44 protein-coding genes and 1 tRNA gene (2 of these 45 cut by a window edge) are annotated in these 57,671 nt (G+C 60.3%); 15 read left to right on the top strand and 30 right to left on the bottom strand.

Going from position 1 to position 57,671, the window contains the following annotated elements:
- From dnaE to CLV65_RS04635, 19 genes are all read right to left on the bottom strand, one after another.
- Positions 1-2,038 carry the 5' portion of a DNA polymerase III subunit alpha gene (dnaE, locus tag CLV65_RS04545; protein ID WP_094690943.1) on the bottom strand. 1,526 nt of this gene lie to the left of the window's left edge, so only the first 2,038 of its 3,564 coding nucleotides appear in the window; its start codon is at positions 2,036-2,038; its stop codon lies off the left edge, out of view.
- A 194-nt stretch (positions 2,039-2,232) separates the two neighbouring features.
- Complete coding sequence (locus CLV65_RS04550; RefSeq protein WP_094690779.1) at positions 2,233-3,174, bottom strand: RluA family pseudouridine synthase; 942 nt, start codon at positions 3,172-3,174, stop codon at positions 2,233-2,235.
- Complete coding sequence (locus CLV65_RS04555) at positions 3,171-3,722, bottom strand: signal peptidase II (RefSeq protein ID WP_094690944.1); 552 nt, start codon at positions 3,720-3,722, stop codon at positions 3,171-3,173. Before CLV65_RS04555 ends, CLV65_RS04550 begins: the two co-directional genes overlap by 4 nt.
- 411 nt (positions 3,723-4,133) lie before the next feature.
- Positions 4,134-5,678, bottom strand: a complete 1,545-nt coding sequence (locus tag CLV65_RS04560) for a DivIVA domain-containing protein (protein ID WP_094690780.1) — start codon at positions 5,676-5,678, stop codon at positions 4,134-4,136.
- A 232-nt stretch (positions 5,679-5,910) separates the two neighbouring features.
- A complete protein-coding gene (locus CLV65_RS04565) occupies positions 5,911-6,189 on the bottom strand; it encodes a YggT family protein (RefSeq protein WP_094690781.1) in 279 nt (92 codons plus the stop codon).
- A gap of 13 nt (positions 6,190-6,202) precedes the next feature.
- Complete coding sequence (locus CLV65_RS04570; protein ID WP_094690782.1) at positions 6,203-6,655, bottom strand: cell division protein SepF; 453 nt, start codon at positions 6,653-6,655, stop codon at positions 6,203-6,205.
- A gap of 130 nt (positions 6,656-6,785) precedes the next feature.
- The gene (gene ftsZ / locus CLV65_RS04575) at positions 6,786-8,057 is read right to left on the bottom strand and encodes a cell division protein FtsZ (protein ID WP_094690783.1); all 1,272 of its coding nucleotides are present in this window, start codon (positions 8,055-8,057) and stop codon (positions 6,786-6,788) included.
- Positions 8,058-8,228: 171 nt separating this feature from the next.
- Positions 8,229-9,359, bottom strand: coding sequence for a tRNA dihydrouridine synthase DusB (dusB, locus tag CLV65_RS04580; protein ID WP_094690945.1), 1,131 nt, complete (start codon positions 9,357-9,359; stop codon positions 8,229-8,231).
- A 142-nt stretch (positions 9,360-9,501) separates the two neighbouring features.
- The gene (locus tag CLV65_RS04585; RefSeq protein ID WP_094690784.1) at positions 9,502-11,019 is read right to left on the bottom strand and encodes a glycine--tRNA ligase; all 1,518 of its coding nucleotides are present in this window, start codon (positions 11,017-11,019) and stop codon (positions 9,502-9,504) included.
- Positions 11,020-11,255: 236 nt separating this feature from the next.
- Positions 11,256-11,903: a type 4a pilus biogenesis protein PilO gene (pilO, locus tag CLV65_RS04590; protein ID WP_094690785.1), complete on the bottom strand. Its 648-nt coding sequence runs from the start codon at positions 11,901-11,903 to the stop codon at positions 11,256-11,258.
- Between the two features lie 18 nt (positions 11,904-11,921).
- A complete protein-coding gene (locus CLV65_RS04595; RefSeq protein WP_094690786.1) occupies positions 11,922-12,926 on the bottom strand; it encodes a hypothetical protein in 1,005 nt (334 codons plus the stop codon).
- Positions 12,923-13,975, bottom strand: coding sequence for a type IV pilus assembly protein PilM (gene pilM / locus CLV65_RS04600; RefSeq protein ID WP_094690787.1), 1,053 nt, complete (start codon positions 13,973-13,975; stop codon positions 12,923-12,925). Before pilM ends, CLV65_RS04595 begins: the two co-directional genes overlap by 4 nt.
- 36 nt (positions 13,976-14,011) lie before the next feature.
- Entirely contained in the window at positions 14,012-14,827 is an 816-nt protein-coding gene (locus tag CLV65_RS04605; protein ID WP_094690788.1) for a prepilin peptidase, read from the bottom strand.
- Positions 14,812-17,484, bottom strand: a complete 2,673-nt coding sequence (locus CLV65_RS04610) for a hypothetical protein (protein WP_100346276.1) — start codon at positions 17,482-17,484, stop codon at positions 14,812-14,814. The genes CLV65_RS04605 and CLV65_RS04610 overlap by 16 nt, the downstream gene beginning before the upstream one ends.
- Before the next feature lie 25 nt (positions 17,485-17,509).
- Positions 17,510-18,751, bottom strand: a complete 1,242-nt coding sequence (locus CLV65_RS04615) for a type II secretion system F family protein (protein WP_094690790.1) — start codon at positions 18,749-18,751, stop codon at positions 17,510-17,512.
- A 210-nt stretch (positions 18,752-18,961) separates the two neighbouring features.
- A complete protein-coding gene (locus tag CLV65_RS04620) occupies positions 18,962-19,516 on the bottom strand; it encodes a type IV pilin protein (RefSeq protein ID WP_244569096.1) in 555 nt (184 codons plus the stop codon).
- A gap of 324 nt (positions 19,517-19,840) precedes the next feature.
- The gene (locus tag CLV65_RS04625) at positions 19,841-20,554 is read right to left on the bottom strand and encodes a type II secretion system protein (protein WP_211278395.1); all 714 of its coding nucleotides are present in this window, start codon (positions 20,552-20,554) and stop codon (positions 19,841-19,843) included.
- Between the two features lie 107 nt (positions 20,555-20,661).
- On the bottom strand, positions 20,662-21,414 hold the full coding sequence (locus tag CLV65_RS04630; protein WP_094690791.1) for a PulJ/GspJ family protein: 753 nt from the start codon (positions 21,412-21,414) through the stop codon (positions 20,662-20,664).
- Positions 21,415-21,486: 72 nt separating this feature from the next.
- Positions 21,487-22,332, bottom strand: a complete 846-nt coding sequence (locus CLV65_RS04635) for a prepilin-type N-terminal cleavage/methylation domain-containing protein (RefSeq protein ID WP_157847220.1) — start codon at positions 22,330-22,332, stop codon at positions 21,487-21,489.
- A 630-nt stretch (positions 22,333-22,962) separates the two neighbouring features.
- Here CLV65_RS04635 and CLV65_RS04640 point away from each other — a divergent pair.
- The 4 genes from CLV65_RS04640 (at position 22,963) to CLV65_RS04655 (ending at position 30,747) form a co-directional block, all read left to right on the top strand.
- Positions 22,963-25,107 carry a GspE/PulE family protein gene (locus tag CLV65_RS04640; protein ID WP_244569097.1) on the top strand — a complete coding sequence of 715 codons (2,145 nt, stop codon included), beginning with the start codon at positions 22,963-22,965 and terminating at the stop codon, positions 25,105-25,107.
- A 367-nt stretch (positions 25,108-25,474) separates the two neighbouring features.
- Complete coding sequence (locus CLV65_RS09015) at positions 25,475-29,026, top strand: type IV pilus twitching motility protein PilT (RefSeq protein ID WP_244569098.1); 3,552 nt, start codon at positions 25,475-25,477, stop codon at positions 29,024-29,026.
- A 310-nt stretch (positions 29,027-29,336) separates the two neighbouring features.
- Positions 29,337-30,257: a hydroxyethylthiazole kinase gene (gene thiM, locus CLV65_RS04650; protein ID WP_094690793.1), complete on the top strand. Its 921-nt coding sequence runs from the start codon at positions 29,337-29,339 to the stop codon at positions 30,255-30,257.
- Positions 30,258-30,327: 70 nt separating this feature from the next.
- Positions 30,328-30,747 carry an MTH1187 family thiamine-binding protein gene (locus tag CLV65_RS04655; RefSeq protein ID WP_094690794.1) on the top strand — a complete coding sequence of 140 codons (420 nt, stop codon included), beginning with the start codon at positions 30,328-30,330 and terminating at the stop codon, positions 30,745-30,747.
- A gap of 205 nt (positions 30,748-30,952) precedes the next feature.
- Here the strand turns inward: CLV65_RS04655 and CLV65_RS04660 are convergent, their stop codons facing one another.
- From CLV65_RS04660 to CLV65_RS04690, 7 genes are all read right to left on the bottom strand, one after another.
- Positions 30,953-31,747 carry an isoprenyl transferase gene (locus CLV65_RS04660; protein ID WP_094690795.1) on the bottom strand — a complete coding sequence of 265 codons (795 nt, stop codon included), beginning with the start codon at positions 31,745-31,747 and terminating at the stop codon, positions 30,953-30,955.
- A complete protein-coding gene (recO, locus tag CLV65_RS04665; protein WP_094690796.1) occupies positions 31,744-32,508 on the bottom strand; it encodes a DNA repair protein RecO in 765 nt (254 codons plus the stop codon). Before recO ends, CLV65_RS04660 begins: the two co-directional genes overlap by 4 nt.
- A 284-nt stretch (positions 32,509-32,792) precedes the next feature.
- Entirely contained in the window at positions 32,793-33,269 is a 477-nt protein-coding gene (locus tag CLV65_RS09100; protein ID WP_157847221.1) for a type II secretion system protein, read from the bottom strand.
- A gap of 205 nt (positions 33,270-33,474) precedes the next feature.
- Positions 33,475-35,193, bottom strand: coding sequence for an alpha/beta hydrolase family protein (locus CLV65_RS04675; protein ID WP_094690950.1), 1,719 nt, complete (start codon positions 35,191-35,193; stop codon positions 33,475-33,477).
- 192 nt (positions 35,194-35,385) lie between these two features.
- On the bottom strand, positions 35,386-36,618 hold the full coding sequence (gene ispG, locus CLV65_RS04680) for a flavodoxin-dependent (E)-4-hydroxy-3-methylbut-2-enyl-diphosphate synthase (RefSeq protein ID WP_094690798.1): 1,233 nt from the start codon (positions 36,616-36,618) through the stop codon (positions 35,386-35,388).
- A gap of 62 nt (positions 36,619-36,680) precedes the next feature.
- Entirely contained in the window at positions 36,681-37,880 is a 1,200-nt protein-coding gene (dxr, locus tag CLV65_RS04685) for a 1-deoxy-D-xylulose-5-phosphate reductoisomerase (RefSeq protein ID WP_094690799.1), read from the bottom strand.
- 115 nt (positions 37,881-37,995) lie between these two features.
- A complete protein-coding gene (locus tag CLV65_RS04690; RefSeq protein WP_094690800.1) occupies positions 37,996-39,705 on the bottom strand; it encodes a DivIVA domain-containing protein in 1,710 nt (569 codons plus the stop codon).
- Positions 39,706-40,160: 455 nt separating this feature from the next.
- Between CLV65_RS04690 and CLV65_RS04700 the strand changes: the two genes are divergently transcribed.
- The 7 genes from CLV65_RS04700 (at position 40,161) to CLV65_RS04730 (ending at position 47,940) form a co-directional block, all read left to right on the top strand.
- Positions 40,161-40,234, top strand: a tRNA-Val gene (locus CLV65_RS04700).
- Between the two features lie 1,343 nt (positions 40,235-41,577).
- Complete coding sequence (locus CLV65_RS04705) at positions 41,578-42,771, top strand: iron-containing alcohol dehydrogenase (RefSeq protein ID WP_094690802.1); 1,194 nt, start codon at positions 41,578-41,580, stop codon at positions 42,769-42,771.
- 16 nt (positions 42,772-42,787) lie between these two features.
- Positions 42,788-44,002 carry a methionine ABC transporter ATP-binding protein gene (locus CLV65_RS04710; RefSeq protein ID WP_094690803.1) on the top strand — a complete coding sequence of 405 codons (1,215 nt, stop codon included), beginning with the start codon at positions 42,788-42,790 and terminating at the stop codon, positions 44,000-44,002.
- Positions 43,999-44,736, top strand: a complete 738-nt coding sequence (locus tag CLV65_RS04715; protein WP_094690804.1) for a methionine ABC transporter permease — start codon at positions 43,999-44,001, stop codon at positions 44,734-44,736. The genes CLV65_RS04710 and CLV65_RS04715 overlap by 4 nt, the downstream gene beginning before the upstream one ends.
- Before the next feature lie 96 nt (positions 44,737-44,832).
- On the top strand, positions 44,833-45,759 hold the full coding sequence (locus CLV65_RS04720; RefSeq protein WP_094690805.1) for a MetQ/NlpA family ABC transporter substrate-binding protein: 927 nt from the start codon (positions 44,833-44,835) through the stop codon (positions 45,757-45,759).
- Positions 45,760-45,823: 64 nt separating this feature from the next.
- Positions 45,824-46,897 (top strand): DUF1684 domain-containing protein, encoded by a 1,074-nt coding sequence (locus CLV65_RS04725; RefSeq protein WP_157847222.1) that lies wholly within the window; start codon positions 45,824-45,826, stop codon positions 46,895-46,897.
- Positions 46,894-47,940, top strand: coding sequence for an iron-containing alcohol dehydrogenase (locus CLV65_RS04730; protein ID WP_244569100.1), 1,047 nt, complete (start codon positions 46,894-46,896; stop codon positions 47,938-47,940). Before CLV65_RS04725 ends, CLV65_RS04730 begins: the two co-directional genes overlap by 4 nt.
- 211 nt (positions 47,941-48,151) lie before the next feature.
- Here CLV65_RS04730 and CLV65_RS04735 read toward each other — a convergent pair whose 3' ends face one another.
- A complete protein-coding gene (locus tag CLV65_RS04735) occupies positions 48,152-48,628 on the bottom strand; it encodes a DUF3052 domain-containing protein (RefSeq protein WP_094690807.1) in 477 nt (158 codons plus the stop codon).
- A 57-nt stretch (positions 48,629-48,685) separates the two neighbouring features.
- Complete coding sequence (locus CLV65_RS04740) at positions 48,686-49,690, bottom strand: S16 family serine protease (RefSeq protein ID WP_244569102.1); 1,005 nt, start codon at positions 49,688-49,690, stop codon at positions 48,686-48,688.
- A 61-nt stretch (positions 49,691-49,751) separates the two neighbouring features.
- Here CLV65_RS04740 and CLV65_RS04745 point away from each other — a divergent pair, with 61 nt between their 5' ends.
- The gene (locus CLV65_RS04745) at positions 49,752-51,371 is read left to right on the top strand and encodes a zinc-dependent metalloprotease (RefSeq protein WP_094690808.1); all 1,620 of its coding nucleotides are present in this window, start codon (positions 49,752-49,754) and stop codon (positions 51,369-51,371) included.
- Positions 51,372-51,415: 44 nt separating this feature from the next.
- Here CLV65_RS04745 and CLV65_RS04750 read toward each other — a convergent pair whose 3' ends face one another.
- Positions 51,416-53,122, bottom strand: coding sequence for an ATP-dependent helicase (locus CLV65_RS04750; protein WP_158216089.1), 1,707 nt, complete (start codon positions 53,120-53,122; stop codon positions 51,416-51,418).
- A 249-nt stretch (positions 53,123-53,371) separates the two neighbouring features.
- On the opposite strand from CLV65_RS04750, the gene CLV65_RS04755 reads away from it, so the two are divergent.
- Together CLV65_RS04755 and CLV65_RS04760 are read left to right on the top strand one after the other, a co-directional pair.
- On the top strand, positions 53,372-55,378 hold the full coding sequence (locus CLV65_RS04755; protein ID WP_157847223.1) for a phosphotransferase: 2,007 nt from the start codon (positions 53,372-53,374) through the stop codon (positions 55,376-55,378).
- 394 nt (positions 55,379-55,772) lie between these two features.
- A complete protein-coding gene (locus CLV65_RS04760) occupies positions 55,773-55,994 on the top strand; it encodes a DUF3107 domain-containing protein (RefSeq protein ID WP_094690811.1) in 222 nt (73 codons plus the stop codon).
- Between the two features lie 299 nt (positions 55,995-56,293).
- On the opposite strand, the gene CLV65_RS04765 is transcribed toward CLV65_RS04760, so the two are convergent.
- Positions 56,294-56,971, bottom strand: a complete 678-nt coding sequence (locus CLV65_RS04765) for a LytR C-terminal domain-containing protein (RefSeq protein WP_094690812.1) — start codon at positions 56,969-56,971, stop codon at positions 56,294-56,296.
- A gap of 135 nt (positions 56,972-57,106) precedes the next feature.
- Between CLV65_RS04765 and CLV65_RS04770 the strand changes: the two genes are divergently transcribed.
- Positions 57,107-57,671: the 5' portion of a uracil-DNA glycosylase gene (locus CLV65_RS04770; protein ID WP_094690813.1), read on the top strand. The gene runs 137 nt beyond the window's last position; only the first 565 of its 702 coding nucleotides appear in the window; the start codon lies at positions 57,107-57,109; its stop codon lies beyond the right edge, outside the window.

The following is a 57,671-nucleotide window of genomic DNA, read 5'->3' on the forward strand; positions in this document are numbered from 1 at the left end:
TCTTACGCTTGGCGTAGTTGATATGGGAGTTCATATCCATCGGGCCGGGTCGGTATAGCGCGATAAGTGCGGAGATATCGTTGAAGTTATCCGGCTTGAGCTGGCGCAGCAGGCCACGCATGCCGTCGGAATCGAGCTGGAAGACGCCAAGGGTGTCACCACGCGACAGCAACTGGTAGGTTTCCTTGTCATCGAGGGGAATCTGTCCCAGCTCGATGTGCTTGTGCTGGTTCGACTCGATGTTTTCGAGCGTGTCTCGCATGACCGTAAGGTTGGCCAAGCCCAAGAAGTCCATCTTGACCAAGCCGAGCGTTTCACACGTATGGTATTCGAAGGTCGTGGTGATCGTGCCATCGGTACGCTTCATGAGCGGGGACGTATCGGTGATGGGCTTGGAACCCATGATCGTGGCGCACGCATGCACACCCGTCTGACGGATCAAGCCTTCGATGCCACAGGCCTCGTCGTAGATGCGCTTGTTGTCAGGGCTGGATTCGACAAGATCACGGAACTCGCCCGCCTCGGAGTACCGCTTCGCTTCCGGATCGAATGCATCCTTGAGGGAGATGTCCTTGCCACCTTGGGCCGGCGGCAGCGCCTTGCACAGCTGATCGCCCACGTTGTAGTCGTAGCCCATGATGCGCGCGGCATCCTTGATGGCCTGCTTCGTCTTGATGGTGCCGTAGACGACGCACTGCGCCACCTTGTCATGACCGTACTTGTTCGCCACGTAGTCGAGCACGCGGGCACGGCCGCTGGGGTCGAAGTCAACATCGATATCAGGCAGGCTCACGCGCTCCGGATTGAGGAAGCGTTCGAAGATGAGTCCATGCTTGAGCGGGTCGAGCTCGGTGATGCCCATCGCGTAGGACACCATGGAACCTGCCGCGGAACCACGGCCAGGACCGACCATGACACCATGCGTCTTCGCCCAATTGATGTAATCGGCGACGACGAGGAAGTAACCGCAGAACTGCATCTGACAGATGACGCCGCATTCGTAGTCCGCTTGGCGGGCCACCTCCTCGGGCACGCCGTCCGGGTAGCGCACGCGCAGGCCGTCGTCCACTTTCTTGAGGAACAGCGACGTGGCATCCCACCCCTCGGGGCAGTCGAACTCCGGCATGAACGCGCCGTCCTCATGGTCGTCGAATATGACGTTGCACCGCTCGGCGATTTCCAACGTGTTGTCGCAGCCCTCGGGGAATTCCTTGAACAGTTCGCGCATCTCCTGGGCGGAGCGGACGTAATAGCCGGTGCCGTCGAACTTGAAACGGTTCGGATCGTCTTTGTGGGAGCCGGAGTTGATGCACAGCATGTCGTCCTGCGCCACCGCGCCTTCCGGCGTCACATAATGGGAATCGTTCGTCACGACGAGCGGAGCGCCGATCTTGTGCGCGATTTCCACCAATTCCTTGCGCACGCGGCGTTCGATCCCTAAGCCGTGGTCCATGAGCTCGACGTAGTAGTTGTCTTTGCCGAAGATGTCCTGGTATTCCCCTGCGGCGCGAAGCGCTTCGTCGAACTGCCCCAAGCGCAGCCTTGTCTGCACAATGCCCGATGGGCATCCCGTCGTCGCGATGATGCCTTTGTGATAGGTGTTGAGCACTTCCTTATCCATTCGGGGCCATTTGCCAAACAGACCTTCGAGATTGGCGACAGAGGAAGCCTTCATGAGGTTGACGAGGCCTTCGTCGTTCTCGGCCCACATCGTCATGTGCGTGATGGCGCCGCCACCGGACACATCATCGGACCGCTGGGCTTCCGTGCCCCAATGGACGCGCGTGCGGTCTTGGCGCGCGGTCTCCGGCGTCACATACGCCTCTATGCCGATGATGGGCTTGATGCCTTTCTTAACGGCGGTGCTCCACAACTCGTATGCCCCGTGCATGTTGCCGTGGTCGGTGATGGCGACCGCAGGCTGCCCCAATTCCTTCACGTAATCGACAAGCTCATTGATACGCGCTGCACCATCAAGGATGGAGTAGTGCGTGTGCACGTGAAGGTTCACGAACGAATTGTTTGCGATGTCAGCCATGGGATACATGGTACCACTCGAACATCTGTTCGATATTCACCGCATGCAATCGCCCACTTCGTTCGCGTGTCGTCTGCACGATATTTCGAACGAAAATCAAACGCTGCCACTGTCGCCGTCATCCACCGCCGTGCCCTGACGCACCCTGCCGTTCCCTACTTGCTGCCACAGTCCCGCCACGCCGGAGGCGACAGTCATTTCATCTCATCGGCGGCACGCTGCGCGGCGCTCGTCGTCCGCAGCACGTCGAGCACATGCCGCAGGTCCGACGGATAGCCACATTCCACATGCTGCCAGATGTGGGTGCGCGGATGCCGGAAGTCGAGCATCGTGGCATTGAGCCACTGCCGTTCGAGCCCCAGCTCCTGCGAAAACTTGGGATTCGCCCCATACATGGGGTCGCCGACCAAGGGGTGGCCGATGGATGAGAAATGCACACGAATCTGATGCGTGCGCCCTGTCTCGAGGTTCACGGACACGAGCGTGGCATCGCCAAAGCGCTCCAACACATCCCAATGTGTCACCGCCGATTTGCCCGCCGGCGTGACGGTGAAACGAAAATCGCTCACCTTCGCGCGTCCAATCGGCGCTTCGATCGTGGCTTTGTCTTGCTTGAGATTGCCTTGGACGATTGCATGATAGGTTTTCTTAACCTCATGCTGTGCGAATTGCCGGCGCATCTCTTTGTAGGCAAGGTCCGACTTGCACACGAGCATGAGTCCGGACGTACCCACATCAAGACGAGACACGATGCCCTGACGCCCTGCCGCGCCCATGCTGGTGATGTGCACGCCACGGGCAAGCAGGCTCCCTAGCACCGTCGGCCCCGTCCACCCCACCGAGGCATGGGCAGCAACGCCGACCGGCTTGTTCACGACAACGATGTCATCGTCCTCATAGACGATCTCCATCTCGTCGCACACCGGTTCGGGCACTTCCTGCTCATCATGAAGCTCAAGATCGACAATGTCGCCGGCAAGCAGCTTAGCTGACTTGTCAGCGTGGCGAGTCAGCAAGCTCACTTGTCCGCTTTCGATGAGCTCGGCTGCCTGTGACCGCGATACACCCATCATCTTGGCAATGGCGACGTCAAGGCGCTTGCCAATCAACGCATCAGGGGCTGGAACCATGCTCATGCCGCGCCGCCTTCGCGCTGCGAGGAATCGGCATGGCTGCCATCCAGCATCCCGTCACCGCCGCCGTCACCGTCATCTGCTGGCTTCTTGCGCCGTGCGGCATAAGGCACATCAGCAAGCACCAGCACCACAACGACGATAGCAGCCACAAACAGCTCCACATCCGCAACATTGCCGATGGACCAACCGTAGTCAATGAAATCCACGACCTTGCCATTGAGAACGCCTGTGGCGTAATACACACGGTCGATCAGGTTGCCCAAGGCGCCGGCGCAGCACAATGCCAGCGCAACGGTCCAGGCCATGCTCTCCGTGCGCCACGCAGCCACGCACAGCAAGACGCAGGCGGCGCATGCGAGCAAAGCGATCGCGGGCGTAGCCCCCGACCCCATGCCAAGGGATGCGCCGGGGTTGAACAACAACTTGAGACCCAGCGCGTTGCCCAGCACGCTCACGCGCCTGCCGTCAGCGAGATAACGCAATGCTGCCAGTTTCGACACCCGATCGAGAATCACGCACACAGCAATCACCGCAATGAACACCGCCAGGCGCGACGAACGCTTGGAGTGCGAAGCCTGAGGATCACCCGCTGTGAAAGATGTGTCGCGGGACTTCGCTGCGTCAGACGTGTCCGTGTCGGGCTTGTCTGCATCCACGGTGATTGGGTCCAACTTACCAGTGTCCGACTGGTCTGCGGTGCGTGCCACGTTGTTCTCCTTCCTTCACACAGCGGCGGCGTGGGCCGCTTGTCGTTTGCCATGATATCGCACGGCGGTTCCGCGCGGCACGAGCCCAAGCGCACACTGTTGTGGATATGCAGGCGGCCGTGCAGGCGGCCGTGCAGGCGGCATAGCAAAAGCGGGATGCCCCGCTGTATGCGAAGCATCCCGCTATGGCAGCTGATGCACCGACAATCATGGCTCCCTAAGAGTCATCAGCGTCGGCTGCAGCAGTGACGATTATTCGGCGTCCTTTGCGGAATCCTCGGATTCGCCATCCTTCGAGGAACTCTTGTCAACGTTGTAGTTGTCGGAATCCGACACCTGCGCGGTCAGCTGAGTGAGGAAGTCGGTCAGGCGAGCACGATACTGATTCTCGAACTGCTTGAGGCCGTCGATGTTGCTTTCGATGACCTTGGAGTCCGCGTACAGCTTCTCCTTGACCTGCTTGGCGTAATCCTCAGCGGACGTGCGGGTCTTGGCATCGTACTGATCGGCTTCGGCATGCTTCTTGTCGGAGTACTGGTCCGCGGCCTGCTGCGTCTGCGTGGAGTACTGGTCGGCAGCCGCATGGGTTTCCTTGGAGTACTGGTCGGCGGCATCGTGCGTTTCCTTGGAGTACTGGTCCGCAGCGGCATGCGTCTGTGCGGAGTACTGATCGGCATCCGCATGGGTCTGGTCGGAGTAGGAATCCGCTTCGCGACGCACCTGCGTGGAGTAATCCTCGGCTTGCGCACGCACCTTCGTGGAGTATGCATTGGCCTTGTTGACCAAGTCATCGTGCTTGGACTGGCCGTCGGCAACCAGCTGGGCTGCGGAAGCCTTGCCCTTGTCGACATACTGGTCGTGCAGCTGCATGGCCAGCTGCAACATGGCGGTGGCGCGTTCCGGCTCGGTCTGCGCGTTCTGGGCAGCGGACTTGATCTTCTCGAGGCTGCCGGTCTCCGTGCTCGGCTCGTTCGCCGCCACCTGCTGGCGCAGCGATTCCTCGCGCTTCTTGGAATCCTCGAGTTCGCGCTGCACCTGCTCCAGCTGGGTACGGGTGGAACGCACTTCGCTTTGGAACTGCGTGGCCTGCTGCTGGAACTGTGCGGCCTGCGCCTTGGCGTTCTGAACCTGCGTCTGGGAATCCTGCACCTGCTGCTGGAACTGATCAGACTGGTGCTTGGCAGAATCCAGCTGCTTCTGCAGCTCGTTCACCTGCGTACGCGCGCTGTCGCGTTCCTTGGTGATCGTGGCAATCTGCTGATTGAGGGCATCCGTGTCGCCAGTGGCCTGCGCGACAGCGGCTGCCTGCTGAGCGGTGAGCTGGTCAATCTGAGAATTGAGCTGATCGACCTGGCTGCGCAGCTGAGCATTCTGGTTCGTCAGGGTCTCAAGCTGCTCGGTGTTGACGGTCGGCGCCGGGTTGGAAGCGTCAGCCAACTGCTGCTTGACTTGCGACAGCTCGCTGGATGCGGCATCCAGCTGAGCACGCAGCTGGTTGTTTTGCTCAGTGAGTTCATTGACATGACCGGCGTCTGCGGTCTGGGAGCTTGCCGCGGCAAGCTGCTCGCGCAGCTGCGTGTTCTCAGCCTGCATCGTAGCGAGCTTGTCATTGAGCTTCGCCAGCTCGGGACCATAGGATTGTGTCGCACCCTCATGTGCGGCGGCGCTGCCCAGCGCCTCAACCGTGTCCGTCACCTCGTCGAGGAAGTCATCGACTTTCTCGATGTTATAGCCTTCCTTGAACCGGACAATCGGAAAGACATGGTTTCGAATGTCACTCGGCGTCAACAGAGCCATGTATGTTCCCCTTTGCAAATCTACAAATTCATTCCTCGGCTGACGTCTGCCCGTCGAGTCAACTCGCAGGCCATTGCACCGCAGCCGAGTCGTCGGGGAACGACAGGGTGTGCGAAGCGGCAGCGAGCTACTTATCGAATCGTACCCATGCTAGCACAGGCACGACCTCAACCATTCCGTATGCAGCCATCAGCGGCTTCACTCACAAACCGCTGATGCCATGCAGAAGACGTTACAGCAGCCACTGGAGCAATCCCAGCGCGATCCACAAGATGATGAAGCTTGTGTCGAAATACACACGCCCCATCGGAATCGGCGGGAACACGCGACGCAGCGCACGCAACGGTGGTTCGGTGATTGTGTAAATGAAATCCCTGATGCCCACGAGTGATCCCGACAAGGGCTTGCGGGAAAGCACGTCGATCCAGTCGAAAACGCACCGAAGGATCAATGCAAGAATGTACAGATCTATGACGAAGTCACAGATTCTGTCGACCAAACCGAAGACCATGGGTCACCTTATCTCAGCGATGTTCGGGTTTTTCGAGCTCGACCTGTGCAGGAGTCAGCACATACACGCGGGATGTGATGGTGTCGATCTTTCCGCGCAGACCGAACACGACGCCGGAGGAGAAATCGATGATGCGATACGCCTCGGCGTCCGAGGTGTTCGACAAATCGAGGATGACCGGCACGCCGCTTCGGATGGCGCGGCCGACCGCTTCGGCGTCATGGTATGCCTTGGGGGCGATAGTGAGAATCTTGCTCATCTGTGGGTGCAATGGGGTAATGGACGCGGATCGCGTACCTGCCGAAATATCTGGCGTTGTGGTGGATTGGGGCTGGATGGGTGCGTCTGCATCGAACGAGGAATCATCCTGGTCCTGAGACTCATCGTCGTAATCGTACATGTCTTCGTCCTCTGCAGGGTCCGCCATGCCAAGATATGACATAGCGTTCTTCATGAATCCTGCCATCACAGCTCCTTCGCGCAAAGGCTTCTAGGAAAAGTTACACAATCCCTATCATTATGCCACGTAAAACGCGCCGCAAACCACATCATGTGCGATTTGCGGCGCGACGGCGTGGCGTGATGGCGAGGTTCGTTCAGCGCATGAAGTCCGGGATGGCCGGCTCGTCGTCATCATCGTCATCATCGAACGGCTTGCGACCGTACGAGCCTGACTGGTAGCCATCGGCACGCACTCCCCCGCTGTTGGCGGGAGCGAACACCGTGTGCTCGGCAGTGTCGTCGGACGCCGGCTGGTATGCCGGCGTGCTGGTGGCGGCATGGGTCTGGGCGGCAGCGGCGGGCGCGTCAGCAGACGCGGCAGCGCCAGCGGCCTTGTCCAACGGAAGCACGGTGGCGGAAGCGCCAGCACCTGCTTCCACGGCCGAATCGTCGTTCGCCGTGAACCCGCCTGCCACGATGGTGACGGACACCCCGTCGCCATAGGAATCATCAAGCGTCGCACCCATGGTGATGGAGGCTTCGGGATGCACGGTCTTGGAGATCATGTCCATGGCCTCGCTCACTTCGGAGAGCAGCATGTCTTCCGGTCCGGAGATGCTCACCAGCACGGAATGAGCGCCGGAAATGCCCTGCTCGAGGAGCGGCGATGCGATGGCGAGCTCGGCAGCCTGCAGGCAGCGCTGGTCGCCTTGGGCGGTGCCGATGCCGAACAGCGCGGTGCCAGCGTTCTTCAAGGTGCTGCACACGTCGGCGAAATCGACATTCACATACGGATGCGGGTTCGTGATGAGGTCGGTGATGCCGCGCACGCCTGCGACAAGGGTGCTGTCGGCACGCTTGAAGGCTTCGACGAACGTGGTGTTCGGGTCAAGGTCCAGCAGTCGTTCATTCGGAATGGTGATGAGCGCGTCGACTTCTTCCCGCAGGTTCTCGATGCCGGTTTCTGCAGATGCCGCGCGGCGCTTGCCTTCGAAAGCGAACGGACGGGTCACGACGGCGATGGTCAAGGCGCCTTGCTGGCGTGCCACGCGTGCCACGATCGGCGATGCGCCGGTGCCGGTGCCGCCGCCCTCACCGCAGGTGACGAACACCATGTCGGAGCCCTTGAGAGCCTCTTCGATGTCGGACTCATGGTCTTCGGCAGCCTTGGCACCCTTCTCCGGGTCTCCGCCCGCGCCCAGACCACGGCTCGTCTCATCGGACAGCGTGATCTTCACATCTGCCTCGCTGCGCGCAAGATCCTTAGAATCGGTGTTGATGGCGACGAATTCGACGCCTTTAATCCCCTCTTCGATCATGCGGTTGACGGCATTGCCGCCGCCACCGCCAACACCGACAACGCGGATGACCGTGCCAGCGGTATCGAACCCGGACTCGGCGTCGGGATTCACATCGAAATCGCTCATAATGCTCCTGAACTCCTGTCAATACGCTTTGTTCAATACTTTAACGCAGCAATCGCCAAAATACGCCGCGCCGCGCACAACTCGCGTTGTTTTTTCTCACAACATAATACGCAACGAATCGCGACGACCTGCGCCTGACGGCATCGATCACCATGCGTCGCGCACCATGCGTCAGTAGACGTCATCCAGCGGATCGGATTCAAAAAGGTCACGACGCTGTTCGTCGCTCAATGTGCGCGACTCCAGCCAATCATAAGGAAGACGGACCTTCTTGGCATACCGCACGCGTCCACGTGGCTTGTCGGCAATCTGCATGGGGAACGGCACGTCTGGATCGAGGGAGTCCACCACCCGATGCACATCGTCCAGGCTTTCGCATTCCATGAATTGCCGACGCACATCCCCGCCCACGGGGAAGCCTTTCAGATACCACGCGCAATGCTTGCGCAGGTCATGCACGGCCATGCGTTCATCGCCGTCGTAGAACTCCACGAGCAGCGCGGCATGGCGTTCGATGATCGCACCAACCTGCCCCAACGTGGGATTCACTCGCTGTGGGGAGCCGGCAAAGGCATTGCGGATGTCGGCGAACAGCCACGGGCGACCTTGGCACCCGCGACCAATCGCCACGCCGGCGCAACCCGTCTGCTGCGCCATGGCAATCGCATCCTCCGCCGTCCAGATGTCACCGTTGCCGAACACCGGAATGTCCAGCGCCTGCGTAAGCTGCGCGATGCGATCCCAATCGGAATGGCCGCCGTAATATTCAGCGGTCGTGCGCGCATGAAGCGTGACCATCGCGCATCCCTCGTCCTGCGCAATGCGACCGGCGTCAAGGAACGTCGTATGGGTGTCGTCAATGCCGACGCGGATCTTCGCAGTGACCGGTATTCCCGCCGGTGCACACACGTGCACGACCTTGCGGATGATCTCACGGAACAGGTCGGTCTTCCACGGCAGAGCCGATCCCCCACCGCGGCGCGTCACCTTGGGAACCGGGCAGCCGAAGTTGAGATCGACGTGGTCAGCCATGTGGTTGTCGACAACGATGCCAGCCGCCTGCTCCAGGATATGTGGGTCGACCCCATACAATTGCAGCGAGCGGAAGGTCTCGCTCGGAGCGAACCGGCATAGCCTCAAAGCCTTGGGGTTGTGCGCGGTAAGCGCACGCGCCGTGATCATCTCAGCGACATACAGGCCATCGGGGCCATAGCTTTCGCACAACACCCTGAATGGCCAATTCGTCACGCCCGCCATCGGCGACAACATGACCGGTGTGGTCACGCGATGGCTTCCCAGCATGAACGCGCCAGGAAGCCCTCTCGTTGTGCCATCGGCAGCGGATGCGGATGCAGATGCGGAAACGGCAGCGGATGCAGCAGCGCCGGCATTGCCGGATGCCGCCACAACCGCCGCCGTATCGGAAGTGGAATCAGCCGTCATATCAGGCGTTCTCGCCGCCGGCTTCCTCGACCTTGACGGGGGCGGACTCATCCTCGCCTGCTTCGGCCTGGTAGTCCACGGCACCATCAGCACCACGGACACCGGTGATTTCAGCGGGGCCGCCGGGGATGCGCACGCGCTTGTCGGACACGCGCTCACGCACATAATCCGCCACGTTTGCCAACGCGACGCGCTCCTGCTGCATGGTGTCGCGCTCGCGAATCGTCACAGCGTTGTCGTCAATCGTGTCAAAGTCCACGGTGATGCACAGCGGCGTACCGATTTCGTCTTCGCGACGGTAACGGCGGCCGATGGCGCCAGCCTCGTCATAATCGATCATCCAGCCATCCTGGCGCAGGTCAGCCTCGAGGTTGTGAGCGATGTTCTGCAGCTCAGGCTTCTTGGACAACGGCAGGACAGCCGCCTTCACCGGGGCGAGACGCGGATCGAGGCGCAGCACCGTGCGCTTGTCGACGCCGCCCTTGGCGTTCGGCGCTTCGTCCACGTCGTAGGCGTCGACGAGGAATGCCATGAGCGAACGGGTCAGGCCTGCAGCCGGCTCGATCACATACGGCGTGTAGCGCTCGCCGGAAGCCTGGTCGAAGTAGCTCAGGTCTTCGCCGGAGTGCTTGGAGTGTGCGGAAAGGTCGTAATCCGTGCGGTTTGCGATTCCTTCGAGCTCGCCCCAGTCGGAGCCCTTGAAACCGAACTTGTATTCGATGTCGACGGTGCGCTTGGAGTAATGCGCGAGCTTGGCCTTCGGATGCTCGTAATGGCGCAGGTTCGCCGGATTGATGCCCAGATCCGTGTACCAACGGGTGCGGGTATCGATCCAGTACTGGTGCCATTCCTCGTCGGTGCCGGGCTTGACGAAGAACTCCATTTCCATCTGCTCGAACTCACGGGTGCGGAAGATGAAATTGCCAGGCGTGATTTCGTTACGGAACGACTTGCCCATGTTGGCGATGCCGAACGGCGGCTTGGATCGCGATGCGGTGAGCACGTTCTTGAAGTCAACGAAGATACCCTGTGCCGTCTCAGGACGCAGATAATGCAATGAGTTCTCATCCATGACGGGGCCCAGATGGGTCTGCAGCATCATGTTGAAATCACGCGGCTCCGTCCAGTTGCCCACGGTGCCGCAGTCAGGGCACGGGATGTCCTTGTCGGAAGCCGGCGCATGGCCATGCTTGTGCTCATAGGCCTCCTGCAGGGTGTCCTCGCGATGGCGCTTGTGGCAGCTGAGGCATTCGATCAGCGGATCGTTGAAAACCGCGACATGGCCGGACGCCACCCACACATCGGTCGGCAGGATGACGGACGTGTCCACGCCCACGACGTCGCCACGCGTGAGCACCATCGAACGCCACCACTGATGCTTGATGTTGTCCTTCAAGGCAACGCCGAGCGGGCCATAATCCCATGCAGATCGCGTGCCGCCATAGATTTCGCCGGCGGGGAACACGAAGCCACGGCGCTTGGCCAGGGAAACGACTTCATCGAGTTTGGAAACTGCCACTGTGCACCTTCTGGTTGTACTGATTGGGCCTATAGAACCGGGTTCAGTTTAATGCCATGCGCTGACACAAGCGGCGCCACTTAAAAATGGCCGGCCTTCTTTCGAAGGTCGGCCATGGGCATTCGCATCACTCACACAGCGCACCGTGTGGATTCGCACTGTGAATTGCGATGCATTCAGCGCTTCACAGCAATGCAGCACGTCATGCCGCTGCCGTGTAGCGAATGGTCATGCGTTTAGTCCGTGGTGCTCGAGCCGCTGACATTTGCATTCGCATCGGTGGCAGCAGATCCGGAGACCGTGGTGGAATTCGTCAGCATGGACCAGATGTTGAGCTGCAGTGTCACCGAGCAGCTCGGATCGGCGCCGCCGGTATCACCCAAGTCGTAGCTCACGGAGTTCGGCACCGCGATGCGCATCATGGACTGCACCTTGCTCACGAAGTCGCGCAGCTGATCGTATGTGCCCGTGGCGCTGATAGACACCGGCACCTGCACGGGCACGCCGATCGTCAGCTTGGACGTTGCGATCGTAGGCAGCGATGCAAGGGAGGCATCGGTGAACCCCACGGTTTGAATCATCACACCGGACTGCGTAGCGGCGTCGTTGAGGTTGCTGATGAATCCTTGCTGGTCGTAGGAGCTAGGGATCTGACGCTGAGCCTGGGCCAGACGATCCTTCTGCGTGCCGATCTGCGGCTCAACCTTCATCAGGTAATGGATGCGCTCGTCAAGCTTGGCGTTCTTGTCTTGAATCGCATGCGCCTGCTGCTCCGCACTTGCCTTTGCCGAAAGCTTCGGCGTGACAATGGCAGAGTAAGTGATGACGATGAGAATCACCGCGAGCAGCGCCATGACGATGTACTGAATCTTGTACTTGTTCATTTCTGTGCTCCCTCTCTACTACTCTGCGCTCGAAGAGCTGGAATCCGAGGACTGGCCGGTTGCGGTGGACGTGGATGTCGTGGACTTGCCGGCGGCCTCGTCCTCAAGCTGCTCGCGCAGCTGGGCGAGCAGCTGGCGGTTGGCATCCTCGACGCCTGCGGAGCTATCGCCACGTGCCGTGGTGTTCTTAACTTCGGAACCGTCATCCTTGGTGGTGATGAGGTGCAGCGTCACGCTACCGGTGTAGGTGTATTTGCCGTCACCGCCGGTAATGGACGCAACGGCACCGTCAACGTAGCCGTCGATGTTCTTGTATTTCTCGATGAAATCCTGGGCCTTGATGAAGTCAGGATCGGCCACGGTGAAGTTGACGGTGATGACGCCGCCGCTGCTCCACACGCTTGAGTTCGTGCTGCCGGATGTCTGCGATCCGGAGCCGACGAGCTGGTATTCGCTCATGTCGATCGTGTTGTATGTGCCGTTGTCAGGCAGCGAGGCATTGAACTGCTCGGCGACCTTCTTCCAATCGACTTCGTTGTACAGAACACCAATCGACACCATCTGCTCATCGCTGACGGCATTGAGGGTATCTTCGACGTCCTGGTACTGCTTCTTCTGCTGCACCAGAGCCTGATACTGGTTCTGTGCCTCTGTGATGCCCTTTTCGGCATGCTTCACAATCCCCATCATGAGAATCGTGACAAGCACGCACAATATGACAATGGCGATGTCGACATAGATCATCGCATTGCGCACCACGCGGTCCTTGTTGCGCCTCACGACGGAACGAGGAATGAGCTCGGTGCGGAAGTTCCAATCCTTGGGGTTGGAGACGGAACGCACGACCTGCTTTTTGCCGAAAAGATCCTTCAGGCTCTTCTTTTGAGGCTTGGGACCATTGACAATCGGCTGGGTCTGCGTGTCTTCCGCTCCGACCGGCGGAATGTTCGACGTGGTCTGGACTCCCTGCGGGGTGTGATCGCCGTGCTGCTTGCCCTTCTTGTTGCCAAATGACAGACTCATTGCGGCCTCTTTCCTAGTGCCAGACCGAGCACAGCAGCATAATCAGCGGCGTGCGCGGCGATGTTCTGGTTCGTGACGTCCTTCGACAGCGTGAAGTTCGAGAAAGGATCGCCCAAGCGGACGACCTTGTTCGTCGAGCTTGCCAACACGGCGGGGAAACCACCGAGCGTGGCGCCGATGCCAGTGAGGAGGATCGTCTGCACAGGATTGTCAGGGTGCGTGTTGTCGTAATAGTTAATCGTGTTGCGCACGCCGACGATGAGCTGTGCAACGGTCTCGCGGATGACTTCCTCAGCTTTTTCAAGCTTCTTGTCGCCCACGACGTTTTGCAGACCGATGCGGCGCTTGATCTGGATGGCGTTGTCGCGAGGAATCGTGAGAGCCTCGGCAATGGCATCGATGACGTCATTGTCACCTGCCGTGACGGTACGCACGTACTGCGGCACGGTGTTGTCCATCACGATCACATCGGTGTTGCTGGAACCAACATTGACGATGGCCTGCACCCTGTTGACGCTGGAGCTTGCGAACACACGCGCCAGGCAGAACGGCGCGGCATCGATGGTGGTCAGCACAAAGCCAGCCTTCTCAATGACTTCCGACACTCCTTCCAAACCGGAGCGAAGCGTTGCCACGATGAGACCGTGAAGCATCGTTCCCTGGTTCGTCTGCTCCTTGGTGAGCGGCACGAAATCAAGGCGCGACTGGTCCACCGGCAGCGGAATCAGACCTTCGGCCTGGTACGGAAGCGTCTCTCGCAATTCTTCCAACGCCATGTCCGGGAAGTTGGCCTCGCGCAGCACCAATCGGCGGCTGGCATACGCCAATGCCGTGTTCTGCGTCGGGTATTTGTGACGTGTGACCAAAGTGCTCAGCAACTTGGCGACTTTGTCCTTAGCATCATCGACCACTTCCCCATCCTGCACGCACCCAGGCGGCAGCGGCACCATATGGAAGTGCTGCACCCGGGGCTTGGCGCTATAGGGGTTATCGATGACAGCCGCTCGCACAGCATCATTCGACAGCATCAATGCCGTTATCTGGCTCATGAGCTCTCCCTCGCTAGTTCCTCTCCCTCGCCGGTATCAAGCGAGACCAACAATTCGTAAATAAAGATCAGCGATGACCTGACCGGCGAAAACGCCGATCCAAGCCCCCACAACCATGGAAGGGCCGAACGGTATCCCACCATGGATAGAGACCTTCTTACGTACCATTTGTATCAAAGCCAGCAGACCTCCCACGATGAAGGCCATGAAGGCTCCGACGATGAACTGCTTCCAGCCCAGCCATCCCATGTTCATGCCGAGCAGGAACGCAAGCTTGACGTCACCGTCTCCCATGCCTCCTGCCCAGATGATGCTGAGCACGAAGTAGAACACATACAATATCGCGCCACAGATGACGGCGCGGCCTAACGCACCCCAGTTGTTTGTCATGCCGGAAGCAAGGGCAAGCAGCACGATGCTCACTGCGTATGACGGCAACACGATGACGTTAAGAATGATGTGATGGTCGATGTCCATGTATGCCACAACGATGCTGATCGCCATCAGATACAGGAACGCAGGCAACGCCCACCACGAGTACTCCCCCGCCACTGCACCGTAGACGACGGCTGCCATGCACAGGCCGGTCAGGGCTTCCTGAGCCGGGCAGCGCAACGGAATGCGCTCTTTGCAGTGGCGGCACCGCCCGCCCAGCACCGCGTACGACAGCAGCGGGATGTTGTCGTACCACGCGATCTGGGCGTTGCAGTTCGCGCAGAAACTGCGCTTGGGGTTCACGATGCTGATGTGATTGGGCACGCGCCAAATCACCACACCGAGAAACGAACCCAGGAAGCATCCGAGTATGAAGGTGATGACTTCTAGTAGTGCAATGCTCACACCGTCCAGCATGAATACCCCTTTGCTGCTGTGCCCGACACAGGTGCAGAATCGGTGCACAGAGCGTCGAGATTGTATTCGCGCACCTTCATGAAGCCTGCGGATGCAGACTGGAGGGACGTTTCACTGGTGGCTGTGGACGTGCTGCCCGAATCGATGCGGGTATTGGTGCCCTGGGATGCCGCCGGCGCGTTCCACTGCTGCGGCGTGGTCAATGTACGGCCGTACCTATCCGTCGTGGTCGCGGAGCATGTCTGCAATGCCACATAGGGGAACATCTCAGCGTACTGCTGCGTATTGCGGTCCGTGCCGTTGGTGCCCATGACCCAACCGCTGTTTGTGTTCATCTCTTGCAAGCACAGGGCACCGGAGTAAGCGCTGTTTGTTGCGGCGACATTGGCGCTGGAATCGAACTTGGACGCGTCGTAGCCACCGCTCAGGCTGGACTTCAAAACGAACTTGTAGTTGAAGTTCGAATCCTTGCCCACGTATTCCGTACGCACGAATTCGACTCTGTCATCACCCAACAAGGAATTGCATGGGGTGGACACGGATTTGAGAATCGATTCCGCACCCGTGCCGTCGGTCTTAAGGCATCCGCCGTTCCACGACAGCCGCACGGGGTAACTTGTCTGGTCGTAGTCGATCGTTCCGTCGGTTTTCGTCGGCCTGTCATAGGTGATCTTGTCGTACTTCGTGTATTCGTTGTCGGCACGCGTGCCACAGAACTTGTTGTTATATGTCTTCGACGTATCCACGCTGCCACCACGCAGAATCTGCTGATAGCACCACGATGTGAGGGGTTCGGCGTTGACATAGCACTGCTTGGTGACGACGTTGCTGACATTCCAGTGGCCGGAACCGATTGGACGTGCCTGCATGCAGGCACCAGTGGTGCTCACGACCTGGCTGGTCTCATAGCCCGCTTCACCGCCATGGCCCAAGGACTGGAGGAACGTACGCTCGTTGTCGTTATCAATGTAACCGGTGGCACCAGGATTGCGCTTCCACTTGCCGACCGTCAGGTAGCAGGTTCTCATATCATGCTCAGGGTCGACATCTGAACCGCAACCACCGTGATCGGATTCAACACTGGTGTCTGCAGGGTACAGAACCGAGAAGTATGAACCATTGGCAACATTTCCGGTGGCGAACTTGGTGCTGCCATCGGTACTGTTGCTCCATCCGGCGTTGATAAAGCCAAAGTAGAATGACCACTTCTGGATCTTGTTGAGAGCACTGTTGGCGTCATTGAGCTCGGCAGTAGTGTCATAGCCCGGCTTGCCATTGAGAAGATCGACCTTGGTGCCTGTGGAATGGCCGCTGGAATCGTAGTGATTCGGGGTGTAGCTGGTGCCGCACTCTTGCAGCGTCGCCCATGCCGACGTGCCATAGTTCTCGCTCTTATAAGGGTCGAGACCCGTCACGCACAGATTGGTGCCCGCCAGCCGAATGGTGTCGGCCTCGGTATAGATCCACGCATTCGGGTAGCCGCCGTTGGCCTGGCATTGCGGCGTGTATGTATAGGTCATCGTGTTACCGTTGCCCTTGGGGTCATTGCTCCATGCACGTTTGAAGATACGCACCTTGGAGCCTTCGACCGGGGTGTAGCTCGTGGACACATTGCCGCTGGAATCCGCCGCAACCATGCACGTCTCATTTGCCGGGTCATCGATGTATGCGGTGCTGCCGGACTCCATATGCTCGCTGATGTGTTCGGTCCATATGCCCGTGACAGTGGCAACGTCTTTGTCATCGTTCGCCAGCGTCTGGGACGTCACTTTGATCCATGCATGCTGGGACGAACCCTGCTCATTATCGTTGAACGTGAAGGCACCATCAGAGGAGCCTCCGACGCCGTCCCCGCCCGGCGGAATCGGGGAGCTCGACTTTTGAGTGACACCGAACTGATAAATGCCTTGCAGCGTGATGAGAGGAAGCTGTGAATTGCCCTTGTTTGCATTGGCGTAGCGGGTGCCATACGCCTTCGCAGTCACCAAGGCATACCGTGCATTCGAGAAATCGGTGACTCCACTCACCTTTTCGGCGGCAGGGTTGCCGGTGGAATCCGACACTGACGGATCGGACTTCCAGTACGTGATCTCCACACGGTAGGTGACACGTGCAGCGGAATAGTCATTGACATCAGACGTGCCCGGTGCGGTGGTGGATGCCGTCGCGGAGTTCATGGAGGGGCAACGCGGGGTGTCGGTACCCATCACGCTCTGCAAATCCGCGGTGCCGTCGGAATGGGATTGCGTCACGCAGTCCAACACAATGGTGTTGCCACCTGCCGTCACGAACTGCGCTTCCTTGGGATCATCGGTACGACCGTTCGACATCGTCGCATCCGACTGGGAGTTAATCGTGGGGAAGAACGCCTGATAGTTGTCATCCGCCTTCGCCTGCTGCTGCGCGCTACGCAAGAAGCTCAGCCCCAGTTCGAGACCGGTCTCCGCGGCATACGTGGCCTGTTGCGTGCGCTTGTTCGTCTTGAAGGGGATTGCCTGCCCCACCAACACGGATGTCACGATGGTCAGCGTCAGGATGACCATGACGGTGAACAGCAGTGCCATGATCATGGCAGCGCCCGACTCTCCATGGGCACGTTTGCGGATGCGAGCGCCGAAATGGGCGTCGCAGTACTTCCACAACGGTGTGTTCCTCATGATGTGATGCCTCCCTATCACATGATCACATGTTTTGGATGGCGTCGTACATGCTGAACATAGGCATGTACAGTGCCAGAACCATGAAGCCAACGACGGAGCCCAGAATCAAGATCATCACAGGCTCGAGCAGCGACGTGAGCGACTTTGCCGTGGCCTGGACCTCTTCGTCATACGCCTTGCCGGCGCTGTTGAGCATCTGATCAATGGCGCCAGCGTCTTCGCCGATGGCAACCATCTGCACCAGCATGTTCGGGTAGCAGGTCTGCAGACCCATGGCGTCGGAGAGCTTGGCGCCCTTCTCGACTTCTCGGGCGACGTTCTTCGATGCGTTCTCATACACGATGTTGCCAGACGTGGAACCGACGATGTCGAGGGCCTCCAAAATCGGCACGCCAGACGAAAGCATGGACGCGAAATTGCGGCAGAAGCGGGCCAGGCACACCTTGTTGTTGAGCTTGCCGAACACCGGCACGCGCAGCTTGAACGGTTCCCACCATTGGCGAATGTACATCTTGCTGCGATGCGAACGCCAATACACAGTGAAGGCGACAGCAGCGATGATGAGCGTCGGAATCGCAATAGGCGCGGCGTTGCCCATGCGCACCAACACCATGGTGATGGCGGGGAGCGTTGCACCCATCGAGTCATACATGTCTTTGAACACCGGGACGATGGTGAGGAGCATGACACCGACAAGCAGGATGGCGATGCACAGCACCACGATCGGGTATGCCATTGCGGACTTGATCTGTTGCTGCAGCCTCACATCGGCTTCGAAGCTATCGGCGATGGTGAGCAAGGCGCCGTCGAGGAAGCCACCTGCCTCACCGGCTCGCACCATGTGCACCATGATCGGCGGGAACAGGTCGTCTTCGTTGTGCGCCATGGCATCGGAGAACGACGAACCGTTCTCGACATCGTTGACACACTGACGAAGCGCGTCACGCAAACGTTTGTTTTCGACCTGCTCGGTCACGATATTGAGCGACCGCACCAGCGGCACACCAGCGGCGACCATCGTGGCAAGCTGGCGAGCCATGACGGCGTAATCCTTTTTCTTCGGGAAGCGGCCATTGCCGAGGGTCAGCTCCATTTGCAGACCCGTGGCATCGGCGGAATTGACCAAATCCGTCGGCATGATCCCCTGACGGCGGAGACGTTCGATGGCCTGCGAGCGTCCCGACGCCTCGATGTCACCGCTGACTTTCTGTGAATTCAGTATGCCCTTGTAATGCCATGTGGTGCTTACTGCTTCTTCAGCCATAACCGTTCCTCCCTCAGACACAGCATAGGCACCGTGCCTCGAGCTCTGCTCCCTCGGGATTGGCGCCAGCGCCCATCCCGCATGTTCCTTCCCTACCAGTGTAGTGCACAATCGACACACAATCGACCAAAAATTCGAAATATCGAACACATGACCATCATCCACTCCTCAGGGAGCCGGCGATCGAATGTTCGATAAATGATGGTTCCGTCACTTATCCTCTTCGGTCACACCATGTGATGTTGAATCGTAGGTGTATTTTTTCGTACCGTTTTCATGCTCTCCAGTGATCGTATACGTTGCATCCCCTGTCTTGGTGACGGTGATGGTCACGCCCGCCGAGCACGTGAGGGTTTGGTCAGCCAGCGCCTTAGTGGCTCCAGAAGCCCCGCCCTCGCATATGACCGGGTAGTTCACGGGATCGCCTTTGCTGTCTTGCGTAGGCAACTTGCCTTTGTTGGACGTTGCAGCGGTCTCAACCACGATCTGCGCGTTTTTCACATCCGACTGCGCGTCAGAATTCCATGCCGCTCTGCGTTGGTTGAGGTAAATGGGCACGGCCACTGCCGCCAGAATGCCAATGATGATGACCACCACGAGCAATTCCACCAGCGAAAAACCGCGTTGGCTCCGCTTCCCGCGCTCTGCCTGACGATGTCGATTCATCACACCATGACTTTCAAAATGGCTTTCAAAATGACTTTCAAAGACAGATTCGCAACATTCTTTGTTGCTGACTGCATTGTTGATGTTGCGGCAAATCATGATGAGCCTGCCTTTCCGCGCTTTCAAGTCGCCGTTGCTTTCAAGTCGCTGTTGCGTACCAGCTGGAGCTGTGTGCCAATGCCTCGAACAATCGGTGCATTAAGCACTGTGCGCCTTCGCAACACAGCCTGGTTGACGAACCCCTATCCTAGCTTCGTCACCTGCTGAACAGTTCTCAATGTAGCACAGAATTGTTCGATGAAATAACGCGTTCGAAGTTTCCGCCATCGCTCGGCGATTGCTTGATCCGCCCCTCCCCTCAACGCACATGTGCCTGCCACGCACAAACGCGGCAGGCACATCACACGACAGCGAACAGCGACGTCAGCCCAGTTCACAGATCACTTCGTTGGATCCGGAATCAGCCTGGCATCCTGAAGGGACTGCATCGGCCGTAGAGACATTGAGCACCTTGTAGTACTTGCCGGTCTTCGACTTGTAAAGCAACGCCTTGATGCTCGGCGCCATGTTCACGTTGTATGCATATACGTCGAAGTTTCGTGTTGTCGGCTGCGCCCAATTGCTGGCGTCGCATGGCGTCAGGCTTGAACCCTCGTGGTTGAAATAGCAAGGGGCATACACAATTTTGACGTTCTTGGACTTGTCGAGCGTCTCAATGGGGCCATACTTGGCGCTGGACACTGTCGAACCGCTGGTCGCCGTTGATGTGGAACCCGATGTGCCCGTGTACACCTCCACTGTCTCTGCAGAGCTGCCGCATGAACCGCCGGGATTGCACGGGAACTGGCACGATCCAGTGCCCGAGGCAGAGCTCACGGACGCCTTGTCGTTGCAAGTGATTTTAACGTTGGGCATCTCACCATAATTGCTCACCATGTAGGAGTTCATGGTCGCCACCATCGTCTGCAGATCGCCACGGGTTTCCTGGAGTGCGCTGGAACGACGTTGGTTGATGATCATGGGCATGGAAGCGGCAGCGAGAACCGCCATGATTGCAATCACCGCCAGAAGTTCGACAAGCGTGAAGCCCGTCTGCCGATTCGCCCTGCGATGCAGAACTGTGCACATACTGGGCATGTTGTGCTCCCTTCCCCAATTATGCATATCGTCAGCGTTGTGATGCATGGTGCTGTTGTGCATATCGCGATGAGTATCATTCGTCTTGCAGTTCATGGCGGCTCACCTCACGGCATGACGACGCACTGGGCGATTGCGCTCGAAGCGTCGTAGTTGCGGGCTGTCACAATCACATCGGTATTGCTGGCAATCACCGAACCGCCGATGGTTGCGCCATCGGAAGGTCGGAACGTCAGTTCGCTGCCGTTCACCTCAAACAGGTCACGGTTGTATGGGCTAGTTGCGGAAGGCGAATTGATGATACGGCTGGCGAACACGGCATCGGCGGAATCGTCATACGTCACAGGCCCTGTGGCACCGCTGACGAGGCGTGCGGAAGTCCAGCTCAACGTGCCCGCGTCAGACATCCTGCCGCCGGCCCATTGCGCAGTGTGATACGTGATGCGCACGCACAGGTCGGAATTCATCTGTTCCTCGGATGTGCCCTGGTTGCCCACGGCATAGCCCGGCAGCAGAACGAACAGCACCTGGTTCTTGCCATCGGCGGAGTTGGCGGTCTGCATGCCCTTGGCGAACTGCACGAAATGGGAAATCTGCATCGTCGCAGTGCCCACTTCGGTGGCGGATTGCGTGCGCATCAGCGAGCGTTGCGACGTGTGCATGAACTGCACCATCGCAGTGGCGAACATCGTTGTAAAGATGCTGAACATGGTCATTGCGACCATGAGCTCGACGATCGTCACACCGCTTTGCGCAGGATCCGTGCCGAGTCCGCGGCGACGGAACGCCCTGAGCTTCGCCTCATGCCATTGTTTGGCCTGACGGCGAAAGAATCCTGTGATTCCAGTCATTTCGTCCATCTGCGTTCCTTCTCTCCGCTCGGTCTCTCCGCCCTTTGTTTCGATTGCCATGCACGTCATCATGCGTCGCCCCTAGCTTTTGACGATGATATCGACTTCAGGGCTGCAATCGAGGTATTCGGACGTAGCGTACACTTCCTTTTCGCCGCTGGATCCGAAACCGCCGAACTGCCATTCGACTGCGACCGTGACGCGCAGCATCGGTTCATAGGTGGTGCTGCCCAGTTTGAACGCACCCTTCGCGCACTTGGTCGGATCGGTGATGGCAGCGGTGAGTTCAGCGGATGTGCCGTTATCGGAATCCACATATTCGGGGATGCCCATCGACGACGTGTCGATGGCAGAGCATGCGGCGTTGTTGGAACTGTAATCGCCTTCCGCGATGCGATAGCACTTGCCGACCACGGTATAGACCTTGAATTCGGTGCCGTTGGTCTCAGCGCTCGAGGTGGTGTCAACGGCAGAATACGCGATGGAACCGGAGGCGGGCGCCGTGCCGTCGGACCATGCAAGCTGGAAGTCACCATCGCGCACCACGTCGTCAGCTTTGAGCGCGTTGTATGCCTGCGTTGCCTGATCCTTGGTGGTTCCTGCCGTGATTGAAGCAAGGTAGCTGTCGCCGCTCATGCCGCGAATGCGCGAACGCACCTTTTCCATTCCGGACGTGCTCAGCGTCATGGCGGTAGCGCGCTGCTGCTGTTGGTATGACGTATGAATGGCGCTGACTGCGAACTGCACGGCGACGGTGCCGACAAGAAGAAGGATGAGCAGTGCGACGAGCACTTCAACGATGGTGAAACCCTGCTGGTTACGCCGATGCCTTGCCAAAGCACCACGGAACCGCGCCGATGTGCCGTTCCTCTTCATCGTCGTCTGTGGTTGCGGTGCCCCACAGGCAACCGCTGTCTCCCGAGCCACGCAGTCATCCTCCGATGAGGCCTCATCCTGCCGGACCGAGGACAATATGCGTCGAATCATCATCTATTCCTCCAGTCACAACGTCATCCGCTACGACGCGTCGTGAAAGCCGCGGCGCCCTTCTACCCACGACGCCTGCTGGATTGGCGTTTCCTGCACACTCGGAGCGTTCCGAGCACGGCGATACGCCAGTGCGGTGTCAGGGCTGAACTTCGCCATCCCTTTCAATAGGTCACATTATACATGCCTCTACCCAATGTCCCGAATCTCGAACGAATTACATCGAACATACCTCTTGTCCATCTCTCTTCGCATCCCCTCCCCACTCGCTCCCCTGCCACACACAATCACCTAGAAAAATCCTCCAAGGACCTCGCCACTATGACCGTCATCACCATCGTCATTCCCAATCGCACGGGCAGCAAAAGCCTGGCGTGCAGTTGCGCTGTGCGCAAGGTAACGAATGGGAGTAACGGGAACGCCTGCTCGTGCGGTACACTTGCTGCGTAAGACATGCGTCGGCGTAAGCCGTGTCTGGGCGCACCCACGTGGGAGTGGTTTTGCACAGGGCTAATTGCGATGACCGCAGGGCGCACGGCTGCGACGATGCATACTCGACGGGAGGGAAAGATGGCAGACGCATCACCTACAGAACGGTTTCCGTTCCTCAGGAGATTCGCCGGCGACGGCTCTGGCCAGCAAGGTGACGGTCAGTCACTGGCACAGCAATCATCGAACAACGGTTCAGGCCAATGGGACAATACGCAATCAGGGCAGTTCCAGCAGGGATACTCGAACTTCTCAGCAAACCCACAGGGCCAAGGTCAGCAATATGGCACCGATCAATACGGAAATCCGTATGTGACGTCCGTAAATGGTGGCGCAAACCCGCCAGATGCCACACGCCCCCGCCATGCACTGCCCAATGCATCCTCCCCAGATGACGCATTGGCACGCGCCGCCTCCGCGATCGCCAACGCGCGTCGTGAAAGCATGCCGCCTGCCATGCGCCCGGGAACGCGCCAAGGCGCCAGCGGTACCAACCCCGGCTCGCCCGCCACGCCTGGTGACAAGTCCGGGCAATCCAACGGCCAGGCTGCTGGACAACCCACCGGGCACAACGCCTCTGCTCCGAATGGTCAGAATGGTCAGAACAACCAGCCGCGCCAATCCGACGATTCCGCCGCCGAACGTGCGGAAGCCCAGCAGGCGAAGCTTCTCAGCGCCGATGAGAAGGAGGCCCAACAAGCGCAGCAGCTCGCACGCAGCATGAGCCTGCCGTACGTCGATCTCGACGAATATCAGATCGACAAGACGGTCGTCAACATCGTGCCCGGCGAACTGTGCCGCAAGAACCACATGCTGCCCATCGACATCATCAAGGGTCAGCTCGCGGTCGCCACGTCCGATCCGACGAACTTCTCGGCGATCGACGACATCTCCGCGGCAACAGGCATGACCGTGCTGCCCATGGTCGCCGCTGCGAGCAAGGTGGACCAGTCCATCAACCGCTATCTGCGCGCCAATGATGAGCTGAAGGAAATCTCGGACGAGATCGTCGCCAACACCCGCAGGGAGGTCCAGCTCGACGACAGTCAAGAGGACGCCGAAGCGTCAAGCCCTGTGGCACGCTTCGTGTCGCTTATCATCAACCAGGCAATCGACGACCACTGCTCCGATATCCATATCGAGCCTCAGGAAGACGGCCTGCAGGTAAGGTTCCGCATCGATGGCGTGCTCCACGTGTTCCAGAAAGCCCCGCGTGAGATGACCCAAGGCGTCATCAGCCGCATCAAGGTGCTTTCGGACATGGATATCGGTGAGCACCGCAAGCCTCAGGATGGCCGTATCACCGTGCGTCACAACGGCAAGAACATCGATCTTCGTGTCGCAGCGCTGCCCACCGTGTGGGGCGAGAAAATCGTCATGCGTATTCTCTCCACACCAGCCGGCAACCTCAAAGTCGAGGATCTGAACTTCTCGGAACGCAATTACACAGTGTTCAAAAACGCCTACTCCCGCCCGTATGGCATGGTGCTCGTCACCGGTCCTACCGGTTCAGGTAAGTCGACGACGCTGTACGCCACGTTGGGCAACGTGGCGCGCCCTGAAATCAACGTGATCACCGTCGAAGACCCTGTCGAGTTCCGCATGAAGGGCATCAACCAGGTGCAGGTGAACAAAAAGGCCGGCATGACATTCGCCGCCGCCTTGAGGTCCATCCTGCGTGCCGACCCTGATGTGGTGCTCATCGGCGAGATTCGTGATGCCGAGACTGCGAAGATCGCAACCGAGGCAGCATTGACCGGCCACTTGGTGCTCTCCACCCTCCACACCAACGATGCGCCGAGCGCCGTGTCCCGTCTGGTGGAGATGGGCGTGGAGCCGTTCCTCATCTCGGCATCACTGTGTGCCGTGATGGCGCAGCGACTTGCCCGCCGCCTGTGCCCGTATTGCAAGAAGGAAGACAAGGCGACGCCGCAGGAACTGCGTCTGATGGAAGTGCCGTGGAAGGAAGGCGACGAACTTCCCACAGTGTTCCGCCCGGTCGGATGCAAGGAATGTTCGAACACCGGCTACCACGGACGTGTCGCCGTGCAGCAGGTCATGGGCGTGAGCGACACCATGGAATCGATGATTGCCACTGGCAGCACCGCTCTCGAAATCCAGCAGCAAGCCGAAAAGGAAGGCATGACCAGCTTGCGTGCCGACGGCTGGGACAAGGTGAAGCAAGGCATCACGTCGATCGAGGAGGTTGTGCGAGTGACGGTGTGAGACACCGCCGCTTGTCTTACCACAATCGAACATTTCAGCGTTTGTGTTTGCTCGTGCGAGATCCAAGCTGTTTCGCCCATTGTGCTGGTGCGGAACAGCTTGGATCGAGATGGAAACAGCACAGTTGCCGCAGCATCCATCCAACACGCAACGCACACAGACGCTGGGAACTTGGGTTAGAATCGGCTTCAGAGGTTTGCAGCGGCTTGCCGATGTTGGCAGTGTCGAAGCAGCGCAGCCCACACGCACCGCCGCGAACCTGAAACCGAGAGAAAAATCTCCTGTGATGTATCGAACGGCATCATTGCGTGTTTGTTTGGGCGTTGCGGGACCACAACCAAAGGGAAAGAGAGTCAGAGGTGCAGCAATGACGAATGATCAGCAACCACGTGGCAGCGACCCCGTCGACTCGGACAATGATGACCTGTCGAACCTCAAGGGCGTGACCATGCCTAGCGAAATGTCCGGCGACAACTCCGGTTCGCAAGGATCCATGGACATGGGATTCTTTGACATTCTCGACACCGAGGCACCGTTCAACGCCGAAGGCGATTCACAGCTGAGAAATGCCGCAGGTGGCAATCAGCACAATGACGCTGCGGATGGAAACACCACTAGCGGCGCTGCGAATGGGCCAGCCGCCGCATCCGCAGCGCAAGCCGAGCAAAACGCCGATGATGCGGCAAATGCACGTGCCGAGGCGGCGATAGCCAGGGCGCTGGGCCATATGCCCAATGCCGGTGCCACCAGCCAAGCTCCCCGTTCAGGGAATACGTCCAATCGCCCCAACGGGATGCAGGGCAATTCCATACCGCCTGACCTGACAGCGCAACGGCTGGCACACCAAAATCAGGCCAACGCTGCCGCCCGCCCCGCAACGGCGCAGCAGGCACGTGAATTCGCTCGCGAGAACGCCGCCCGCAATCCTTTCGCCCATCCATTGCCCCCGCAGCAGAACGCCGGCACGGATGCCAATGGCACCGCAGCAAACCGTTCACAAGGCGCCTCCGGGCAATCAGCCACACGCGAAGGAACGAAACAGCCCACCGCCAATGACGGCAGCAACACAGCTGCACAGGCTTCGCAAGAAAGCAGCGCATCACAACACAAGGGCGCATCGCAACGCAAGGATGCAGCAAAGAAAGAGAAAGAAGGCGCCCCCGAGGAAGACAGCATGCTTGCCGCCTTGGAGTCCGCCCATGCCGCCGCTCGCCTCAATGACCGCACGGAGCAGGCGCCGCAGCCAGCGGCATCGCAAACCCGCACCCCTGCTCCGATCGACATCCAGCAGCTTCGCCTCCAGGCACGTTCCATGGTGAACCAAAACGACGCGGACGTAGCGGCTCAGCGTGCCGCCGATGCCGAACGCCGCCGCAAGGCCGATGAACTGATGCTGCAGCAGCAGAAGGAGTCTGAGGAGCGCGTGCGTCGGGCGCAGATGCGTCGGCAGGCACAGCGTGCCGCTCTCGCGCAGCAGGCAGCCCCTGAATCCGCACAATCGGCATCTCAGCAGGCCGCCGATTCCAAGCAGGCAGCTGGATCCAAGCAGGCAGCTGGATCCAAGCAGACAGCTGAATCCAAACAAGCACAGGGCAATGGCGGGGCGACACCCCAGCAGCCGACAGCCGCAGCATCCAACAACACAGCAATGCAGGACGCTGCACGGCAACGTGGCAACGCGCCGCAAAACCCCGCGCATCCGGCTACGCCAGCCACCGCCGCACCACAATCTTCCGAAGAGTCGGAAGCCATCAAGGCTGCGCGCGCAAAGGCAGAGCGTCTCAGGGCTGCGAGGGCTCGCAACGAGGAGGCGGCACGGGCAGCGGTGCAAGGCTCAGGCCAGCAACCCGCACGTCCCCAGTCGCCGTTGGGCGCGCCAAGCACACAGGATGCCGCCGCTCTCAAGGCATCGAACTTTGCTCAGGCACTGGCCAACGCCAAGGAGGCGCGCCGTCAGATGCAGCAAAGTACACCGCAGGCAGCTACGCGCAATGATGCCGCGCCGCAGGCAGCTGTCCAGCAAACAACCAAGCCGCAAACTGCCGCGCCGCAAACTGCCGCGCCGCAAGCCGCTGCCCCGCAAACTGCACCGCAGCAGGACCAGCAACCGCAGCAAGGCCAACCCCAGCAACCCCAGACCCAGACTCCGGCTCAGTCCCCTGCCAATCAATCATCGGCAGATGCATCTCACGCCGCTCAGTCTCACAACACGACACCGTCTCAAAACAAGGTTCCATCTCAAGAGAAGGACAATTCTTCCGCCATGTTCAATCCATTTGAATCGCGAAGCCGCGATAACTCCTCAAAAAATGACTTCAACGCTGTCCCCGCACAAAACCAGCAATACCAGCAGGCTCAACAAGGCGGATACCAAGGGTACCAGCAGGCCTATCAGGGCCAGCCTCAACAAGGCGGATACGCGCAGCAACAAGGCTACGGGCAGCAGGCCGGCTATGGGCAGCAGCAAGGCTACGCACAGCAGGGCTACCAGAACGGCTATGCAAACGCCACCGGCTATGGGCAGCAGCCCCAGCAGGGATACCAGGATGCGCCGACGCAGCAGTTGTCGCCCCAACAGCTGCAGGAGCTACAGCGCATGAGGCAGCAAAGCTACCAGCAGACACAACCCCAGCAAATGCAACAGCAGCAAATGCAACAGCAGGCTCAGCCGCAGCAGCAACAAAACGGCGACCTGCGCAGCCTCGATGGAATCCCGGGACTGTATGTCAAGCCCGATCATTTCGTGGTGCCCGAGCATCAGGATGACGAAAAGTCCAAGGCTAACGAAAAGCGCATCGCGCTTGCAGACGCGGTCGTCAAGCAGATGGACGTGCAGTATCCGGATGCAGATCCGGAGTTCGTCGAAGCGCTCAAGCAATTGACGCTGAGGAATGCTTCCGATATGCATCTGGTCGTCGGAGCCCACCCCACGCTCCGTGTGGACGGCAAATTGACGCAGCTGACGGATCTGTCCGTCTGGGATGGCAACAAGACATGGGATGTTGTCAAGATCATGACGACGGAGGAAGACCGGGAGCGCTTCGAGAAGGACCTCGAGCTCGATCTGTCGTTCGCCATCGGCCAGCTTGAACGCTTCCGTGTCAATATCTTCCGCGATAGGCTCGGCGTCGGCTTGGCATTGCGAACGATTCCGCTCGAGATCAAGAACGCCCAGCAGCTGGGCCTCGATCCTCGCATCGCCGATCTGGCGCTGCTGCCGCGTGGCCTTGTGCTGGTCTGCGGTCCTACCGGTTCCGGCAAGTCCACGACGCTTGCCGCCATCGTCGACAAAGCGAATGCCGAACGTCACGATCACATCATCACAATCGAGGATCCTATCGAGTTCGTGCATCAGCACAAGCAGTGCATCGTCAATCAGCGTGAAATCGGCACCGATACGAAGAGCTTCGCTGAAGCACTCAAGCACGCTCTTCGTGAAGACCCCGACATCATCATGGTCGGCGAGTTGCGAGACCTGGAGACCATCTCGACGGCACTGACAGCCGTGGAAACCGGCCATTTGGTGTTCGCCACGCTGCACACTCAGGACGCCGCATCCACCGTGGACCGTCTGATCGACGTGTATCCCGAGAACCAACAGCAGCAGATTCGAATCCAGGTCGCTTCCACATTGCAGGCGGTGATCGTGCAGACACTGCTGCCCAGGGCTTCGGGCAAGGGACGTGCCCCGGCAACGGAGGTCATGTATTCCACGCCGGCAATCGCCGCATTGATCCGTGGCGCAAAGACGCATCAAATCCGTACCCAGCTGCAGGCCGGTGGAGAAATCGGTATGCATACGCTCGATCAGGATCTGGCGCGTTTGGTGACCAAGGGCATCGTGAACCAGCAGGACGCCGTGAAGAAGTGCCAGGTGCGCGAGGAATTCGAGGCGCTGTGCCAGCGCGGCATCGCCTGAGAGACCGACGACGTGCCGCCTTTATGACGGCGCAATTCTGAAGGCGCCACGAGTCCTTCAGAAGGTGAGGGCGGGACCATGGGGTTCCGCCCTTTTGCTATTGCTGCGCTGTTCTTGCGCTGTCTTGCGCTGTTCCCGCGGTATTGCCTACAATGCCCCGCGTTATTGCTGCGCTGTTTCCTGTGCCGCTCCGCTCATTCCCCGCGCTATACCCGCGCTATACCCGCCCGTGCCCGGTTCCACACCGCGGCGTATATTCGAACACGACGCGGTCGTTCCCCGCCATCGCCGCGATACGGAAAGGACCCCCATGGCTTCTCAACAATTCGATTCCCCTCAATCTGCCGCTGCACACGACGCACCGGCTGGCGCACATTGGCTTGCCGCCACCGACCCTGTGCGCGAGAAAATCCGCGCAGCTGCACAATCAGTGCGCGACACCACTCCCCTCGCCCAGTCAGTGACGAATTTCGTCACAGTGAACTTCGTGGCGAATGCCCAGCTGGCGGCAGGCGGCACCGCCGCAATGAGCTATCTGCCCGATGATGTGCTCGCAACCGCGCAGCTGTGCCATGCCTCTTACATCAACGTGGGCACGTTGCAGCCGTATTACCGCGAGGCGTTCCCCCAGATCGCCGAAGGCTTCCGCAAGCTGGGGCATCCGTGGGTGCTTGACCCGGTGGCGGCAGGCATCGGAGAGACGCGCAGTGCGATCCTCATGGCGTTCCGCGACAACCCTCCGGCAGTGGTGCGCGGCAATGCGTCCGAAATCATCACGCTGACGCGCATGTGGGGCCTTGACTCCGACGATCCAGATGGTGCTGATGCATCCGCGAACCGTCCGCAGGGCGTGGAATCCGTGGATGGCGTGGATGCGGCGCGTGATGCCGCTATCAGGCTCGCACGATTCATCGGCGGCGCGGTTGCGGTTTCCGGCGAGGTTGATTTGGTGACCGACGGCGAGCGCGTGTTCCGTTTGGCTGGCGGCAGCGCATACATGACGAAAATCACCGGAGCGGGCTGCTCGCTGGGCGGCGTCGTCGGCACGTATCTGGCGGTGAGCGATCCTCTCACCGCTGCCCTTGGTGCCAGCGCGCTGTATAACGTGGCTGGTTCCGCCGCCGACGCTCGCGCGAAAGGTCCGGGCAGCTTCCAAGTCGAATTCCTCGACGCCCTGTGGAATACAACGCCGCAGCAAATCGCCAATGGCTTGATCGCTGTGGAAGACTGACCTGCGTCGTTTTCGTCACGCCTCAGGGCATCCCGATGTCCTGAGGCACAAAACCAAAGAAAGGAATTCCATGACATCCGCATCTACGCACGGCAACTGCACCATTGATGACAACAGTGGCAAGCGCGCCCCGAAGTCGCCCACCGATCCCACGTATGTCAATACGCTCGCATCAGTGGCGATCTATCCCAATGGCGTGGGCGAAGAACTGTCGCAATATGTGAGCCAAGCGGTCGAGGTGATTCGCGAATCCGGATTGACGAACGAAACCCATTCGATGGCGACGGAAATCGAAGGCGACCTTGATGATGTGCTGCGAGTGATTCGCGATGCCACGATGAAGCTTGCCGGGCAGGGATACCGCACGGGCGTGCATCTGTCGCTTGACATCCGTCCTAAGTTCCGGGATCAGATGCATGCGAAAGTCAAGCTCGTCGATTCCATTCTCGCCCAGCAAGATGACGCGACGCACGATGAAAACGCGCTGTGAAACCGCGCTATGAATACTATGAAACCGTGCAGCGAAACCGCACTGGAAACGGTGCTGTGAAACCGCACTGTGAATACTGCGAAACGGTGCTGCGAAACCGCACTGGAAACGGTGCATAACAAAACCGCGGCGTGAATCTGAACGCCGCGGTTAATAATCTGGTCGCGGTCAAATAGCACCGCGGCCACAACGTTTTACGCCTTCTTTACGCCTTCTTCACGCCTCCGAAGCGACGGTCACGGTTCACATAGTGTTCGATGGAGCGCCAGAACGCCTGACGGCCATAATCGGGGAACAGTTCGGGCGCGAAATCAAGTTCGGCGTATGCCGCCTCCCATGCCAAGAAGTTGCTGGTGCGCTGCTCGCCGGATGTGCGGATCACCAAATCGCAATCAGGGATGTCCGGGTTGTACAGATGCTGCGCGAACATCTTCTCGGTCACACGATCGCCTTCGATCTTGCCATCGCGCACCTGACGCGCGATTTCCGCGGCAGCATCGGCGATTTCCGCACGCCCGCCGTAGTTGATGCAAAACACCACGTCGATCGTCGTGTTGTGCTTCGTGCGTTCCTCAGCGATCTCCAGCTCGTCGATAACCGACTTCCACAAGCGGGGACGACGCCCGGACCAGCGGATGCGCACACCCCAGCCGTCGAGCTGTGCCACGCGCCTGCGGATGATGTCGCGTGAGAATCCCATGAGGAACCGCACTTCCGACGGCGAGCGCTTCCAGTTCTCCGTGCTGAAAGTGTACAGGCTCAGGTAACGCACGCCTGCCTCGATGGCTCCGGCGATCACATCGCACACCACTGGTTCGGCTGCCTGATGCCCATCGGTGCGCACGAGGCCACGCTGCTGCGCCCACCTGCCGTTGCCGTCCATGATGAGGCCCACATGACGAGGCACCTTGCCCTTGGGGAACGACGGAATGATGGACGGATCGGAAAACGGAGCCGCGGGAATGTTGAGCGACTTGTAATCCACGTTTTCAAAACTCATATCATCGAATGTAACAGCCGGAGTGAACGAATGGGACGCTCGACATAGTATTCGCTCCATTCCTCGATGATGGCGCCAACGCAATTATCCAACGCCTGCGCAGAATCCAAGAATCCCCAATCCCCTTCGAGCAGCGCCTGCAGCTGCTTCACGCTGTCTGCCGACACGCTGTGGGAGCCGGGCAGCTGATGGACTGCGCACATCGTGCCTCCGCCCTGCACTGAGAAATATGTGCAGTCGGCCGTCCCACACACGACGCAAGACCCTAGGCGCGGGAGCCACCCTGCCTGAGCCATCGCGCGCAGCACGTAGGAATATGCGATTGTGAGCGGCGTGTGGAGTCGGCTCGCCAATGCTCCGAGGGCGCCGATGAGCAGCCGATATTGGCCATCCGGCCTGCTGGATGTCGGGTTCACAGCACGCCACGCGGTGTTGTGCTGTGGATCGGCGTGCAGTTTATCCGCCGTCTGGGCGATTGCGCTGGCGGCGAGATATGAGTTGTAGTCGACGCAAATGGCGCGGGCGTACGGCATAATGACCGCAGCCTGTGACACGACGTCGAGGGAGCGTCCGGTGGCGATGAGCAGGTCGGAGCGCATGAACGGTTCAAGCCGGGCGCCGAAGCGTGATTTTTCGCGCCGCACGCCACGCGCCACCGCGCGCACCTTGCCGTGGGATGCCGTGAGGATGGTCACGATGCGGTCGGCCTCCCCCAAGTCCTGGGTGCGCAGAATCACGCCTTCGTCATGGTAGACCGGCATCGCTCCCCTTCCGTGAACGCCGTATGTGAGAACGCTTGTCCTTTGTGCGCTGTGTTCAAGCCCCTTCACTGTACACCGCATCAAAGGCGCCGATATATGATTCGCCGGTCGGCTTACAGCACGCTCCCTGCGTTGCATGTAAACCGGCCGGCGAATGGTCGATCAACTCGATTGTCGATCATCTCGATTGCCAATCAACTTGATGGTCCATCAACTCGATGGTCCATTAACTTGATGGCTTTCGCAATAATCCCTCAGCGAATGATCCTCAGCATGTCTCATCCTCAGCATGTCTCCACGGAGGAATCCGCATACTCGTAATGACATTGCTTGCCGAGATAATCGTTGTATACCTCGAAGTGAATGGCGCTCGACCAGTTCTCGACATTCGTGCCGGTCTGGTTCTTCGGCTGGATTTCAAGCTTCACGCCACGGGGGATGGCAATCTTGGAATTGCCGATCTTGCAGTTGGTGGGGTCGGTGTCACTGCCCTTGGGCCAATAGCACAGGCCGGTGTCCGGCATCGTCAATCCGTACGTCGTGTCATCGTTCTTGGAGATGAAGTTCTGGATGGCAAGGCGAGCGTTCGCAACCGCCACGCGATTGTCGTTCATATAGCTTTTGCGCTGCTGACCGCGCCACACCGGAATGGCGATAGCCGCAAGAATGCCGGCAATGACGATAACGACCAACAGCTCGGTCATGGTGAAACCGGACTGTCCTTTCAACCTGCGATGCAACGCCCTAGAAATGGGGTTCATGTATCCCTCCCTCCAACCGCGCCGACAGTGCATCCTGCTGCACTGCATACGGTTGGTTTTCTCCGTTCTGTCAATGTCTGGCCAGGCAACGGCACCTGCGTCAAACACACTACTGAACCAGTATACTCATCCGCCGAGCGTTCGAGATACCGGGAGGTTCGAGATACAGAGAGGTTCGAGATACCAACCGTCCCGAAATCCGGCATCAGTACAGGAACAATCCCCAGAACGCCAATACCAGCAGGATGAGCAGAATCTCCACCATGCACGTCACTGCCGTCACGCGCCCCAATGTCGTCAATGCGAACGGAGTCTCGTCGTGAACCTCGGGAGCCTTGGGGCGGCGCGGAGTGCCGGGACGACGCAGGATGCCATGCAAACGCAACACTTCAAGACCGCTGGTGAACACGCGGGCCCACACGAACACGATGATCGCGCAGACGACCTGGATCGCATACCAGCTCCACCAGATCATGCCAGGGGCGGTGGGAGCAGACCCCCACACGAGCTTGACAAGACGGTAGACGTTCTGGCCCATGGCAGCGAAAAACAGCAGCAACGAGCCAAACGTGCACACGAAGCTTGCGAGCAGCAGCCGCCTGAAGTCACGCGAATACCCCAGCGCCTTGCCCTTGCCGTTGCGACGGTTGGCGACATGTTTGATAGCAGCGATGACCAAGCACACGGCGAGCACGAGCAACGCAATAATCTGCAGCGCATGGATGGTCACGCCATAGATTGTCGCGCCGCGATGTGCGGTGAGCTCAGTGGGCACCGCGATGGACTGACGGATTGTGGCGCCTGCCACACGAGGCGTCGTTTGCTTGAGGCCGCGGGTCGTGCCCACCGCCCAATCCACGAAATCACTTTCATAATGGTCCACGAGCACGGTGCCCTCCTCGGCTTCATCACCGAGGCGCAGCACATGGTTGCCGATGGGATAGTTGCGAATCGTAACATCCCAGTTGCCACTGGCATGCGCCATCGACAGGATGGTGGTCACTCCCTGCACTTGCGGCGTCATGACGTCCTTCGATCCGTAAGCGACGAAGGTGGGAATGGAATACGACTGCGGCAGCAAGGCGTTGAAATCAACGTTGCTCAAGCCGAACATCATGATGTCGGCGGAAAACACCCTCTCCACGATGCGCTGATACCCCGGATTGGCGCCGACGATTGCGAAATCCTGGGTGACGAAGAACCCCAATGCGTTGCGCGGGTTGAACACAAGCGGGCTGAGCAGCACTTGGAAGGCGATGTTGCCGTCTTCGCGGATGACGTAGGGCGCGATCCAACAGCTTTCGCTGGTTGCGTAAATGCCGACCTGCGAGGAATCCACATAGGCGAGGTCACGCAGGTATTGCACGCATTGGTCGTAGGCGTGGGCGGACCCCGGGTAGTCGCGTGTCATGTCATTGGTTCCCCACACCGGCTTGTCAACGGTGAGCGTGACGAAACCTGCGGATGCCAGGTCCGTGGCGACATCGCCGAAGGAATTGTCAGCAGTACCGTAGCCCGCGCCATGCATATAGACCGCGGCGGGGAGCTTGCTGGGCAGGGATGGCGCGGATGACACGCCATCCGCTGGCTGTGCACTGGCCGTGGTGCCGCTTTCCGCCACGCCCTTGGGCATGCGAACGAGGATGTGCGCATGCTGCACCGCACCGGTGGATGGCTGCACGAGGTCGATGTAATCGCTGATTGTCTCGACCTCATATGTGCCGGTCGCCGGCAATGTCGTGTCAGCGGAATCGAACGACACGGCCGTATCGTTGCTCACCGTGCTGATGGATTGGTCGAGCGGCCCCAGGTCGGTATCGATCGATGTGATGTTCGACAATCCGATGAACATTCCCATCAGCAGCACGAACACGATGCACGTGACTGCGAAACGCTGCCCAAAGTTCCATGGTTTCGCGGGCATGACCGGGTGCGCATCACCTTCATGCGGGGTTTCGCGACCATGCGGTGGATTGCTCTCGTGGGCCGGCGTCACGGGCGTTTTGAACTGTTCATCTGACACAGTTCCTCAGTTTACGGCACCGACATGGACGCAGGAAGGTTTGGGCCGACATGGTTTCCCGATGGCTGAAACCTGAGCTCCCTGCGTGACCGGTCAGCCTTGGTGCGCAGCCGTGATCGGAACCACCACCGGACCGGTCGCAGCAACAGGCTGCGCCGCGTCATCGCCATCGGACTGCATCTGGGCGGCGATGCGCTGGGCTTCCTCCAGCAGCGTTTCGACTATCTGATCTTCGGGCACGGTCTTGATGACCTTGCCCTTGATGAAAATCTGCCCCTTGCCATTGCCGGACGCCACGCCGAGGTCAGCTTCGCGCGCTTCGCCCGGTCCATTGACGATGCAGCCCATCACCGCCACGCGAATCGGAGCAGTGATGCCCTTGAGGCCTTCGGTCACCGCTTGCGCCAACGCAATCACATCCACTTGGGAACGGCCGCAGCTGGGGCATGAGATGATGTCGAAATGACGCTTGCGCAGTCCCAGGTATTCCAAGATCTTGCATCCGACCTTGACTTCCTCGACCGGAGGCGCAGAAAGCGACACGCGAATCGTGTCACCGATGCCTTCTGCAAGCAATGCGCCGAACGCGAGGCATGACTTGATGGTGCCCTGCCAGGCCGGCCCGGCCTCCGTGACGCCCAGATGCAATGGCCAGTCGCCTTTCGACGCCAGCAGCCGGTAGGTCTGCACTGTCGTGACCGGATCATGATGCTTGACGGAGATCTTGAAGTCATGGAATCCCACGTCCTCGAACATGTGCGCTTCCTTGAGCGCCGACGCGACGAGTGCCTCCGGAGTGGGGCCGCCGTATTTGGCGTACATGTCCTTGTCGAGCGAGCCGGCGTTCACGCCAATGCGCAGGCTGATGCCGGCGTCGGTGGCCGCCTTGCAGATGGAGGGGCCGACCTCATCGAATTTGCGAATATTGCCCGGGTTCACGCGCACTGCGGCGCATCCGGCGTCGATGGCCTGGAACACGTATTTGCTTTGGAAGTGGATGTCGGCGATAACCGGCAGAGGCGAGCGACGCACCAGTTCGGGCAAAGCATCGGCATCATCTTGGCTGGGCACCGCCACTCGCACAATATCGCAGCCGGCTTGGGCGAGCTCGCCGATTTGACGCAGCGTGGCGTTCACATCCACGGTGGGCGTATTCGTCATGGATTGGACGGAGATCGGCGCTCCCCCGCCCACGGGCACCGGCCCCACCATGATGCGCCGTGATTTGCGGCGTGGGTGAAGAGGCGATTCGGCGTAATCCGGCGTACCGGTCTTGCGAAATCCCACGCCGTCCTCTGCGCTGGTCTTTCCCTCAGTTCCTGCCATGGTGAATAAGCCCTTCTGTGTAGGTTTTTGTAGATTCGTGAGGATTGGGACTTCCCTACGATTCATGCGGCGGCGCAGCATGATGCGATGCGTTCATCCGCCAAGCGACGCGCCTCATGCTCGCAATCAAGCATGTCATCGACGGATTCAAACGTCTTGCTTGCCGCACCGGAAAGCTTGGCGTCCATATCATCGAGCACACCACGCACCACGTCGAAAATGCCCAGATACGGCAGGCGTCGATCCAGGAAGGCGTGCACGGCCTGCTCGTTCGCGGCGTTCAAGGCAGCGGTGTGGCGTTCGGAGGAATCCAAGCAACGGCGAGCGAACGCAACGGAGGGGAATGCCTCGTCATCCAGCGGTTCGAACGTCCAAGTCGCCGCCTGGGTCCAGTCACAGGCCGCCGCGACGTCCGGCATTCGGTCGGGAGCCGAAAGCCCCAGCGCGATGGGCAGACGCATGTCAGGCGGCGAGCACTGGGCAATCGTGGCGCCATCGCGGAATTCCACCATCGAATGCACGATGGACTGGGGATGCACGGTGACGGCGATGCGCGACTGTTCGATGCCGAACAGCCTGCTGGCCTCGATGACCTCAAGACCTTTGTTCATCAACGTGGAGGAATTGATGGTGACGACCGGACCCATGTGCCAGGTGGGATGGTTCAGCGCCTGCTGGGGAGTGATGGATGTCATCTGTTCGCGCGTCCAGCCTCGGAAAGGACCGCCGGATGCCGTGATGACCAGCCTGGAGACCTCATCATGCGTTCCCGCCCGCAGGCACTGCCAGATCGCGGAATGTTCGGAATCCACCGGGTTGATCTGGTGGGCGCGCACCTGCGCGTCGAACAGCAGGTGACCGCCGGCGACCACGGATTCCTTGTTCGCCAATGCGAGTTGGCTCCCCGCTTGCAACGCCGCGATGGACGGGGCAAGACCCACTGAACCGGTGATGCCGTTGAGCACGACGTCGGCGCCGCTTCCAGCCACATCCACGACCGCCTGGGCGCCGGCATCGACCTGCACATCCGAAGCCGGTACGCCTTCCGCTGCCAATGCGTCACGTACGGAAGCGACGGCCTTGGGGTCGCTCACCGCCACACGCTGCACATGGAAGCGTGCCACCTGTTGGGCAAGCAACCGGGGGTGGGCTCCTCCGGCGGCCAATGCCGTGACTGTAAAATCCTGAGGATGGCGTCCGATGACGTCGAGTCCCTGCGTTCCGATGGATCCGGTGGATCCCAACAGGATTACGCTTCGCATGAAAGCAGCAGACCTCCATTCCGCTTGCGCTGCATGAGCGTGTGAATTGGTGGGATTGTTATTCCTTTATTCGTTTTGACTCCGTGGCTCGGCACCGTGGCGTTCACAGTTCGGCTCAGGCTTGCGAACCGTTGGCTCCGCTGCGGTTGCCGTTGAGCGGCGGAATCGGACCGGTCAGATCGCCGGTTTCGGCAAGCGGGAATCCATCGGCATCAAACATCGCGGAAGCCGTCGATGCCGGCGCGTTCGGTGCCGCATGGGCAGCGGGCGCCGCCGCGGGGATGATGCCCGACACGGGGGTGTCATCGCTGACAGCCTGCGGCTGTGGTTGCTGGGCGTTTTGGGGAATGAGCGGGGCGACGGAAGGCGCACCTGCGGCGACACCGGTGGGCACGGAGATTCCAGCGGAATGAGGCTGGATCGTATCCGACGACAACGTGTCAGACACCAGCGAAGCAAGCGAACTGTTGCCACGCTCGGAAGCATGCTTTGCATCAGCGAACGAGATGGGGGCCGATGCGGTCGCCTGCTCCGCCGAAGCGGGCGAGGCGGAATCTCGCCGAGCAGTTGCAGACTGCGGCGTGAATGCTTGCGGCGCAGCGTCCGCGGAAGGCGCAGCGCCGGCACGGTTCCCGCCGCGAGGCACATACCCCTTGGGCGCGAACGCCTGCGGCATGCCAGCACCGGCATCCACCACGGATTGCGCATCCGAAGCATTGTCTTGCGTCAGTTCGTTGATACGGCGCGCCAAGTCAGGGCTTGCGACCGTCGGGGCATCTTCGGCAGCCACTGGCGCGGCGGCGGAATTCCCGCCGTGGGAAGGAGCAAAGGAAGCAGGCACCGATGCCGGGTCATAGGCGGCATACCCGCGGTTCTGACCGGATGCCGGCTGGTAACCATCGGTGTGCACAGGAGCGATGCTCGACGTGTTGAATTCCTGAGAGACCGGACCGTCGGCGGCATTCTGGGAGGCAGCTGCCTGATCGGTCGCCGCGACAAGAGCGGAGAACGCCTGCTGCACATCGGCGATCGAAGCCGCGCCAGCGGCAGCATCCGTCGCGGTGGACGAGGCGGCTGACTGGCTGCGAGCCATGCCGTCAAGCACGCCGTCAGCGTATCCATCTTCGAAGCTGCGGGCAGAATCCGTGCTCGAAATCGGCCCTTCAATGCGTTCGAAGGATTCGATGCGTGCCAGCACCTGCAACATTCGGTTGATGTAGGCATCCACCTGGCGCTCATCATAACCATGGTGACCGGTGTGACGGGTGAACATGATGTCCGCCACATCCGACAGCGTCCACTCCTCGGGATCCTTGCGCCACTTCTTGGGCTCTGCAGCGCCTTCGACGGCGATGCCGCTCGTCTTGCCCAGCTTGTCAGCGATTTGTGCGATGACGCAATCGATCATGTGGTCGACCTGCTTGCGGTCATATGACGGTTTGTTGGGACGGCCATCCGAAAAGCGCTCGCCATGGGGGCGAGCTGCGCGATCGTGAAGCGAACGGGCAAGCGTATCGGTACGCGCACGCCACGCCACGCGACCGTAGTGCTGCACGTCCCATTGCGTGCGCTTGTCAACAACAGCACCTTCCAGCCGGGTGAGGGCAGCATCGACCTCAGCCACGGAATAACCGTTCTTCACGATGGAAAACGACGTGTTCTGTATCTCTTCCTGTGTCAGCCGCGGTTCCGGGGAATCGTAAAGCTGATGAGACCTCTCCAGAAACTCATCGACCTGTGCGGGGTCATAGCCTTCCTTGCGCTTGCCCACGCGGGGGATGGAAAGATTACCGTCCTGCTTGGTCTGGTCTTGTGTCTTCGGCATCGAGCGTCCTCCTGAGGTACACAAATCTTAATCAAGATTACGCGATGTTTCAGACCTTGGTGGCGATTTTTCCCAATTTTCGCTCAATTATCACAATCAACGCCTGCCCAATTCCACATTCCGTCCCATCCGTGAAGCATTTCACCATGAGCAGGGCGCGGCGAAAAGATGGGGCGGCATGAGCGGGCTGTACGTGCAGGATGGGGCAGGCGGTACGGGCAGGGCAGGCGCACAATCGCACCGACGCCAGCCCACACAACTCCGTTCTGCCCTGCTCGTTCCGTTTGTCCTCATTTCGTCTGCCCCACTCAACTTCTTTCCCCTCAATTCCGCCCACTCAATTCCGTTTCCGTCCAAATCGGACAACACCGAGCGGAGAGTGCTGTGCACAGCAACGACACAGCAGACCCAAATGACCAACCTTTGGCGTGGATTGCTGTACACTGTGTTCGTTCGGGCAATTAGCTCAGTTGGTTAGAGCGCCACCTTTACACGGTGGATGTCGGGGGTTCGAATCCCTCATTGCCCACGCTCTCAAAGCCCCGCAAGCACAATGCCTGCGGGGCTTTTTGCTGCGATTCCCAAGGTTTCAGTCACAGCCGGATTGCACCCATCACCCCCTCGCCCTTCGTTCCCCACCCCAATCACCATCCACATCGCAATGTGACAGCCACCACTCGCATATAACCGCCCAAGCCACCATCTACACCCCAATGCGCCAGTCACCACTCACACATAACCGACCAGCCGACACTCCCAAAAGACAACAACCACAGAAAACAGCCATTCCCACAACCCACCACCAGCCACACACTCCACACCACCCACAATGTGCCAGCCACCACTCACACATAACCAACCAGTCAACGCTCCCAGAAGACAACAACCGCGGAAAACAGCCACTCCCGCAACCCGCCACCAGCCACACACCCCACACCGCCCGCAATGTGCCAGCCGCCACTCACACATAACCACCCAAACCGCCAACGAAAACACCATCCGCCCCACCCACGCTCCAATGCGCCAGCCACCACTCACACATAACCAACCAGTCAACGCTCCCAGAAGACAACAACCGCGGAAAACAGCCACTCCCACAACCCGCCACCAGCCACACACCCCACACCTCCCGCTATGTGCCAGCCGCCACTCACACATAACAGCCCAAGCCGCCATCCAGAGCGACATCCACCCCGCCCACACCACAATGCGCGACCAACCGCTCACACATAGACGACCAGCCAACACCCCAAACAGCAACAACCGCGGGGTGGCACCCCAACAATCCCGTTACCAGACTGGCGAGGGCGGATATAAAAACAGGCTATGAAGTTCACCCGCGAGAACCGATAGCACCTCCCCCGTGGCGCAGCGCGACGCCGCATATAGTGCAAAACATCAGCTCGGGCACGCAATCCCATCCAACGGTGCAGGCGCCAGCCATTGCGCTTGCACCGTTGGATGCGCGTTCCCCCACTGCATTCCGCAGTATGCCGAGCATCCTGATGCCTGCAATGCACCCCAGAACCTAGTGCCGTGCACAGCAAGCGTCGTCCACTGCACGTGCATTCTGCCTGTGTCGCCTCGAGTCTGCAAACACACCACACAACAACGTGATGCAACCAACCGGCGCATCTTGTGCAAAGGACACAACCAGCGCGACAAGTGCTAACAGCGCAACTAACCAGCGCAACCAGCACTCGCTCCCCGCCAGCCGCAACGGTCACGCTCATGCACAGCGCGCACACCACAGCAAGCGCAAGCACATGCGCATGGCACACCATGCCACGCATAAGCGCCGCCCGCCGCCAGCGAACATCATCGTCGCACCCAGCGCGCCGCACCACGCATCACCAAGCACAGGAGGCACACATGGCAATTGGCACACCCATCCCATCTTTCACATATTTCACGCCCGCCATGTTGGCCTTCGGCACAGGCGCGCTCAGCCAACTTGACCGGCTCATCGAACCGTACGAGCCACACTCCATCCTGCTTGTAGCCAGCGGCGATTACATAGACGACCTGGGGATCACGGCCGCAGTGAAAGCCGCCGCCCAGCGCGTCAACCCAAGCGCCACGCTCATCGAGACACGAGACGTCGTGCCCAATCCCCGCATCGACCTCGTGCGCACACTCATCGAACAGGCCCGTCGCGAGCACGTGGATCTCATCATCGCGGCAGGCGGCGCCAGCTCCTTCGACACAGCAAAGGCCGTGGGCGCCGGCTTGCGCTATGACGGCGACGTGTGGGACTTGTTCACCGGTAAGGTGCAAGTCCTCGACACCGTGCCGGTCGGCGTCATCTCCACGATCGCCGGCAGCGGCTCCGAGGTTTCCGACTGCGCCGTGCTGCAAAACGGCCACGACAAGCGCGCACTGGAGACCCGCACGATCATCCCCCGTTTCGCCATCGTCGACCCGGCGTTCTCTGCCACCGCCCCTTATCACTATCAGGCTGCTGCGGCGGCGGACCTGGCGGTTGGCTTCCTCGAGCCGTATTTCACCGCCGGCGAGCATATTGAATCCGCTGACCGCTTGCTCGAAGGCGGTTTCGTGGCGGCGTTGCGTGCAGGCGAGAAATACGCCGCCGACCCCGCTGACGAGAAGAATCGCGCGGAGCTTCACTGGCTGTCGGCCACGATGTTCAATCACTGCTTTTTGGCGACCGGCAGCGAAAACGATTGGACGACGCATCGCATCGAACATGAGATCGGCGGACAGTTCGACGTCATCCACGGCGAGGGCATTGCGGCGATTCTGCCGTCCATCATCCGCGTCATCGCACGCCGCGCGCCGCAGCGCTATGCACAGCTTGCCGTGCGCGCGCTGCATGTGGATTCCTACGACCACACGCCGCTGGAGGCTGCGAATGAACTGGCGGATGCCCTCGAGCGTCATTTCAAGCTGCTCGGCCTCGCAACAAGCCTTCATGAATTGGACATTCCCCGCGAAGCAATCGCCACGATTGCTGGCAATCTCACGCATGACGGCACGTCGACGGTGGGCAATTATTCCCCGCTGGATTTTGACGATGTTGTGGAAATTCTGAACACAGCTTGGTGAAGAAAGGAGAACGACCATGACCATTGCACATACTTCTGCCGCTGCTGACAATTCCACTGTCGACAATTCCACTGTCGACAATTCCGCTGCTGACAATTCCGCTGTCGACAATGACACTGCCAGCAATCCCACCGCGACCACCGCAGCATCCACGCCGACCACAACCGATGCCGACCGCGCTGCCGCAGCCGCCTCCGACGGCATCCAGATCCGAGGCCTCAAGAAAATCTACGTCTCGGACGACGGCCCCAAGACGGCGCTTCATGATGTCAGCCTCGACATCGCTCCCGGCGATGTGTACGGCATCATCGGCCTTTCCGGCGCCGGCAAGAGCACCCTCGTGCGGTGCATCAACGGACTGGAATCCTATGACGCGGGCTCCCTCACCGTGCAAGGCAAGCAAGTGCGCGACCTGCACGGCAAGGATCTGCGCGACCTGCGCCGCGGCATCGGCATGATTTTCCAATCGTTCAACCTCATGCCGTCGCGCACCGCCGCGGGCAACATCGAGCTCGCATTGCTCGATTCCGGACTCAGCGCGCAGCAGCGCCGCGAGCGCATCGCCGAACTGTTGCGCCTCGTCGGCCTGGCGGACAAAGCCGACAGCTATCCCAGCGAACTGTCGGGCGGACAGAAGCAACGCATCGCCATCGCCCGCGCACTGGCCAACAATCCGCGCATCCTGCTGAGCGACGAGGCGACAAGTGCACTCGATCCGGCTACCACGAAATCGATCCTCGCCCTGCTGCGCCGCCTTCATGACGAACTGGGCATCACGATCGTGGTGATCACGCACCAGATGTCTGTCATCAAGGAAATCTGCTCGCGCGTGGCGGTGATTGACCATGGCACGATCTGCGAGGAAGGCCGCACATTCGATGTATTCGCCAATCCGCGCACGCCGCTCACGCAGGCGTTCGTCGCCACGACGTCAAGCCTGGGCAAGGTCAACGACCTGCTGGAATCCGGCTCGCCACTTGTCGAGCTTCGGCCCGGTCAGACGCTGCTCAAGATGCATTACATCTCCAAGGACGTGTCGGAAGCGCTTGTCTCGCACATCTCCCGCACGTTCGACATCGACCTGAACATCATTGTCGGCGACATCGATGTGATCGATGATTCGCCTCTGGGCGGCCTTGTGGTCATCGCTGATGGCGCCAAGGACCGCGTGGACGCAGCCGTGGACTATCTGCGCAACCGCAATATCGGAATCGAGGTACTCGCATCATGACATCCCCCACTTCAATCATCGCAGCATCAAGCATCGCTGCATCGAATATCGCAGCATCGAATATCGCAGCACAGTGGTTCCCCAACGTCGCCGCCCGCCTGCCCGAGTTCATCGACAGCATCATCCAGACGTTCGTCATGGTGCTCATCTCCGGCGTGATTTCTTTCGTGTTCGCCGTCGCATTCGCCATCGTTCTCACACTGACCGCCAAGGATGGCCTTGCGCCGAACAGCGTGGTGTTCAATGTGCTCGACAAGCTGGTGAACCTGTTCCGCTCCATTCCGTTCATCATCCTTGCCGCCGCGCTTGTGCCTGTCACACGTGCGATTTCTGGCACTGCCATCGGCACGCGGGGCGCCATCTTTCCGCTGGTGGTCGGCATCACGCCGTTTTTCACCCGGCAGATACAGTCCGCGCTGGCTGGCATCGACGCAGGCTTGGTCGAGGCGGCGCAGGCGATGGGCATGAGCACGGGACGCATTGTGTTTCGCGTGTATCTGCGTGAGGCGGTGCCATCGATCATCCGCGTGAGCATCATCGCGATCGTGAGCCTCATCGGTCTGACCGCCGTCGTGGGCATCGTGGGCGGCGGCGGCCTCGGTGATTTCGCCATCCGCTACGGATACCAGCGTTACATGCTTGACGCCACGTATGCCACGGTGATCGTGCTGGTGCTGCTCATCGGCGTCATCGAGTTCATCGGACGGCAGCTGGTGGATATCACCGAGCACTGAAGCTGCCGCACCGTCATTAGCACCGCCATTAGCTAAACAGACAGCATCACAGACAGACAACATCACAGACAACAACCACAACCAACAAGGACAACCATGACCTCCCCCAATACCACCAACAACACTCCTGAATCCAGCACCACCGAAACCACCGTCAAGGCGACGTCATCCCAGTCCCGCGCCCGCCGCAAGCTGCTCGCCGCGCTCATCGCTATCATCATCGTCGCGGCAGGCGCCATCGGCTATTCCGTCGTGAAATCGCGCAAAGCCGCCGGCACGCGCGTCATCACCGTCGGCCTCGTGGGCGATTCGGATGAGCAAATCTGGAAGACCGTGCAGCAGGTCCTGGATTCACGCAACGCCGGCATCACCATCGAAACGAAGTCGTTCCAAGACGGCATCTACGCCAATCGCGCGCAAGCCGACGGCGAGCTCGACCTCACGGCGTTCCAGCATTACGCGTTCCTTCAGCAAGAGATCGACGACAACGGATACGACCTCACGCCGATCGCCGATACATACATCTGCCCGCTCAACCTGTATTCCGACAAATACACGAGCGTGAGCGACTTCAAGGCAGGCGACAAAATCGCCATCCCCAACAACGCCACGAACACCGGCCGCGCCCTCAAGGTGCTCGACGCCGCGGGGCTCATCAAGCTCAACGACAACACCAAGGCGAATCCCACCGTCGACGACATCGCCTCGAATCCCAGCGGCGTGGAAATCGTGCTCAACGACGCGGCGTCCATCGTCAATCTGCTGCCTGATTATGCGGGCGGCATCACGAACGCGAATTTCATCGTGGACGCCGGCAAGAAGGTGAGCGACGCGGTGTTCGCCGTGAACCCCGATCCTTCCGATGCCTCGCTCAAGCCCTACGTGAACATCCTTGTGGCGCAGACAAGCAAGAAGGATGACTCCGCGTACCAACAGGTGGTGGACGCATACCACACGAAGGAAGTCGCGGACGTGATCTCCACCAACTATGACGGCACGTATGTGCCCGCCTTCAGCTACTGATGCCTCAGGCCTGGCGAACGCCCGCATCCAAAGCAACACTTTCCAACCATCCGAAAGGACCATCATGTCGCTTTTCTCACAATCCTCCGTTTCCCTCACTCCCGCTCCCCTCGCTCCCGCTCCCCTCGCCCAAGGTACGCATCACACGCCTGGCAGCGGCGTCTCAGGCGACGGCGATCTTTCCGCCAGCGTGATCGCGCGCCTTGCCGACGCCACGATCGCCGACCCCTATCGGCAGCAGTGGAACATCTGGCACACGCAGCGCATCGAAGAGCTCACGGCGCCGCACGGCTACTTGGCGCCGGTGTCCATCACATGGCTCGGCGAGGGAGACACCGTGCGAGTCCCCCGCATCCCCGGCGTCTGGCACGCCCAGGACGACACGCTTTATTACGTGCCCGCGAGCGTCGACGCCGCGCAAAGCACCTCACCCAATGATGCCGCGATCACGCTTGCCGGCGAACCCATCACCGCCGCCATCGGATTCCGCCCCAGCCTGTTTGGCGAGGAGGCGCTCGGCTATTTCGATTACGGCGAGCTGCGCATCGAGATCAACTCCCAGACAGACATTGCCGCACGCGACCGCCACCGCTTTTGGATCCGAGTGAAGGACCCTCACGCTCAAGCACGCGCCGAATTCCAAGGAATCCCCACATACCCCGTGGACCCATCATGGCGCATCCCCGCACGATTCCGCCGGGCACAGCCAGGCGAGCTCGACATTCATGATTCTGTGGTGCGCACGGTGCTGCAGTCGTATCCGGCGGTGGGCACGGTGGAGTTCGACCATGGCGGCGCGCATCATAGCCTTGTCGTATGCAATGTGTTCGGCCATGTGACGGTGTTTTTCTCGGATGAGACGAGCGGCCGGCAGACGTATGCGATTGGCCGCGTGCTGCATCTGGACCCGCTGCATCTCGATGATCTTGACCACATTGATTTCAATTACGCTTTCAACTATCCGTGCGCGTTCTCCCGGTTCTGCACGTGCCCGATCCCGTCGAAGCGCAATCACTTGCCTTTCGCGGTGACCGCTGGGGAGAAAACGCCTGTCAGTGCAGCTGATTATGCAGTGACGCCAGCGGGAACCCCGGATGGAGCCTTGCAGGATGGCGCCCCGCAGGAGGCCTTGCAATGACCAGCGCGAAAAACGATGACCTGGATGTGCGCCCCGGTCCCAATCGCTATGTAAGCCACGTCGGTGCCGCCTTGCACATAGGGCGCTTCCTTGAGGATTACCGCAGCCCCGCCATCGTCACCGGCCAGGATTCATGGAAGGCGTTCGACACCTATGTGACCGCTCACCATGGTGTTGTGCCTCTGACCGCTCTCGAACGCTACGATGGCAGCGCCACGGAACGCAATGCCCGGCAGATTGCCGCGGCGCTTCCCGATCGCACCGATGCCATTGTCGCAATCGGCGGCGGCAAACTGTCGGACACAGCCAAAAACGTCGCACAGCTCGTCGGCTGCGACCTCATCGTGGTGCCCACGCTTGCCGCTACGTGCTCGGCATACACGCCGGTGTCGGTGAACTACGACGAACAGCACCGCTACGCCAGTTCGCCCCTGCATTCGCGTGCCACGGCGCTCACCATCGTCGATCCGGCTCTCATCGCAACCGGTCCGCGTCGCTTTCTGATCGGCGGCATCGGCGACACCCTTGCCAAGTGGTATGAAAGCGTGCCGATTTTCGCACGGCTGGAACGTACCCGAGGCCTTGGGGATTTCGAACGCCTCGCGCAGCTTTCCGCACGGTTGATCCGCGACATTCTGATTGAGAACGCCGACAAGGGCCTGCAGCAGTTCGACGCGCTCCATCATGCCGCCGTGGGCGATGCAGATATCACAGACACCGATACTGCTGTCACTGTCGCCGGCGCAACCGCAGCTGCCGCACCACAGCTTAAGGCACTCATCGATGCCATCATCGGCGTGAGCGGCACGGTGGGAGGTTTCGGTGGTGCGTCTGCCCGCGCATCCGGGGCGCATGCGGTGCATGATGCGCTCACGCTGCTGCCTGAATCCCAGCTGAGCACGCACGGCGAAAAAGTCGCCTACGGGCATACTCGTGCAACTGGCGGCGCAAGGCGACACAGACGAAATCAACAGGCTGCTGCCTTTCTATCGGCGCATCGGCCTGCCGTGCACGCTCGCCGACCTGCATATCCATCCCAATGACACGCAATGGAAGGATGTCACGCGATTCGCCGCCGGAAACCGCATGGGATTCTCAGCCGCTGTCGAGGCAATCACAGCGCAAGGCGTGGATAAAGCAATGCGCTACGTGGAGTCCCTAGGCGGCTCTGACCACCGGTAGAGGCATACACAGGCACGTTGCAAGAGGGCCGCTGCGACACTCCAGTCGCAGCGGCCCGATTCGTTCTGTATGTCAGCGCAGGTCCATGTCGTCGCGCTCCGCCCGCTCCATGCGGTCGGCACGCTCCGCGCCCTTGCCGAATGCACGCAGGCGCACACCATTCCAGTCTTCAGAAACCGTGAGCGGCGTGGCGGCGTTCATGCCCGCGGTTTTTGCAGCGGACTGCAATGTCGCGGCATTCGTGCTGCCTTCCCTGCCGGGCTTGGGTGTGATAATCCAGAAAGGAGCGCCTTCGTCCACGAGTTCCGAAGCGTCCATGATGGTATCCGCAAGCGCATCCTCGTCATCCCCGTCACGCCACCAGATGATGGCGCCGTCAACGGCGGAATCGTAGTCCTCATCCACGAGGTCCTCGCCGGTAAGGTCTTCGATCTTGCGACGCAGCCCCTCGTCCACGTCGTCATCCCACAGCCATTCCTGAATGATGTCTCCGGGATGGAATCCGAACTCCTGTGCTTGTGTGATCGTTGTTGTAGACACGGAAAACAGCTTAGCAAGCGCCCTGTAACATGACTGTTCGACGTCCAGTTTGCGGGCGTGCCACGGTCAGGATGCGGATTGCGATGCCGTGGCCTGCTCGTAAATCTGCGTCGTGCATTGCTGCAATCCGTCGGTCTTGCCCTCGCCTATCGCCACAAGCGCCTGATACGCTTCGTCAAGCGTGGACACCGCGACGTCCCGCATGCCGGCGGGCACGTGCCCCACCACTTCATCACAGTTGGATGCAGGCGCGAGGAACCAGGTGGCTCCGTCGTGTTTGGCGCCGATCATCTTCTGACGTATGCCTCCGATGGCCCCCACGGTGCCGTCCGATTCCATGGTGCCGGTGCCGGCAATCGTCAGACCGCCGGTCTCCTGCTGGGGCGTGAGCATGTCAATGACGCCGAGCGTGTACATGAGACCCGCCGACGGGCCGCCCACATCGCCGGGCGTGATGGTGACTTTGACGGAATCCGCCGACAATCCGCTGACAAGACCATGCTGTTGCACATACTGCACGGCGTTCGTCGAGGCGGAATCCTCCGCGGTCGTCATCTGGTCCGTGGATTCGGATTCGTAATCGTCGCTCGACGTGCCATAGGGCACCACCGCCTCTCGGGGCAGGATGACGGAATCCTTGTTGAGATAAGCGGCGAGCGCCTCCCAGTTCTGCGCGGGGCTCACAGCACCCGCCACGAGCACCGTCGTCATGAGCAGCTTGCCGGAATCCGCGTATGTCTGCGCACCTTGGATGTCGATGACCTTGGCGGTGGAGCCGTCGCTTGTCACGTCGCCCAGCACGTCGAGCGTGCCGCCGGGATACCGCAACGCATAAGGGCTGGGAATGCACAGCGCCACGATGCACAGCACCGCGAACACCACGCCCAGCAGGTAGCGCGCACCCATGCGGCCATGCACCGCGTCACGTAGCCAGGCAAAGGGATTGCGGTGGATTACAGGCGACGGGACCGACTCCCCCGCTGCCGCGCCGGTGCCACCGGTGGACAAGGGGTCTTCTTTTTTTGCCGCCCTGAGCGAACTCGAATCGACATCATGCGATTTTTCGGACATGCTCCCATACTATAAGAGACAACATTAAGATTCTTTGGAAATTCACGGACAGGATGGCAGCATGGACGAGAATGCCTTGCACCAATGGATGCTCGAAGCCTTCGGCCCCTTTCAGGGCGAGCAGGCTTGGAGGCAGTTTCAGCAGCTGCCTGACGAGCTCAAGCGCCAGCTGATGGAGTCGTCTGCCAACGGACTGCCTGACCCCGCCCAGATGCGCGGCTTGTTCACCGCGCTCAACACCAGCGGTCTCGACACGATGGCGGACATGCAATCCGCAATGAAGAACGGCCCCATCATCGTGGATTTCGCCAAAGCCCTCGCCAATGGCAAGGTGCAGGCTGCCAAGGACTACCAGCCCATGGTCAACGGCAAGGACGCCGAGGACATGCGCAACGCCATCAGCGAGGCGAACCTGTGGCTGGATTCCACGATGTCGTTCGACCCCGCGCCGGGCGAGACAGGCGTGTGGTCGCGCGAACAATGGGTTGACAAGACGCTTCCCGGCTGGGCGAAGATCGCCACCCCGGTGGTCACCAAGCTGTCGCAGTCCCTGTCGGATGTGTTACGCGAACGTTTGGGCGATCATTTCGACGGCAAAATCTCCGGCGTGTTCGCCGGCCCCATCTCCTTGCCCATTCCCCCGGACATGGATGTCGCTGACATCCTGCGCTTCGTGGGAAGCCTGTCGTTCTCGCTGCAATTGGGGTCCGTCGCCGGCGACATGGCGTCGGAAGTGCATGGGTCGTTCGACCAAGGCCTGCCCATGGCCGCCAACCCGGCGGGTGCGCTCATCGTGCAGAATGCGAAGGATTATGCGGCGAAACTCGAACTGGACGACCGTGAGGTCATGCAGTTCCTCGCGCTCATCGAAATAGCCCATGCGCGACTTTTCAGCTCGGTCGCATGGCTGCCGTCGCGTTTCGAAACGCTCATCTACAAATACGCCCGTTCCATTTCCATCGACCCCGACCTGATGGAGACCGAGCTGCGCGACGCGGATTCCATGAATCCCGAGGCGTTGTCCGGCGCGGTCAATCTCAGTCGTGTCGGCGCCGACCAGACACCGGAGCAGCAGGAGGTGCTCAGCTCCATCGAGAACCTGCTGGCGCTGGTGGAAGGCTGGGTGGATTGCGTCGTATGGCGCGCCGGCATGGCGCACCTGCCGCATCTCGATCAGCTGCTCGAGATGCGCCGCCGCGAGCGCGTGGAAGGCGGCCCGGCTGAGCAGACACTGGAATCGTTGCTGGGATTGCACGTGCATCCGCGCACAATGCGGCAGGCCGCGCATGTGTGGGAACAGCTCACGGCACAGGGAATCGACGATCGTGACGCACATTGGCGCCATCCAGACTGCCTGCCGCAAATCCCCGCCGCCGATGGCGCTGTCAATGCCACCGATGGCACCGATGACACCGACAAGGGCACGGCCTCCCGCGATGACGCCACGGTTGCCGACGATTCCCCTGCGGCGGCCGTCCGTTCCGACGCCGCTTCCGGCGATGCAGCATCCACGCAATCGAATGACAATGCGGCGACGAGTCCCGCACATTCCATTGATTGGGACGCCGAGCTCGCCAAGCTGCTCGACGACGTCAACGATGCCGATGGCGACAATGCCGATGACACCAACGATCCTCCGACGCCTCCCACTCCCCCGTCTCCGCCGGCCGATGCCAGCTGATAGCTGCGGCATCCTCGCCGACGATGCCGGACCAACCGGGCGGATCACTTGCCGCGCAGGAATGGGCTGAGCATGCGCTCATGCGGCGCATACCCCGTGGATGGCGCATCCGTGCTCGCATAGGAGGGAAACAGCTCTTTCTGGGCGCGCGTGACCGCCACGTACATGAGGCGGCGCTCCTCTTCCCGTTCGCTTTCATCAGTGGGCGAATGATACGGGATGAGCCCGTCTGCGCAACCGGCGACGAACACATACTTCCATTCGAGGCCCTTCGCCGCGTGGATCGTGGAAAGGCTCACCGTTTGCCGCGCCGGCATCGTGGTGGCGCTTCCCCGCTGGCGTAATTGGGTCAGCTGAGCCAACGCCTGTTCCTCGGCAGCCATGCGACGCTGCGTCGCAACAGCGGTGGGAGTAGACGGCGATGAAGCGGGAATGGTTCTCTCCGCCGGCGCCAGGGACGCTGCCGGCGATGGTGCAGCCATGGTATCCGACGGCGCGTTGCCGCTCATCCCTGCGCTCGCCCAGTCCCCGTTCTGAGGCGTCGTCTCGCTCTCATTTCCGTCGGTGAACTCGACCTTGCGCACGGAACTGGCGATTCCACGCTCCTCGAGCGCTTTGGCGATGGGCTTGAGCTGCGCATTCGTGCGGGTCAGCACGCCGATGTCACCCAAAGGCACACCATGCTCCTGCAACCGCTTGATGCGCGCAGCGATTCCTTGCGCTTCCGCACTGTCGTCCTCATAACGCGTCGGCCTGATGTCCCGCCCCTTCGGCTGGGCTGATGTGAGTTCCAGATACTCGTCGCGGTGCGGCGAAGCGGCAAGCACACGGTTCGCATACTGCACGATCTGCGGCGTGGAACGGTAATCCCGGTTGAGCACGATGTCGGAATGCACCGGAGCGAATTCCCGCGCGAAATCACGCAGATAGTAGCTCGTCGCCCCTGCGAACGAATAAATGGTCTGGGCCGCATCCCCCACAACGCACACCTCGTTGATGTCCCCCAGCCACAGGCGCAGGAGGCGATGCTGCAAAGGCGAGACATCCTGGTATTCGTCGACCGTGATGCAATCGATGCCGCCGCGAATGCGCCGCGCCTGCCGTGGGAATCGTTCGATGATGTGGCACACCAGCAGCAGGATGTCATTGAAGTCCATCCGGTTGGCAGCCGCTTTCTGGCGCTCATATTCCTGAGCGAGTTCCGCGAAGGTATCCGGTTCCAACCCTGCCGGCGGCACGCGCCCCGTCGCCTTGCACACGGTCGGGTAATCCTGAGGAGCGATGAGGCTCACCTTTGCCCAGTTGATCTCGGATTCCACGTCCTGCACCGCCCCTTTGTCCAGGTCGGTCCGGTTCGTCACGATGCGCACGGCTTCCGCCAGCGCCTTCGGCGAGCTCTGGTGAATCTCGGGGAAGGCGTCGGTGGTCACGGCATCCCACACCAAGTGAAGCTGACCCAACGCCGCCGAATGGAAGGTGCGCGCCTTCACGTCCCCGAAGCCCAGACCGTCCAGTCTCGAATGCATCTCCTGCGCCGCTCTTTTGGAGAATGTGACGGCGAGCACGTGGGAGGGATTCCACACGTCCAGCGCGCACGCATAGGCGATGCGACGGGTGATCGTGCGCGTTTTGCCGGCACCAGCGCCCGCGATGATGCGCACGGGGCCGCTCGTGGCCACCGCCGCCCGTCGCTGGGATTCGTCAAGGCCTTCCAGCAAGGATTCGGGATCCATATGCTTCACGCCAACCATGAGGTTCCTTCCTGCAAAGCGGGCGGCGTTCCGAATGGATCCACCGCCTGCCGTCATCATGCTGCCACCCATCATGCCATGCCGTCCGCCATGCCGCGCCCATCACCATGGTGCGCACCGATAAGGGCACGACATGGTGCGCATACCTTACCGGCCGCGGATTTCCGGCCGCGATGCGCAATGAAAAAGTCCGCACGGCACTCCCACACCGTCTGAATTTAATCGTTATCTGTATTATTGTGGATAACTGTGACTAAGACCCTCTACGAAGCTGCAGCGCTCACCGCCGCCATTGCCCCCGGTTTCTCACCTTCCGGCGTGCGCGATTCCGAGCAGTTCTTGGAGGCCGGCGACCGCGACGGCCTGCAGACGGTGGTCGTGCTGGATGCTGCAGGCAAGGAATACGACACAACGATTGCGCAAGGCGCCGATGCCGTGCGCCTGCTGTCGAGGCGTGCAGTCTCCGCCATCCGCATGCGCGAGGCAAAGGAGCCTGTCGGGCTGCGTTTCCACCTTGACAACGTACGGTATTTCAAAACACTCAACAAAAAGGACGGCCCGCAGGCGCTCGCCGTCATGGTGACGAAGCACTACGACGGCGAAGCGACGCCACTGAGCGACCTCACCGAATCCCAGTGTGGTGCGCTGGGCGCTGCCATCGCCGCCATACACCGCCTGAGCCCGCAGTTCTTCCGCCAGGCGAAGTTCCCCTCGTTCACCGCCGACCAGATCGAACGCCAGCTGCGCGCATGGGTCAAGAGCCTCTCCCACAACGAGCAGATTCCCCAGCAGATTCTCAGCGCATGGCAGGGCGCCCTTCAGGAACCGGGGTTGTTCAACTTCCGCTGCCGAGTGGTGCACGGCGGCTTCAAGGACGGCGACGCATTGTTCCAGAAGAACGACGTGGCCGCGCTCATCCATTGGGAGGACCTGCAGATCAATGACCCTGCACGCGACCTGGCATGGATCTACATGTATCTTGACCAGCAGCGCCGCGAAGCAGTGACCGCCGCCTACGCCAGGGTGATGGGATCGCGCATGGACGACATGATCATGCTGCGCGCCCGCATGTGGGTGCAAATGGAGCAGGTGCGCGACTTCCTCACCGCCGTGGAACGCGCCGACAATGTGGAGATCATGACCCTCAAGGCCCGTCTTGACCGCATGGCGCATGCCATCGTCGCCGAACACAACGCACACCCCGGTTCATCGCGACGCTTCGAGCATCCGACGACGCTCACCGTCGGCGACCTTCTGGCACACCCCGACCTCAAGACCGATGCAGGCCAGCCTGCAAGCAACGCGCGTCCCCAAGGCCAGAACGGGAATCGAAACGACCAACCGTATACCGTCAATGCCGCGGATTTCGCTCGCTCCGAAGCGAACTCCGCGCGCACCGCCACCTCTCCTGCCACTTCACCCGCCGCACGTGCCACTTCCCGCGCAGATGCTTATGCAGGCGACGATGCAAGCACGCAGGCATTCGGTGCCGCCGCCCCTGGCGAGCAAGTGCAGCATTTCTCCCTGCCGGAGCTCAATACCGTGGGTCTGGATCTCGAACGGCTCTCCCACGCCTCGCACACGACCTGGGCGCATGATGACTCGCAAGTGCGCGGGCAGCAAGACGCAGACGCTGACACCGCAACCGGCACGTCAGCGCAATCCGATGCTCACAGCGGTGCCGATCTGGGCGATGACACCCATTCGATGCAAACCGTCACGGAATCGGCGCTGAGCATGTCGTTCATCCCTCGTCATACGCGCACTGGTCTGCGACCGGTCACTGCGCCCGACACAGAACCCCAGGAACCGGGGTTGGAATCCTCCCCCACGCAAATCTATTCGGACGCGATGCACGCCGATGGCTTGGATGAATTCTCCGATGAATTCCATCCCGCCGTGCGTTATGGTGCGCGCTACTCACACAGGCACGGGTCCGACGACACCGTTTCGAGCAATCAGTCCCGCGACGTGCACGAATCCGAGGACACTGCGACGGTCATGCTGCCGCAGCAGCCGTCGTATTTCGAAGAAGACAGCCCCCAGGACCCGGCGCGCATCATCCGCCCGCATTTCAGCATGAACGATGAATCAGCCAGCGATGCCCCTGAGACGGACCCTGATACGGCACCCGAGACACCAAGCGACGACTCCGGCCACGAACCCGCCACGACCACGCATCATGGCAAGATCGTGGCGGATGACGCGGAATCCACCGATCCGTCCGGGGATTTCGCGATAACCCCGCAGGAGTGATGCAACGCACTGATTGTGCAGATTTCACAGCTGTTGTCGCTGCAGGCTCCACGGCTGGCCTCGCCGCAGATTCCACTGCAGATTCCACTCTGCAGATTCCACTCTGCAGATCTCACTGCGCAGATTTCACTGCGCGCTCCGCACAAGAGCACATTGCCGCCGCTTCGCTCTAAGCGCATCACAGGGCCTGCACGCCTCATGTGCAGGCCCTCGTCCTTTACAATGGGTGAAAACGGCCTCATGCCGACGCGTGGCCCGCACAAGCGAGGCAACACACCGGCATCACACCGCGCATGCCTTACGGACGCACCAGCGCCCACCACGCTTGCATGCCCGTTCACACAGCGCATGCCCGGCCACAGACCGCACGCCTGACCACAGACAAGGAGACATCATGGACGTAGAAATCGGAATCCAGAACGTCGCGCGCCCCGTTCGTTTCACCACCAAGGACAGCGCGGAATCCGTCGCCGCGACGCTCAAGGAAGCGACTGACGCGGGATCGATTGCGCAGTTCACCGATGAGAAGGGCGAGACGGTGCTCGTCAACGGCAAGGCAATCGGCTATGCGATCGTGGGCGAAGAGGAACCGAGGCACGTCGGCTTCGGCATGTGAGGCGTGCACGGATCACACGTGCAGTCAGCCATATGCATGAGCCATATGCATGAGCCATATGCATGAGCGCTCGATACGGTGCTTGAGCAGCGCATGGAACAGCGCACAGCACATAAACAGAGCATCAACAGACAGCGCAAAACAGCATATGAATCGGGGAGGCGGCATCGCTGTGATGTCGCCTCCCCGATTCATATGCAAACCCACGTGCATGCCACTGACCGGACACTTCTGGCCGGCCACTTCAAGGCCGAAGGACCGGCCGGACGGTCATGCCGCCGTGATTAATCACAGCATGATTATCGCAGCACGACCGCCACGTCGGAGCTGATGTTGCCGGCCTGCACGACTTGGCTGACGCCCAGCTTGGCTGCCACGTCCTGGGCGGTGGCCAGATCGGCGTCCGTGCGGTACCACACTGTGGTGGCGGACGGCAGCGAATTGTAGTCGGCCGGATTCGTCGCGGTCACGTTCGTATAGCCGTTGTTTTCCAAGGTCTGTGCATTGGATGCCGCCGCACCGGTCACGCCGCTTCCGTTGTAGACGACGATCTGCGCTGCCGTGTTGGCCGCAGCGGAGGACGACGAAGATTCGGACGGAGATTCCTCAGCGGAGGACGAGGAATCGGAGGACGCCGTTGCATCCGCGGATGATTCCGTGGAAGAAGCGTCGGCAGAAGATGCGTCGGTGGAAGATGCGTCGCTCGACGACGAGGATGCGGTGTCCACGGCAGAAGCCGATGAAGAGGATTCCGCAGCCGTGCTCGACGACTGCGCCACGGAGGCATCCGTTCTGCTGTTGAAAGCACCGGAGAAGAACGCCCACGCGAGAGCACCCAACAGCACCGCGATCACGATGGTGACGAGATACGGCACGATTCGCACGGCAAGACTGCGGTTGCCGCGATGCATCCCGATGGGTCCGCTCGGCGGATTGTCGAACTCATCCGCTGGATACTTATGTTCGTTGTCAGTCATAGTTTTCCTCCGACGTGTGACTCACGTGTCAGTTTACAAGTCATAGCGACCAATTGCACGAGCTCCATGCGTATTCCAAGAAACGCCAACCTACGAACCGCCGCACCGCCCACGCCGTCGCGTACAGTGGAGTGCATGAAACTCGCTGCACTCGACGAACTCATGGAACCCGGATGGGCGCACGCCCTGGCCCCCATGGAGCCGCAGATTCGCGAAATGGGGAACTTCCTGCGCGCTGAAGCGGCGCAGGGCAAGCGGTTCCTCCCGGCATCGTCCGCTATATTCCGCGCATTCACGATTCCACTGGACTCCATCAAGGTGCTCATCGTCGGCCAGGACCCCTACCCCACCCCGGGCCATCCCGTGGGATTGAGCTTCTCAGTAGCACCGGATGTGCATCCGCTGCCGCGCAGCCTGCAAAACATCTTCGCCGAGCTCGTCGAGGACGAGAACGTGCCCATGCCCGCCAACGGTGACCTGACACCGTGGACGCAACGCGGCGTCATGCTGCTCAACAGATGCCTGACGGTGGAAGTCGGCAAACCGAACTCGCATCACAACAAGGGATGGGAGCGCATCACGGATGCCGCGATCGACGCGCTCAATGCGCGCACACGACCGGACGGATCGCCCCAGCCGCTCGTGGCGATACTATGGGGACGCAATGCGCAGACATTGGAACCGAGGCTCACGAACGCCG

The organism is Pseudoscardovia suis (assembly GCF_002797875.1).
Lineage (GTDB): Bacteria > Actinomycetota > Actinomycetes > Actinomycetales > Bifidobacteriaceae > Pseudoscardovia > Pseudoscardovia suis.

Excerpts from the sequence above, each read along its gene's own strand:
- CLV65_RS04550 (WP_094690779.1), bottom strand. The coding sequence starts at position 3,174 with ATGAGCATGGTTCCAGCCCCTGATGCGTTGATTGGCAAGCGCCTTGAC.
- CLV65_RS04560 (WP_094690780.1), bottom strand. The coding sequence starts at position 5,678 with ATGGCTCTGTTGACGCCGAGTGACATTCGAAACCATGTCTTTCCGATT.
- CLV65_RS04565 (WP_094690781.1), bottom strand. The coding sequence starts at position 6,189 with ATGGTCTTCGGTTTGGTCGACAGAATCTGTGACTTCGTCATAGATCTG.
- CLV65_RS04570 (WP_094690782.1), bottom strand. The coding sequence starts at position 6,655 with ATGGCAGGATTCATGAAGAACGCTATGTCATATCTTGGCATGGCGGAC.
- ftsZ (WP_094690783.1), bottom strand. The coding sequence starts at position 8,057 with ATGAGCGATTTCGATGTGAATCCCGACGCCGAGTCCGGGTTCGATACC.
- dusB (WP_094690945.1), bottom strand. The coding sequence starts at position 9,359 with ATGCTGGGAAGCCATCGCGTGACCACACCGGTCATGTTGTCGCCGATG.
- pilO (WP_094690785.1), bottom strand. The coding sequence starts at position 11,903 with ATGAACAAGTACAAGATTCAGTACATCGTCATGGCGCTGCTCGCGGTG.
- CLV65_RS04595 (WP_094690786.1), bottom strand. The coding sequence starts at position 12,926 with ATGAGTCTGTCATTTGGCAACAAGAAGGGCAAGCAGCACGGCGATCAC.
- pilM (WP_094690787.1), bottom strand. The coding sequence starts at position 13,975 with ATGAGCCAGATAACGGCATTGATGCTGTCGAATGATGCTGTGCGAGCG.
- CLV65_RS04605 (WP_094690788.1), bottom strand. The coding sequence starts at position 14,827 with ATGCTGGACGGTGTGAGCATTGCACTACTAGAAGTCATCACCTTCATA.
- CLV65_RS04610 (WP_100346276.1), bottom strand. The coding sequence starts at position 17,484 with ATGAGGAACACACCGTTGTGGAAGTACTGCGACGCCCATTTCGGCGCT.
- CLV65_RS04615 (WP_094690790.1), bottom strand. The coding sequence starts at position 18,751 with ATGGCTGAAGAAGCAGTAAGCACCACATGGCATTACAAGGGCATACTG.
- CLV65_RS04620 (WP_244569096.1), bottom strand. The coding sequence starts at position 19,516 with ATGATTTGCCGCAACATCAACAATGCAGTCAGCAACAAAGAATGTTGC.
- CLV65_RS04625 (WP_211278395.1), bottom strand. The coding sequence starts at position 20,554 with ATGCCCAGTATGTGCACAGTTCTGCATCGCAGGGCGAATCGGCAGACG.
- CLV65_RS04630 (WP_094690791.1), bottom strand. The coding sequence starts at position 21,414 with ATGGACGAAATGACTGGAATCACAGGATTCTTTCGCCGTCAGGCCAAA.
- CLV65_RS04640 (WP_244569097.1), top strand. The coding sequence starts at position 22,963 with ATGGCAGACGCATCACCTACAGAACGGTTTCCGTTCCTCAGGAGATTC.
- CLV65_RS09015 (WP_244569098.1), top strand. The coding sequence starts at position 25,475 with ATGACGAATGATCAGCAACCACGTGGCAGCGACCCCGTCGACTCGGAC.
- thiM (WP_094690793.1), top strand. The coding sequence starts at position 29,337 with ATGGCTTCTCAACAATTCGATTCCCCTCAATCTGCCGCTGCACACGAC.
- CLV65_RS04655 (WP_094690794.1), top strand. The coding sequence starts at position 30,328 with ATGACATCCGCATCTACGCACGGCAACTGCACCATTGATGACAACAGT.
- CLV65_RS04660 (WP_094690795.1), bottom strand. The coding sequence starts at position 31,747 with ATGAGTTTTGAAAACGTGGATTACAAGTCGCTCAACATTCCCGCGGCT.
- recO (WP_094690796.1), bottom strand. The coding sequence starts at position 32,508 with ATGCCGGTCTACCATGACGAAGGCGTGATTCTGCGCACCCAGGACTTG.
- CLV65_RS09100 (WP_157847221.1), bottom strand. The coding sequence starts at position 33,269 with ATGAACCCCATTTCTAGGGCGTTGCATCGCAGGTTGAAAGGACAGTCC.
- CLV65_RS04675 (WP_094690950.1), bottom strand. The coding sequence starts at position 35,193 with ATGCCCGCGAAACCATGGAACTTTGGGCAGCGTTTCGCAGTCACGTGC.
- ispG (WP_094690798.1), bottom strand. The coding sequence starts at position 36,618 with ATGGCAGGAACTGAGGGAAAGACCAGCGCAGAGGACGGCGTGGGATTT.
- dxr (WP_094690799.1), bottom strand. The coding sequence starts at position 37,880 with ATGCGAAGCGTAATCCTGTTGGGATCCACCGGATCCATCGGAACGCAG.
- CLV65_RS04690 (WP_094690800.1), bottom strand. The coding sequence starts at position 39,705 with ATGCCGAAGACACAAGACCAGACCAAGCAGGACGGTAATCTTTCCATC.
- CLV65_RS04705 (WP_094690802.1), top strand. The coding sequence starts at position 41,578 with ATGGCAATTGGCACACCCATCCCATCTTTCACATATTTCACGCCCGCC.
- CLV65_RS04710 (WP_094690803.1), top strand. The coding sequence starts at position 42,788 with ATGACCATTGCACATACTTCTGCCGCTGCTGACAATTCCACTGTCGAC.
- CLV65_RS04715 (WP_094690804.1), top strand. The coding sequence starts at position 43,999 with ATGACATCCCCCACTTCAATCATCGCAGCATCAAGCATCGCTGCATCG.
- CLV65_RS04720 (WP_094690805.1), top strand. The coding sequence starts at position 44,833 with ATGACCTCCCCCAATACCACCAACAACACTCCTGAATCCAGCACCACC.
- CLV65_RS04725 (WP_157847222.1), top strand. The coding sequence starts at position 45,824 with ATGTCGCTTTTCTCACAATCCTCCGTTTCCCTCACTCCCGCTCCCCTC.
- CLV65_RS04730 (WP_244569100.1), top strand. The coding sequence starts at position 46,894 with ATGACCAGCGCGAAAAACGATGACCTGGATGTGCGCCCCGGTCCCAAT.
- CLV65_RS04740 (WP_244569102.1), bottom strand. The coding sequence starts at position 49,690 with ATGTCCGAAAAATCGCATGATGTCGATTCGAGTTCGCTCAGGGCGGCA.
- CLV65_RS04745 (WP_094690808.1), top strand. The coding sequence starts at position 49,752 with ATGGACGAGAATGCCTTGCACCAATGGATGCTCGAAGCCTTCGGCCCC.
- CLV65_RS04750 (WP_158216089.1), bottom strand. The coding sequence starts at position 53,122 with ATGGTTGGCGTGAAGCATATGGATCCCGAATCCTTGCTGGAAGGCCTT.
- CLV65_RS04760 (WP_094690811.1), top strand. The coding sequence starts at position 55,773 with ATGGACGTAGAAATCGGAATCCAGAACGTCGCGCGCCCCGTTCGTTTC.
- CLV65_RS04765 (WP_094690812.1), bottom strand. The coding sequence starts at position 56,971 with ATGACTGACAACGAACATAAGTATCCAGCGGATGAGTTCGACAATCCG.